At 44.6% G+C, this 40,652-nt stretch carries 32 protein-coding genes; 9 read left to right on the forward strand and 23 right to left on the reverse strand.

What is annotated here, in order from left to right:
• Positions 1-106: 106 nt before the first annotated feature.
• From minE to LAY57_RS24535, 14 genes are all read right to left on the reverse strand, one after another.
• Positions 107-394, reverse strand: a complete 288-nt coding sequence (minE, locus tag LAY57_RS24470; RefSeq protein WP_249069714.1) for a cell division topological specificity factor MinE — start codon at positions 392-394, stop codon at positions 107-109.
• Between the two features lie 139 nt (positions 395-533).
• Entirely contained in the window at positions 534-1,343 is an 810-nt protein-coding gene (gene minD / locus LAY57_RS24475) for a septum site-determining protein MinD (RefSeq protein WP_249069715.1), read from the reverse strand.
• A 222-nt stretch (positions 1,344-1,565) separates the two neighbouring features.
• On the reverse strand, positions 1,566-2,363 hold the full coding sequence (gene minC, locus LAY57_RS24480) for a septum site-determining protein MinC (protein WP_249069716.1): 798 nt from the start codon (positions 2,361-2,363) through the stop codon (positions 1,566-1,568).
• Positions 2,364-2,512: 149 nt separating this feature from the next.
• The gene (locus tag LAY57_RS24485; protein ID WP_249069717.1) at positions 2,513-2,779 is read right to left on the reverse strand and encodes a CopG family ribbon-helix-helix protein; all 267 of its coding nucleotides are present in this window, start codon (positions 2,777-2,779) and stop codon (positions 2,513-2,515) included.
• 150 nt (positions 2,780-2,929) lie between these two features.
• A complete protein-coding gene (locus tag LAY57_RS24490) occupies positions 2,930-3,985 on the reverse strand; it encodes an MAE_28990/MAE_18760 family HEPN-like nuclease (RefSeq protein ID WP_249069718.1) in 1,056 nt (351 codons plus the stop codon).
• 6 nt (positions 3,986-3,991) lie between these two features.
• Positions 3,992-5,182 (reverse strand): DUF262 domain-containing protein, encoded by a 1,191-nt coding sequence (locus tag LAY57_RS24495; protein ID WP_249069719.1) that lies wholly within the window; start codon positions 5,180-5,182, stop codon positions 3,992-3,994.
• Entirely contained in the window at positions 5,163-5,408 is a 246-nt protein-coding gene (locus LAY57_RS24500) for a hypothetical protein (protein WP_249069720.1), read from the reverse strand. The genes LAY57_RS24495 and LAY57_RS24500 overlap by 20 nt, the downstream gene beginning before the upstream one ends.
• Before the next feature lie 58 nt (positions 5,409-5,466).
• Entirely contained in the window at positions 5,467-6,801 is a 1,335-nt protein-coding gene (locus LAY57_RS24505; RefSeq protein WP_249069721.1) for a four-carbon acid sugar kinase family protein, read from the reverse strand.
• A 2-nt stretch (positions 6,802-6,803) separates the two neighbouring features.
• Entirely contained in the window at positions 6,804-7,475 is a 672-nt protein-coding gene (locus LAY57_RS24510; protein ID WP_249069722.1) for a hypothetical protein, read from the reverse strand.
• A gap of 16 nt (positions 7,476-7,491) precedes the next feature.
• Positions 7,492-8,232 (reverse strand): hypothetical protein, encoded by a 741-nt coding sequence (locus LAY57_RS24515; RefSeq protein WP_338022480.1) that lies wholly within the window; start codon positions 8,230-8,232, stop codon positions 7,492-7,494.
• 246 nt (positions 8,233-8,478) lie between these two features.
• Positions 8,479-8,976 carry a hypothetical protein gene (locus tag LAY57_RS24520; RefSeq protein ID WP_249069723.1) on the reverse strand — a complete coding sequence of 166 codons (498 nt, stop codon included), beginning with the start codon at positions 8,974-8,976 and terminating at the stop codon, positions 8,479-8,481.
• Between the two features lie 222 nt (positions 8,977-9,198).
• A complete protein-coding gene (locus LAY57_RS24525) occupies positions 9,199-9,462 on the reverse strand; it encodes a hypothetical protein (protein WP_249069724.1) in 264 nt (87 codons plus the stop codon).
• 643 nt (positions 9,463-10,105) lie between these two features.
• A complete protein-coding gene (locus LAY57_RS24530; RefSeq protein WP_249069725.1) occupies positions 10,106-10,888 on the reverse strand; it encodes a PD-(D/E)XK nuclease family protein in 783 nt (260 codons plus the stop codon).
• A 291-nt stretch (positions 10,889-11,179) separates the two neighbouring features.
• Entirely contained in the window at positions 11,180-11,764 is a 585-nt protein-coding gene (locus LAY57_RS24535) for a PAP/fibrillin family protein (protein WP_249069726.1), read from the reverse strand.
• A 136-nt stretch (positions 11,765-11,900) separates the two neighbouring features.
• Here LAY57_RS24535 and LAY57_RS24540 point away from each other — a divergent pair, with 136 nt between their 5' ends.
• The 6 genes from LAY57_RS24540 to LAY57_RS24565 all read left to right on the forward strand — a co-directional run bounded on the left by LAY57_RS24540 (position 11,901) and on the right by LAY57_RS24565 (position 17,155).
• Positions 11,901-12,149 (forward strand): DUF3134 domain-containing protein, encoded by a 249-nt coding sequence (locus LAY57_RS24540; RefSeq protein ID WP_275994327.1) that lies wholly within the window; start codon positions 11,901-11,903, stop codon positions 12,147-12,149.
• An 85-nt stretch (positions 12,150-12,234) separates the two neighbouring features.
• On the forward strand, positions 12,235-13,344 hold the full coding sequence (mraY, locus tag LAY57_RS24545) for a phospho-N-acetylmuramoyl-pentapeptide-transferase (RefSeq protein ID WP_249069728.1): 1,110 nt from the start codon (positions 12,235-12,237) through the stop codon (positions 13,342-13,344).
• Between the two features lie 66 nt (positions 13,345-13,410).
• Positions 13,411-14,109: a L,D-transpeptidase family protein gene (locus LAY57_RS24550; RefSeq protein WP_249069729.1), complete on the forward strand. Its 699-nt coding sequence runs from the start codon at positions 13,411-13,413 to the stop codon at positions 14,107-14,109.
• 16 nt (positions 14,110-14,125) lie between these two features.
• On the forward strand, positions 14,126-15,181 hold the full coding sequence (locus LAY57_RS24555) for a glycosyltransferase family 2 protein (RefSeq protein WP_249069730.1): 1,056 nt from the start codon (positions 14,126-14,128) through the stop codon (positions 15,179-15,181).
• 76 nt (positions 15,182-15,257) lie between these two features.
• A complete protein-coding gene (locus LAY57_RS24560; protein ID WP_249069731.1) occupies positions 15,258-16,211 on the forward strand; it encodes a Uma2 family endonuclease in 954 nt (317 codons plus the stop codon).
• 260 nt (positions 16,212-16,471) lie between these two features.
• Positions 16,472-17,155: a response regulator transcription factor gene (locus tag LAY57_RS24565; RefSeq protein ID WP_249069732.1), complete on the forward strand. Its 684-nt coding sequence runs from the start codon at positions 16,472-16,474 to the stop codon at positions 17,153-17,155.
• Here the strand turns inward: LAY57_RS24565 and LAY57_RS24570 are convergent, their stop codons facing one another.
• The 5 genes from LAY57_RS24570 to LAY57_RS24590 form a co-directional block, all read right to left on the reverse strand.
• Positions 17,156-19,831: a PAS domain S-box protein gene (locus LAY57_RS24570; protein ID WP_249069733.1), complete on the reverse strand. Its 2,676-nt coding sequence runs from the start codon at positions 19,829-19,831 to the stop codon at positions 17,156-17,158. It abuts the gene before it with no gap.
• A 675-nt stretch (positions 19,832-20,506) separates the two neighbouring features.
• A complete protein-coding gene (locus tag LAY57_RS24575) occupies positions 20,507-21,223 on the reverse strand; it encodes a PHP domain-containing protein (protein ID WP_249069734.1) in 717 nt (238 codons plus the stop codon).
• A 204-nt stretch (positions 21,224-21,427) separates the two neighbouring features.
• Positions 21,428-27,043 carry a trifunctional serine/threonine-protein kinase/ATP-binding protein/sensor histidine kinase gene (locus LAY57_RS24580; protein WP_249069735.1) on the reverse strand — a complete coding sequence of 1,872 codons (5,616 nt, stop codon included), beginning with the start codon at positions 27,041-27,043 and terminating at the stop codon, positions 21,428-21,430.
• Between the two features lie 438 nt (positions 27,044-27,481).
• Complete coding sequence (locus LAY57_RS24585; protein WP_338022481.1) at positions 27,482-28,735, reverse strand: HetZ-related protein; 1,254 nt, start codon at positions 28,733-28,735, stop codon at positions 27,482-27,484.
• A 546-nt stretch (positions 28,736-29,281) separates the two neighbouring features.
• Positions 29,282-29,944: an L-threonylcarbamoyladenylate synthase gene (locus LAY57_RS24590; RefSeq protein WP_249069736.1), complete on the reverse strand. Its 663-nt coding sequence runs from the start codon at positions 29,942-29,944 to the stop codon at positions 29,282-29,284.
• Between the two features lie 339 nt (positions 29,945-30,283).
• On the opposite strand from LAY57_RS24590, the gene larC reads away from it, so the two are divergent.
• Positions 30,284-31,540, forward strand: coding sequence for a nickel pincer cofactor biosynthesis protein LarC (gene larC / locus LAY57_RS24595; RefSeq protein ID WP_249069737.1), 1,257 nt, complete (start codon positions 30,284-30,286; stop codon positions 31,538-31,540).
• Positions 31,541-31,714: 174 nt separating this feature from the next.
• Here larC and LAY57_RS24600 read toward each other — a convergent pair whose 3' ends face one another.
• Positions 31,715-33,085 (reverse strand): SGNH/GDSL hydrolase family protein, encoded by a 1,371-nt coding sequence (locus LAY57_RS24600; protein WP_249069738.1) that lies wholly within the window; start codon positions 33,083-33,085, stop codon positions 31,715-31,717.
• A 436-nt stretch (positions 33,086-33,521) separates the two neighbouring features.
• Between LAY57_RS24600 and LAY57_RS24605 the strand changes: the two genes are divergently transcribed.
• Entirely contained in the window at positions 33,522-35,735 is a 2,214-nt protein-coding gene (locus tag LAY57_RS24605; protein ID WP_249069739.1) for an alkaline phosphatase D family protein, read from the forward strand.
• A gap of 123 nt (positions 35,736-35,858) precedes the next feature.
• Here the strand turns inward: LAY57_RS24605 and LAY57_RS24610 are convergent, their stop codons facing one another.
• Positions 35,859-36,437 carry a DUF6658 family protein gene (locus tag LAY57_RS24610; protein ID WP_249069740.1) on the reverse strand — a complete coding sequence of 193 codons (579 nt, stop codon included), beginning with the start codon at positions 36,435-36,437 and terminating at the stop codon, positions 35,859-35,861.
• 473 nt (positions 36,438-36,910) lie between these two features.
• A complete protein-coding gene (locus tag LAY57_RS24615) occupies positions 36,911-37,216 on the reverse strand; it encodes a WGxxGxxG family protein (RefSeq protein ID WP_249069741.1) in 306 nt (101 codons plus the stop codon).
• 460 nt (positions 37,217-37,676) lie between these two features.
• Here LAY57_RS24615 and LAY57_RS24620 point away from each other — a divergent pair, with 460 nt between their 5' ends.
• Complete coding sequence (locus LAY57_RS24620) at positions 37,677-38,618, forward strand: lysylphosphatidylglycerol synthase transmembrane domain-containing protein (protein ID WP_249069742.1); 942 nt, start codon at positions 37,677-37,679, stop codon at positions 38,616-38,618.
• Between the two features lies 1 nt (position 38,619).
• Here LAY57_RS24620 and LAY57_RS24625 read toward each other — a convergent pair whose 3' ends face one another.
• The gene (locus LAY57_RS24625) at positions 38,620-39,981 is read right to left on the reverse strand and encodes a Sll1247 family protein (protein WP_249069743.1); all 1,362 of its coding nucleotides are present in this window, start codon (positions 39,979-39,981) and stop codon (positions 38,620-38,622) included.
• Positions 39,982-40,652: the final 671 nt, after the last annotated feature.

The following is a 40,652-nucleotide window of genomic DNA, read 5'->3' on the forward strand; positions in this document are numbered from 1 at the left end:
CAGTGGTAAAAATCAAGATTTCCAGAGCAATCATTGGCAATTTTTAGTGGTGAGTTATTTCCGCCATCCTGCACTAGATCCCCGCGTCCTGGGACAGGGTATATTTTCAGGTAATTTCCTCAGATGGATCGACCTTGACTCGTATAATTGGCAAATTCGCAATCAATGCAGTGGCCCGATCGTGACTTTCGATCGCAAACTCCAACCCGTCTGCATCCAGTTCTACGTAGCGAGAAACAACTTCTAGAATTTCTTTTCGCATCGCCTCGATCGTCTCTGGAGAAAGTCCGGCCCGATCGTGCGCGATTACCAGTTGGAGGCGACGCTTAACATCCACCCGGCTGTTAGTAGGTGTTGACCAGGGAAAAAGTTTTTCTAGAAGTTCGTTAATCATGGTAGATGTGAATAATAAGGAATAGAGAATAAGGAAATATGGACTTAGGAATAGGGACTTGGGAATAGAGAAAAATCAAATATCATTTATTAGCTTCTCTGGCTCCTCCACACTCCCCCTACTCCCCACTCGCCCCCTCTTAACTGCGGGGTTTACTGCCAAAGAAGCGTCGGATGCGAGCAAAAAAACCTGCCGGGGGTGCGTTCAGGTCTAGAAATTCTACCTTTTCTCCATCCAAACGGCGAGCGATGTTATTGTAGGCAACGGCGGCGAGAGAGTTATTTTCTCCTAACACTAAAGGTTCGCCACGATTAGTAGAAACAATCACGCGCTCGTCATCTGGAATCGCACCGATCAGGGGAATGGCGAGGATTTCTTGCACATCCTGTACGGACATCATATCGTTAGCTTCTACCATTGCGGGTCTGATGCGGTTGACTACTAGCTGGATGCGCTTAATGCTGTGCGCTTCCAATAAACCAATCACGCGATCGGCATCCCGGACGGCTGCAATTTCGGGAGTTGTGACGATGATAGCTTCTTGTGCGCCTGCGATCGCATTCCGAAAGCCCATCTCGATTCCAGCTGGACTGTCGATCAGAATATATTCGTAGGTTTTTGCCAACTCGCTCACCAGTCGCTTCATTTGGTCTGGTGTTACGGCATCTTTGGTGCGATTTTGAGCAGCTGGTAAGAGTACAAGTTTCGGCTGTCGCTTATCTTTTACCAAGGCTTTTTCTAAGGTACACTCACCCGCTAGCACATCTACCGCCGTGTAAACAATTCTGTTTTCTAACCCCAGCAGTAAGTCTAGATTTCGCAGACCAAAATCGGCATCCACTACAGCAACCTGATGACCGCGAGATGCGATCGCCATCCCAATATTAGCTGTAGAGGTAGTTTTCCCCACCCCTCCTTTACCAGAAGTAATCACAATAATACGACTCATAAGAATTTTGGATTTTGGATTTTGGATTTTGGATTTGGCGATTTGGATTTGGCGATTTTGGATTTTGGATTTGGCGATTTTGGATTTATTTAAAGATTAAAGAACATTTTACTAGCCCCTCTTCCCTCTTCCCTCTTCCCCCTAGCCCCTCGCAAGAGCCCCTATTTTCTTTTGACTTTTGACTTTTGACTTTTGACTTTTGACTTCCCTAGCCCCTAGCCCCTATGAAAGATTGGGCCTAACGAAACCAGTCGCTCTAGCGATGCGAATTCCCTGGGGCGTCACATAAGCAACTTCTGGGTAAAACTCAGCTGGTGGCTTTTCTGGTGCCCTAGCCACATTATCTGCAATTCGGAGCTGAGTGGGTTCCATCTGTAAAGCCATAATCAAACACTGGGCGTTGCCTTTGGCACCGGCATGAACTAATCCCCGCAGACGACCCCAAATTATAATATCGCCATCAGCGACTACCGAACTGCCAGGATTAACGTCTCCCAAGAGTACCACAGTGCCGGGGTGACGAACTTCTACCCCTGAGCGTAAGGTTGTTTGCAGGTATAAGGGTTCGGCAAGCGCCTGTCCTGGTTGGGAGTTAGGTTTATTTAGAAATGCGATCGCAGCTGAGAGTTGGTCTACAGAGTAACCAGCAGCCGCAGCAGCAACGGCAGTTTGGCGACGACTGGTATAAACTCGCTCCAGCTTTAGTTGAGATTCTGAAAGCGCGTCGGCAATTTCTTGTAACTGCCGTCCATCTAAAAGTCGGTCTTGGGCCATGAGATGCACTGGTGTATTGGTTTGCCAGAAGCGTTCGCCAGCATTGAGACGCTGCTTGAGTTGTAGCCAAAGATCGGGCCAAGTAAGCGAGGTGGGAGATCCATCCAAGTTTGGCGTTTCTGGCGGCAACAATAATAACAGCCGTCCCTCTTCACCTTTGAGGTGGACTTGCAGGGGCAGAACTGGTTGCGGGGGACTTTCGGGAATTGTCTCGACTGGGGAAGGAACAGAAGAATCGACAGTCATGCAGTTGTGGCGCTAGAGGCAGATTAGCTATCAATTTTAACCCGATCGGGCGGGGGAATATGCGATCGGTGTGAAAACCAATATTGCTAGGGTTTTGAGTAGGGGCGATCGGTCCATCGTGCCGGAGGCATTAGCATTCGGGCGATAACTTATCGCTGAAACCGTAGATTTTCTGCCCGAATGCTTCTCTCCTGTGGCAGAGACATAAATTGCATTGTTGCCATAACTGTGTCCAAATCTGAAGACTCTTTAGAGTACACCTCGTTCAGTTTCGCTAAAATCCGCTCTCGGTTATATCGCTGCAAATATGCTTTCAATGCTTCGGTATATAGTTCGCTCCGAGACAGCCCCAACTGTTGAGCAAGTGCCTCAGCTTCCTCAAAGATTGAGTTTGGAAGAGAAATAGCAATTTTCATAACTAGATTCCTCAAGTAGTTGGTAAATTAGTCATACCAAATTTATACCCAATTGTTTAGGGTTTAAAGGCTGATGGCATCGGCGGACAGGTTAACTTTAAGACATCGGTGCTGCGATCGCAACCCTCAATAAAAAGAGCGATCGCTTTTTTACTCAATTATATAAAGGCTCAACCCTTTCCTTCCATCAAATATATCAAGTCGCAAATGCACATCTCGTTCCTCTGTTATCGCTACCTCATCTTTCGGAGTTTCGTCAATTTTAATACTTTCAATTTTAGCCAAGCAGCAGTATGCTGAAGTCTCTTTAATTAAAAAGATTTTTGTCCCAACACACAGATTTATTTCCTTAACTCTTGCTCTGACTACCCTAATATTATCTAACCAATGTCTAATGTTTCCAACTTCTCTAGCTTTCCCTGTTAAAGTCTTACTCTCAATAATCTTATAAGTCACTAACTCAGCCAATGCTTTACACAAAGCCTCAACAAAGTTACACAAATCCAGTAGCTCTTTCTCTCCCAAAGTCTCATCTATAATAGCTCTATGGGCAGCCTCATTTCGATATTCAATCAGTTGTTCAAGTTCTCCTTCTGCTGTATTTTCTCTTGCTCGAACATTTTCAACGAAATGCTTGATAGCTCTATGGTTCTCCACCCAGACCCAAGTATTCGGAATTCCCGCACCGGAAAACAATTGCTCTATTGCTTCTTTCCGTAAGTTCTGTTCGTGCAAGAGAAAGGCATCTGAAACTAACTCGTATTTTTCTTCATCAGTAACTCCACGCAATAAACCTCGAACAACCTTCTCTACAGAAAGGTGTTGAAACCTATTCTTTTTTTTCTTTAGTTCAAGTAGCAATTTTCCTACACCTATCTGATGCGTCTCTCTAATTTTGTCGTTCAGATCTGAATAAAGCGGAAACATTTCTGGCAGACTTTGTACCCAATTTCTGATTAATTCCTCAACAAATCCCTCATAAATTGCGTACAATCGCGTTACCGCCGCACAGTGATCGTAAACTCGCCACTCCCGGTTACTAGGAATATCTTCTATTAGTTTAGTAAGTTGCGTATTTTCATCTAATTCCTGTTGTATTACAGTCTCATCTCCAAATACAATGCCTCTCAGCCTATCGTTAGTCTGGATAATTTTGCGTATAGTGGAAATATTGATACTTACTATCTTGAGAAGCTCATCAAACATTGCAAGTTACTCCCCAATAACTTGCAAGAGCATTTCGTCAAAGATCCTAATTCGATCCTGGATATCAGCCTTAGTTCTTCCCTCACCTGTTAAAAGACGTGATTCCTGCTTATCAAAGAGTTTCTTTGTCTCTTCAATTACTCTTGATTTACGAGCAATCAATATTTCTGCTTCATGCAAATGTCTGCTAAACCCAACCATAACAGCATCATAGTAAGCTTTATAAGACTTTTTCTGCCAAGTCCCAGACTCTGGCACAACTGGCACAAAGGGTTTGAACAAATTTTCTTCATAAATTCGGTAAGCTAGATTTATAGTTTGTATAAAAAGCTCTTTCAAAAATTTGATGTCTTGCTCAGAAAATTCCAAACTTTTCATCATATATAGATCCAGAAATCCCTCCATACCATAACGGAAATGCTCTATATTCCGCAAAGCAAAAAAACGGAGAACTAGCTCGGCATCTTCCATTTTTTTATAAAGAGTATTTATTGATAATTCTGGACTCTTATCATCCGTAGGAATTCCCCAAGCCTCAGCAAATATGGGATTACGCGCTAATTCTATTAATAGGGAATCAAATTTTCCATAGTACAAGCAGTGTCGCACTTCTTGCTGACTCAAATCCACACCACCAGTATTAAGACGCTCGAAAGTCTTCTGCTTTAAAAATAGAGCTTCGTCAGGATTGGAGGTTGATTCTCTAATAATTACGATAGATGAGATAGAACGGCGATCGAGACCAGCCCTAATTTTATCAGGAAGCTGTTCGTATTTAAGTCGATTTAGTTCTGGCCAAAGTTCAAGTCCAATCAGCGCAAATTTATTTGTATAAAAATCCCGAATAGCGGTGATTCTCTGTTGACCATCCATTACCTCATAAGAGTTATAATCAATTTCATAAAGAATAATAGGTGGAACGGGAATGTTAATCAGAAATGACTCGATCAGTCGTGACTGCATTTTAGTATCCCAACGCCACCTTCTCTGATAATCTGGTCGCAAGTTCATGTACTTAGAATTTTTTGATAACGCTTCGACAAAACTCGGAAGCTTATCACGGTTTATTTCGGTAAGTATCCTCTTCTCTCCTGATTCGTACTTATCGTTAATCTCAACCTCAGACATTTTAGTGTTAGTGCGAATTTTTGAGGGAGATTTCTCCCACATCTTTTCTTCAACTGGTGCAAGTGACATTGTTTACATCCTCTCTCAGCGTGGCTGTTGTGAATGATTCTAGCGTTTCCAGGCTTAAGCTCAGAACAGAAATATAGGGAAGGGATATACTGACCTGACAAGAGTAAGGTAGATGAGGTCGAACGCTTGAGTGTGTCGCCAGCATGAACATAGAGTGCGATCGCTCATATCTATCTATTCTAGCATCATTATTCCCCTCTCGATCGTAGGGTGCATTACAACGCACCCTACGATCTACATCAAAAAAGCGCCAACAATCATGGTAAGCGCTGTCTAAATGTTTTTCAGCTTATGACTGTACTTTTGCACAACCGCCGATAAGTGGTTGCCAAAGCATCTGCATCGCCAACATTACCCGGAAACAGCACGACTGGCAAATTAGGAAATTGGGGATGATCTGTTGGAGTTCGCACGATCGAACAACCGGGCAAAATCTGCCCCAGCAGTCGCGCCGAAGTCAAGGCTAAACCTGTACTCAATACATCGTTTGAGGTAATCCCTCCTTTACTAATCAGAAATCCAATATCGGCAGGCAATCCGCGCACGATATCCATCAACAAAGCTGAAACAGCCACACCAAATTGCAACCGTGTTTCGGTATCTTTAAAAGTGAGTTCCCGACGGCTGGTATAAACTACTGGTGTCTTACCGTCAGCATGAGCATCATGGACAGTTTTGAGCGTTTCTGCCAACAAAGCGGCACGTTGAGCTTCAGATTCATCCACTAGGCGGGCAACATCAACTTCGATCGCAACTATTCCCGCCTCTTGTAAAAGACTTTCCAGTTGTTCGGTAGTCTTTTTGACATGGGAACCCACAATTACTGCACCGGGTTTGCCTCCCCGCACGTACTGGGCCATATCTTCAGGGCCGATCGGTTGCGGAGGTAGGGCAGCCAAAGCGGTTAAGATGCTGGCAGCACTGCGAAACAGGAAGCGTTTGCCAAGACTGGCGGCGGTGAGGAGATCGGCGGCAAAGCGGTTTAAGTCGGCTTGGGTTTCTCCATCGACAACGCAACATTGATTACCCGTAAGGTTCATCAGTCTTTCCAGACTTCCGGCGCGAATATCTGCCAGCAAAAATTGCTCCACTGTTTCAGATGGAATGCGCCCTTTGGTTTTTTCCTCTACATACTTGGGTAAGTAGCTGTGGTGGTAGCCAAAGACGGAATCGCGGGCAAACTCGGTTTCGTGTACTGGAGTTGGTACACCGTTGACGATGAGGTAATGCACGCTGTCGCGGGTGAATCGCCCTCCCTCGAAGAAGGCTGGAACTAGGAAATGGGCGTCAAAGGGGCCGAGTTCTTCGGCAATGACATCGGTTTCGACTGGGTAATGTCCCCGCAGCGTCGAGTCGGAACGGCTGACAATTAGAAAATCCTGAATTTTCTCGGCTTCTAGTGCTAGTTTGAGGTTGTGACAGACTTCGCGAGTGCGATCGGCTGCTTCCTCTGGCGTAAGCGCCCTGGTATTCGTCAGCACAAAGAAAATGGGCGACTCGTCATTCAACCCCAGTCGCAATGTCTCGACATCCCAACGGGTCAGCAGCAGGCAGCTGTGGACGGTCTGAGAACCAGTGGGGTCATCATCTAGGACAATAATTTTAGGTTTGGTTGCCATTTTTAACGCGATCGCTGATGTTGCAATTTTCGCATCTCTTCTTGTACGCTGAGGCCAATCTGCAATGCTTCATTGAGAAGTCGTCCGTATTCACCAGCTTGAGTGTTGACTTGCATCGCTTCTAAAGCTCTCAAGTTATTGGTGAACAGTTCTGGATTCGCAGCAATCAAGTTTTTATTTTCTCGCAAAATCCTCTCGCTCATCAATGCGCGAATTAAATCTTCTCGCGTTAGCTGAAGTGCTGCAATTACTTGGGTTCGATCGGTTAAAGCTCCGCCAGGGGAACCGGCTGTTTCTAAGCGATCGCTAATATCTATGGCTTGGAGTACAGCATGATACCTATCTACATCATCCAGCAAATTCACAAGTAATTTCGGACTATTGCTTCTCAGCCAGAACGACCTGCCAGCTATTACTGAAATTGGCACTACTATTAGTAATAAAATAGCCCAATTCATTGATGCCCCCCGGATCGGCCTAATTAGAAAGGTATAAAGAGCCCCTACGATGATGGGAGTGAGAGCAAGAGCAATCAGTAGTTCGTTAAATAAAAAAGTCAATTGCTTGCCCGACTCTCGCAGCATCGACGGTCTGAACACATCATCTGGATCGACACCGCTTAAGTGTCTCAGTTCTCCCTTAGTAATCTCTAATCCTTGTATATCCGATCGCACAGAATATCAATTCCTTTTACTCATTTAAATGCCGAACTTTCAATTGTTTCATCTCATCTTGGATGCTCAGACCAATCTGAAATGCTTCGTTTAAAATGCGCCCGTACTCACTCGCCTGTTCGTTTACTTGCAATGCTGCTAAAGCTGTCAAGTTATTGGCAAATAAGTCTGGATTTACTTTGATAAACCGCTCGTTTTCTCTGAGAACTTTTTCTGTCTTCAGGGCGCGAACGATATCTTCGCGGGTCAACTTCAGCGCTTGAATTACTCGATCTCGGTCTTTTAAACCAACTCTGGGATTTCCTGCTGCTTCTATTTGATCGTTAATATCTATGCCTTTAATTGTGATATTAAAGCGGTGAACGTCATCGATAAGATTGATAAAATGACGGTGATTTAAGCTAAAGAAAATTTTGATGGCATCCTGAATGATTAATACGGCGGCGACAACTGCATGGACTGCAATTAAAGCCAGACGATGATCCGGGAAAGCTAGAATTAAGAGAAAATTACTGACAAAAATTAGTCCGATGAGCAGAAGGGTGTTAAAAATTTCCGCTAAAAACTTTCGTGGTGTGGGAGGTCTAACTACAGCATCAATACTCACACCACTCAAGTGTTTCAGTTCCCCTTTCGTAATCTCTAAACCTTGTAAATCTGGTCGCACGGCTGTGTGTTCTTTAAGTTGGATGTCAAAAGCTGGCGCTTGGTGGAAGCAACCTTTGAAACCTGCGCCTAAGTTAGCGATACATATCAATGGTAAATCACTTAACCGCGTTTGTGCTTTAACTTCTGATTAGAGCTTAACTTTTTAGAACAAATGTACTAATGCAAGCCGGTTTGACCATATTGTAGCTGGGCAGCGACGCATCCACCATTCTACGGCAAGGATGAACGTCAAGCGATCGCATCGCAGTTGGCTGCTAAAGTCATTAATCATGAAATGCTTATCCCCAGGCTGGCAGAGCGTGGGGATGAGGTAAATTGAATTATCTAGCGATAATCATGGTTTATCGCTCTCAAGTTCTTTATTAGCGTGATTTTCGGGTAATTCTGACGGTTCATTACCGTAAGTTTCCTCAATTGCAGCTTGAATTCTGAGCGTATTGAACCCTACCAGCACATCTTTGAGATCCTCGTCACTGTAATCCATCAAAGATAACTTACTGGACAGCTTCATATTTTTAGCGGCGATAACACGGTAAAATCCCGATCGCTTTTCCAGAGGATATGCGAAAATTATTGATTGAATAGTAGTCGCCATAGCGCCAAAAACGGATGCTATTTTAGCGTTGCCATAGATACCTGAAACAGTTGCTCCTAAGCTGAGTATAATTGCACTAATACCCAAGCCGATACGTAGATTCCGATTTAGATTTTTCAGTTCTTCATATTTCACAGTCCACTGATCGATCATTTTTTTCAATTCTTGCTGCTTTCTCTGCGGTATTTTGTTTTGTCCTTCCTCTGCTGTTTGTGGAATTTGCAATTTACTATTCATAGCTACACATCCTAATTGGTTGTTAGATTGGCTAGCTATATTTCCTAAACAGTGCAACCCCCACCCGGAAACTTAAGCAGAGGCATTAGCCTCAAGTATTGATGGCATTGACAGACAACCCAGCAGCAATGCCAATAGGAATCTACAAGTTTAACCGGCTTTTTTTCGGCGATCGCACTCCCTCAACCCATTCCATGTTAAACTACAATATCCTAGTTATCCCTATTTGCTAGCTCTCCCAACCATGTAACTAAGAAGACCGATAACTGTAGAAGAAAGAGCTGCGATCGCAAATCTCATTTCTCCCTCAGAAGCACTACCCTTTTGCATAATTGTGAATGCGTAAAAGTCAATTAGCAAAATGATGACGAGAGCAACTATGAATACAGAAATATCCTTCACCCAGAAGGATATTCGCTTTTGCTTTCGTTTTAGTTCTTTATCTTTCTCGCGGTTCTTTAGTTCAAACTCAACGTCTTCTGTCATATATATTTTTCATGTTCTTTAATCAAGTATAACCCTCTTCTGTCACTCTCCGGGAAGTTTTCCGATTTGCCAATCCTCAAGCTTTTTCAGAGAAAGCGATCTACGATTTTTTTCTACTCGAATAAGCTCGTTGGGAGCGCTAGCTGAAATGCCTTCTGCGTAAGGGTTAGCTCGGAAAGTGACAGAAGAGGGATAATATCAAAAGTGAGGTTAAATAAAGATGCAGTCATTTGAAGAGGGGTTTATATCATGTCCGGTTGCATCGGTAGCGTAAGCGTGATGCGAGAAATTGTCTGTTGTCATCGAGGGTTAAATTTTAACCACAGATGAACACAGATGAACACAGATAAGAGAGTTATTTTTTTTAGACAACCGATGCCACCGGACATGATATTATTGAACGGCAACCGATCAACCAAAGACTTCTCCAAACAATTCGCCTAATTGGAGAGTATAAGGGAAAACAAGAGTTATTTCAACAACAAGCCCCGCAAGTTTTAGAAACGTTGCGCCAAGCTGCGGTTATCCAAAGTACGGAATCTTCTAATCGCATTGAAGGCATTACCCTTTTCATAATTGCTCTTAATTACTCTAAATTGCCACTTTATCTTAATATTTTAGCACATCAAGTACGGAAGAACCGTCAAAGTGAAACTTCTTGAATATTAGCGAGATTTGGAATCAAGTCTTCGCTGGTTGCAGGTTCCTCACTTTCCGAAGTGCGATCGCATCTCACCGAAAATTGACAATAATCGCATTCACGAGAACCTTCTACAACTTGCGGAAATTCTTCTCCCCTCTCATAACTTTCCAGCCAATCAGTCAGATAATTTAACTGTTGAGTTAAATCCCGTCGCGTTTGTTCGTGCTTTCCAGCATTGTAGGCAAATTTAAGACTTTTCGGCTCAGGTTGAGACTGCACAAACCAGTAAGTCATCGAAATTTGTTCTGGCGAATAATCGCTCGTTTCAGCCAAAACATAAAGATACAAACGAGTTTGCCAGTCCTCTTCTAGCCATCGCTTATTTTTAGGTAAAGGGTAAGTTTTCCAGTCTAGGATTTGAGCTTTTTTGTCTTCAGCAATCAACAAGTCATAGATAACAGTCAGCACATAATCCTGAAAAGGCAAAATGCGGCCATGTTCGCTTTCGCGGAAAGTTTTGCTACTGGGATTGGGTGTCAAAATTTCTGGTGCTGCACTCACTAAAGCAGTGAGACAACGCTGCATTTGGGCATCTTCTTGTACTAGAGGTTCAATTGGCAAACCCAGTTCTCGCTGTTGCATCAACAGGTGAAAATCACTGCCCCAATTTATCCGCTCTTGTTGTTCTGGTGTTGTTAGCAAACCTAGCTGATCGAGGTAGGTATGTTGAAACTTTCGCGGACAAGTTCCAAGTAGGTTTAAGTGCCTTTGGGATATTCGCATAACAGGGGCTAGGGGTTAGAAAAGTCAAAAGTCAAAAATCCTTTGAGTGTGAGGCATTTAATATCATGTCCGGTCGATTAGCTATAGTTAAATATTTGGTATGTTGTTGCGCTTTAGCACTATCTTAAAGAGCGCTAAAGCGCAACAACATACCTAAATTGAATGTCACGCTCGTTAAGTGAGGCGGAGCCTCTAAAACCTCGCGACCAGGTTCAACCTGGTCGCGAGAAACCGGGTTTCTTCAAGAAACCCGGTTTCTATGTACCTCACTCACCTGAAAAGGGCTGTAAATCATACTTTAGTTAAGACGAAGACGTTGCCTTCATTGCCTCGCGCAATTCGTAAATCCTCATCCAGATAGCTGATATCTAGCCAGCCTTTTTGGTCGCGATTTTCAATGGGAAAGTCAAGGGCGACAAATTTTTTGCCTGACTCAATCTGCCGGATATGGTCGTCTGGGGATTGATAACCGATCGCACTTTGCAAACCGTTAATCGATCGCTCAAATCTGACATTAACCCGACGTTCGGAAACCACCTCAAACCGGGCTACAACGCTCAACAAGCCTTCCAGATAGGGCAATCCATAAATTTCAGCAATATTGTAGACTTTGGCATCCTTCACCCGGATGCACTGATAAATTTGACCGAGTTTGAGCAATGGCACCCGATCGATGCCTAAAATAGAGTTACTGCTAGTGTAAAGCAGTCGCCAATCGCCGTCCAGTAAGTCACCAGCTTCGGTTGGTCGGGGCGTGGGGTTGCGGTCTTCCAGTTGCGAGACAAGCGCAAGTATTGCTTGTTTGTCAGCAACAGTAGCCAGCAGACCGCGATTCTTACCTGCGATCGCCTCTAGCAGTGACGCTTTGCCAATCATAAGCTACAGACCTCTTCTGAACTCCCCACCACTAAGCATACTTGTTCAAAGCCCGATCTAACACTAGAGTCGAATAGCTTTGTAACTGCTAAACTCTAATAGTCTAATTTATAATGTTTGGCCGCTAAACCCTCGTATGATATATAACCCTTCTTTGCGTGAAGAACCGATCGATCAGCCAGCTGCTGTGATTCCCCTCAAGCAAGAAACTTCAATTTTGGACTGGTTAGAAGCTACAGGTCGCCTACTGGCGCGTGCGGAAGACGATCTTGGCGGATATTTAGACGAGGATGAAGAAATCGATCAACTCATCGGAAGCGATGACATCGTATATGGTGACGATGCGATCGATGATGACGATGACATCGCTGATGACGTAGATTAACCGCTTAAGAGCAAATCTTTAATCCCGATTCACCAATGATTGTCTAGAAGTCTAAATTTGTTGTGTGGAGTGAAATAGCAGTTCTGTGGATGCTAAATCATTGGAATTCAGGTTACTAAACTTCTCAGGAACTAGCCTGTCTGTGTTGCTAGCCGTTTCACTCAGTTTGGTGGCGCTACTTTGCGATTATCAAGCAAATAGAGCTTTTAACCCCAGCTTTTCCCTGACGCTGCCTTTCTGGGTTTGTGCGGCGGCAACAACTGGGCTAGGCTACTGGGTGGTGCCAATCTTGCGATCGCTCAAAACCGGACAAGTAATTCGCGAAGATGGTCCCCAAACCCACTTGAAAAAAGGCGGCACCCCCACAATGGGCGGGGTGTTCTTTATACCAGTAGGCGTCCTCGTTGCTCTCTTGTGGTCTGGCTTTACTTTGGAATTGCCAAACCTTACCTCCGTACTGGCTGTATCAGCGCTAACACTGGCTTATGGATTTATCGGCTGGTTAGATGATTGGCAAATCCTACGCCGCAAGTCCAATAAAGGCATCTCGCCACAAATGAAATTAGCCTTGCAAATTGGTTTTGCAGTCCTATTTTGTTTCTGGCTAATTTTGAGTCAATCAACAAGTATTGCAACAGTAATTTTACCATTTGGTTTAGCTTTACCATTGGGATTATTGTTCTGGCCTTTAGCTGCTTTTGTCCTAGTAGCAGAAAGTAACGCTACCAACCTAACAGATGGTGTGGATGGACTCGCAGGTGGACTCTGTGCGATCGCACTACTCGGACTAGGCGCTTTAGTTCCTTCCTACCCCGGACTGATGATTTTCTGCGCCTGCATGAGTGGCAGTTGTTTAGGTTTTCTAGCACATAACCGCAACCCAGCTACCGTCTTCATGGGAGATACTGGTTCCCTCGCATTGGGAGGTGCTTTAGCATCAGTTGCACTTCTGAGCAACACTCTTTGGATCTTATTTATCCTCAGCGGTATTTTCTTTGTTGAAACCCTTTCGGTAATGGTACAAGTTAGTTATTACAAAGCTACAAAAGACCCGAATGGTATTGGTAAGCGGCTGTTTAAAATGGCACCGCTACACCACCATCTAGAACTCAGTGGCTGGTCGGAAATCCAAGTAGTTGGCACATTTTACGCGATTAACGCAATTCTAGCTTTGCTTTGTTTTTTCATCCTTTAGTAGAAAGGTGGGCAATGCCCACCTTTCTACATTAATCCCACTCATTCTTAATATTTAATTGGTTAAATGGTTGTCAAAAAAACACAAAGTAATCGGAGAAGAACTCTTTTATCGCTTAGCGTTCTGCTAATTGTTATTGTCTGCCTTTATTCACAACTTACCCGTCTGGGATATGCCGTCCCCCTGCCCTACCTATTGGATGTTCTTTGTTTGACTGGTTGTGACGATGATAGTTCTGCAAATATCACCCATCCAAGACTCGCTGACAATCAATTGTTGAACTATGATAAGCAAATTACCCAAATTTTAGGTAAAGATAAAAACGACAAGAATAAAATTTCGATATTGATTGAGAAATCCAAGTACAGATTGATAATTTATTACGATAAACAACCTGTTAAATCTTATCCGGTAGTTTTTGGCGCTAACCCAGTAGACGATAAATTGAAAGAAGGCGACAAGAGAACACCAGAAGGAAGATTTAAGATAAAAGACCTCTATCCCCATCCAGCTTGGTCAAAATTCCTTTGGTTAGATTATCCGAATAAATATTCCTGGAGGAAACATTTCCAAGCTAAGCTTAGTGGTAAAATAAATTGGGATAATTCTATCGGCGGCGAGATCGGTATTCACGGTACACCAAATGATGATTTTATCCAAAAGGGGTCAAATTGGACATTAGGCTGCATTTCTTTAAAAAATCAAGATGTTGATGAAATATATCGCTTTGTGCAACAAGGAACGGAAGTAGAAATTATTCGCTAACCAACGATCGATTATTATGAGTAACGAACAGGAAATTATATTGCCAAAGGTTTCGGTAATTGTGCCGATATACAATGGTGAAGCAGATTTACCAGATTTAATCAGTTGTTTAAAAGCTCAAACTTATCCAACTGACCGCGTAGAATATTTGTTGGTGGATAATGGAAGTAGCGATCGCACTTCTGCGATCCTCAAAAGCGTTGACCCCCCCCAACCCCCCCCGTCCACAGGGGGGGCTTTGGAGAGTAGCGATCGCACCTCCACGATGCTCCAAACCACCGCAGATACCCACAATCACCCTGACAAAGGCAGGCTAAACGATATAGCAATTCGTCACCTCACGGAAAACAAAATTAAAAGTTCCTACGCCGCACGCAATACGGGAATTCGCGCCGCCACAGGTCAAATTATCGCTTTTACCGATGTTGATTGTCGTCCTCAATCCAATTGGTTAGAAAACCTGATTCAACCTTTTGCCGATTCATCTGTTGGTATCGTCGCCGGTGAAGTAGAAGGACTGACTGGTAAAACGCTACTAGAAAAATACGCAGAAAATCAGGATGTCTTATCCCAAAAATATACATTAGCGCATCCTTTTTGTCCTTACGGTCAAACTGCTAATCTGGCAATTCGACAGGAAATTTTTAAGCAAGTGGGATTGTTTCGACCATATCTGACTACTGGCGGCGATGCTGATATCTGTTGGCGAATTCAACGAGAAACTGACTGGAAGATATCTTTTGCACCAACTGCTATTGTGAAACATCGGCATCGATCTACAATAGAAGAATTTAAAAGCCAATGGCGACGCTATGGTCGTTCAAATCGATATTTGCACGAACTTTATGGTGTGAATTTGATGAAGGAACTAGCTATGAGAGAATATCTCTATCTTCTGAGTCGCTGGCTATTGAAAGAATTGCCAGTTATAAGCGTTAAAGCAACGCTCGCCAAAGCAACTTTAGTTGAATTATTAAATACTCCCATTTATCTGATTAATTCACAAGCGCGATCGGCTGGACAACGGGATGCGAAACTATCTGAACAAGCCAAGACAATAGAGTGGTTGTAACATGATCTGAATAGCTGTAAAAAAGCAGAAAGTTTTGACAAAATAGAGAAAGATTACGGGTTAAGGTAGCTGCCTTATGACTAATAAATTCACTTCGCTCGAATTACCTCCTCCTTTTCCCGACCACACTCAATTGCCGGAGGAAGATGGTACTTTTGTGAAAAACTTCCAGGAGCATCCCCAAAGTATTATTTTGACAGATTCCCTTGGCCCGATTTTACAACAACTGCATCCCGACGGACAATATGCGATCGGACAAGACTGCGGCATTTACTGGCGCGAAACCGACCCCCCAGAAAAAGGCGCAGAAGCTCCAGATTGGTTCTACGTACCCAATGTAGCGCCTAATGTGGATGGTGAGATTCGTCGTTCCTACGTGCTGTGGCGGGAATTTATAGCGCCATTGATTGTTTTGGAGTTTGCTAGCGGCGATGGCTCACAGGAACGCGATCGCACAGCTTTATCCTATTCTAGGGAAGGCGAAGTCACTAGGCCAGGGAAGTTTTGGGTCTACGAGCGCATCATGCGAATTCCCTACTACGGCATCTATGAAGTCACCAACGGCAAATTAGAAGTGTATCGCTTTGTGGATGGGTTTTATCGGTTGCTAGAACCCAACGAACGGGGTCATTACCCTGTTTTACCTTTAGGTGTAGAATTGGGACTCTGGCACGGAAACTATCAAAACCAAACTCAACTGTGGCTGCGGTGGTGGGACGAGCAGGGGAATTTGTTGCTGATAGGTTCGGAAAGAGCGGAACTGGAACACTTACGAGCCGAACAAGAACGGCAAAGAGCCGAACAAGAACGGCAAAGAGCCGAACAAGAACGGCAAAGGGCCGAAAGTGCAGAACAGGCGTTCGCTTCTGCCGAAGAAGCACGACTCGCTGAAACTCTGGCGCGACAACAAGCTGAACTGGCGCGAAGGGATGCCATCCCTCGCTTGTTGGCAATGGGCTTGACTGTAGAACAAGTAGCTTCGGCGCTTAGCTTAACTGTACAAGAAGTCAGGCAAAGTGCGATCGAGTGATACAGCGCCTTTCAGATGAGTGCGGTACATAGAAACCCGGTTTCTTCAAGAAACCGGGTTTCTAAGAGTGTACTTCATAAGGGCTGCAAGCCGCTGTATAACTTCTGCGAAACCGGGTTTCCCATACCTACTCACCTGAAAAGCGCTAGTTTAGACCGAATATCATAATCACTACAATCAGTCAAGTTCGGCCTAATGGGGGATAACCGAATTACCGATTTAGCTAAATTTAGAAATAGTAGAGTGCAAAGGTGAGATAGATGTCGGGACAATTGTTACTGGTCGATGATGAACCCGGAATACGGGAAGCTGTCCAAGCCTACCTGGAAGATAGCAATTTTACTGTTGACGTTGCTGCTAACGCCAATGAAGGCTGGCAGAAACTGCAACAACATCTTCCAGACTTGGTAATTACAGACGTAATGATGCCCCAAGTGGATGGCTATCAGTTCCTCAAGCAAATGCGGGAAGACCCCCGCTTCAAGGCGCTGCCAGTCGTATTTTTGACCGCTAGAGGTATGACCAAAGACCGCATTCTAGGGTATAATGCCGGTTGCGATGCTTACCTCTCCAAGCCATTCGACCCGGATGAGTTGGTAGCGATCGTAGAAAACTTGCTAGAGCGCCGAACAGCTACGGAGAAAACGTCAGAAGGCACTAACCTGGACGAAATAGCGCGTCAGCTGGCTGAAATTAGGGAACAATTAAAACAGCGACCTGCGATCGCTCAAATTGCTTCATCCATCAAAATAGACCTCACCCCAAGAGAACAAAGCGTCCTCGACTTAGTGGCACAAGGACTGATGAACAAAGAAATAGCGCGTCGTCTAGAAACCAGCGTTCGCAACGTCGAAAAATATGTCAGCCGCTTATTTAGCAAAACCGGCACCAACAGCCGCACCGAATTAGTCCGCTACGCTCTCGAACACGGTTTAACCAAGTAATTATTTCAAATTAGACTGATAAAGAGGAATCTCGATCGCAAACTCTGCTCCTAACCCCGGTTGGGAATAACACTCCAATTTGCCACGATGCTTTTCTACTACAATTTGGTAACTAATCGACAAACCCAGTCCCGTTCCTTTGCCGACGGGTTTGGTGGTAAAGAACGGGTCAAACACTTGTTTGCGTACCTCTTCAGTCATTCCTGCGCCGTTGTCAGCAATCCGAATTACCACAAATTGGCTATTGAGCATTGAAGGTTGTTCTTCCCTATCCGCAATCCTGCATCTCCCATGCCCCAGGGAAGTGCGAATGGTGATGGTACTGGGATTAGCCTCAATTTCCTCGATCGTTAGCTTTTTATTGTAATCCTCCAGCGCATCGATCGCATTACTAAGCAGATTCATAAATACCTGATTGAGTTGTCCAGCATAGCACTCAACCAACGGCAACTTGCCGTACTCTTTAATTACTTGAATAGAGGGATGATCCGATCTCCCTTTGAGGCGATTTTGTAGAATCATCAGCGTACTATCAATACCTTCGTGAATATCGACCTCTTTCCTTTCCGCCTCGTCTAACCGGGAGAAGTGTCTCAGCGACTGAACGATCTCGCGAATGCGCTCAGCCCCCACTTTCATGGAAGCCAGAAGTTTAGGCAAATCTGCGATCAGAAAATCTAGATCTATCGCTTCAATTTCCTCTCTGATTCTGTCGGTGGGATTGGCATATTCATCTTGATATAATTGCACCAGTCTTAATAAATCTTCCGTATATTCCCTGGCGTGAGTGATATTGCCGAAGATGAAATTAACGGGGTTATTGATTTCGTGGGCTACCCCAGCTACCAGCTGACCCAGAGAAGACATTTTTTCACTTTGAATCAGTTGCGCTTGGGTATCGCGCAGTTCTCGGAAAGCTGCCTCTAGCTCGGTTGCCTTTTGTCTGATCTGCGCTTCCGACTGCTGCAAAACTTCCTGTACCTGCTTGCTAGAGGTAATGTCCACAGCCATACTCATCACCAAACGTCTTCCATCCGGTAGTTTACCCAAGGGAACCGAACTAAAAACCCAAGTTCTTTGAGAGCCATTTGAAGTGGTAATGACATATTCTCCTTGTTCTAGTTGACTATTAATGTTATACAACCGATCGATATCTGCCTTGATTAATTCCTTTTTTTCTCGATATGCTTTTTCTATCCAATCCGCCATAGTCGGAATGTCGCTATGGTTATAACCGCTCAACTCCGTCCAGCTTTGGTTAATGGCGACTATTTCCCCATCTTCAGCGTGAATGATCGAGGGGAAAGGTGCATAAAAAACAGCGCAGCGGAACCGTTCTTCACTTTGCTGCAAAGCTTGCAGAATTTGTTTGCGTTCGCTGATATCCTTGTTGATTTCGAGGATGCTGGAAAGGTTGCCATTTTTATCCCGCAGCAAAGTCCAGCTACTCGCCACAGAAATTTGTCTGCCATCTCGCTTAGTATCGATCAATTCTCCCTGCCAATGTCCCTCACGCAGACATATTTCCAAAACTTTCTCCAGTGGCTGCGGAAATATCGTTTTCAAAAATGTGTGGACGTATTTTCCTACTACCTCTTGCTTTTTCCAGCCGTACAGCCGTTCAGCGCCAGAATTCCAATAGATGATTAAATCATCCAAATCCCGAATGACGATCGCCTCATTCGCCAGATCCATCATCTGTACGTATTGCTGCAATGCTTCTTCGGCTCGCTCGCGATCGCTCATTTGTTGATATAAGGTAAAATTTGCTACCTCAGCCTCTTTTTTGCGTCGTTGCGCCGTTTGAATGCTGTGTAATGTTAAAGTAAGGGCAACGGATAATAAAAGACCCGTACCCAGTACCAAGTCAGGCAGCTGCGATCGTTCTTTAGTTAGCAACTGAGAACTAGGCCAGATTCGCGATCGCAAAGCCATACCATCCACAGTAAAATTTATCTCCTGCTGCCAAGCTTCCCCATTTTGGCGATCCGCTTTGTTCCGGCTCAAGATTTCCGTATTGCCATCAAACACGCTTAGCCCGTACTGGGGAACAATATCTTTGTTAAAAATAGTTTTTAACAAGCCTTCCCTGCTATAAGCCGCGACAAAGAAACCGTACTTGCGCCCCTCATAAACCAAAGGAACATAAACCCACAACTCTTTGCTTCTTTCTGGCCCGATCGAGGGAACAACTATAACCTCTTGCCCCTTACCGTCGTAAGCCGCGAGCATTTTTTGGTGAAACTCTCTGTCTGGCTCGGCAATTCCTTCTTTCGATACTGTCCAGCGCGGCCCAAACGAGGTGTCTACCCATTGTAGGATTTGGCAATTAGGGTAGAAGTCCATATAAGCTTGTGAAGCGGCTTTCCACTCCCTTCGAGTTGGCTTCCCCTGGCTTTGCCAACGATTTGCCATCTGCCCCAAACCGACAAGGGGAACTTTCAGCTCTGCTTGCACGTCATTTTTTAGTGTCTCGGCAGCTAACTGAACGTTGCGCTGAACTTTGCTCTCAATCTGAGTTTGCTCCTGGATTTTCACTGTCTGCCAAAGCCATAGGGTAGTCAGGATCGCGCAGCTACCTACGAGAATCGGCAACGAAAATATCTGCGTCGCCAATCGAACAGCACCACTTCCCCACCTCTTCTCTCCCCCCATAGATATCTTTTCTATTTTCATAGCCACCCTGGTTTGACATGGTTCCACAGTCTCACTTGCGCCTTGCTTTTGGAGACTTAGGCTTTGACAAGCGCACCACGCTTCACAACCTTATTGTTCCCATGATCGCCTGAGAATAATTAATTGGCAAAGTGTTCTCTTATACGATCGCCTCAGCATCGCCAGCCAACCTCATTCCATGAAAGGATTTTGGATTTTGGATTTACCCACTGATGAATCCGGCTGGCGACCAAACCACTCCTTTTAAAGGTCAGGCTGACGAAAGCTGCTGTTAACACTTCTGGTTATTTGAAGAAATTTTACGGTAATTGAAGAAATTTTAACTTTTGAGTTGTTCAGTAAAAATACTGTTATTTTTGATGAAATCATTAATTTTTAACAAAAATCAGCCATGAAAGTTTCAAAACCGGCAAAACATTTGGGTCAGTCACTTTCTCTAGGAGCGCTATTAGTTTTAACAAGCGTTGGTGTATTTGCGCTGATGACGATACAAACTGGCGGTTTCTAACATCGATCGCAGTTAGAACCGTAAGTTTGCTGTGTATTATAGCAACCGCCAGGGCGATTAAGCCAACTCCAACTGTTACATGAAGTCCATAATCCCTTACGGAGTAACCTCTTCCCTCTTCCCTAGTCCCTAGCCCCTAGCCCCTAGCCCCTAGCTATATTTGCAGACTAGAGGCGCTGTAGCAAGTTAAGACCGTGAGTATCGGTGCCGCAAGTATTTAACAATCCGTAAGTTGCGCTTAACTTTTGCACCAGTTCGGTTTGTTCTGGACTGGGACGCCAAGGGTTGGGATTGTTGTAGGCGTAGTAGGTTTCGACGCCATCGATTCCCAGACGGGCGGCTTCTGGGATCAGCTCGGTAGCCTTGACCCGATAACGAGCTGGGTGAGCCAGTACCGCCAAGCCACCAGCCTGATGAATGGCTGCGATCGCATTACCAGCCTCTGCTTCCACATCCAAGGGACGCTCACCTAGCAGATAGGTCAGGATAGAGGGGTGTTCTGGGTCGAAAGCATAGCCGAGAATGTGAACTTCAGTTCCCAAGAGGTTAGAGGTGATTTCCACCCCAGTCCACAGGTGAGGTAGATCGTTGTCAGAATCATCGGCGTGCATTTGCTTCTTCCGGCGATCTAAGCAGCTTTTAGCCACCTCGTAACCGTCAACGGTGTGGTGATCTGTGATAGCAAACCCTTTGAGACCGATCGCGATCGCTTGCTCGATCAACTCTTCCGGCTTTAAGTTGCCATCCGAGTAGATAGTGTGCATATGGAAGTTGAAATAACGCGGACAGCTCTTTGCGTTAATTGTCTTGAATACTTCCTTTAGTGCTAATATTTCTCCATTTGCTAGCTGATCTGAATTTGAAGTCTGAACATTGACTGGCATAACTGCCTCACAAGTCGCGTGGGTTAGTGTATAATAGAAAGCGCTTCAAGGTGGATGAGCTAATTAATCCATCTAAGGGACTAGAATAAGACTAACTTAGCAAAAATATACATTGCCCATCATCCATCGCCAGAAAAACGGGTAGTGCTATGCAATCCCTTGGCAAGAAGGCAACTGCTATATCGCCCCCACCGCAGCTACTGCTCAAGCCAAATCGCTCTTTTTCCCCATTAGGTGCTGTTGTGACTCCTGTCGCACGGGAATTTCCTTCGCCAAACTTGTGCGGATCGCAATCACAAACTCCGCCCCCTGTCCTGGTGCCGAAATGCACTTCAACTCCCCACCGTGTTTCTCCACCACAATCTGGTAGCTAATCGACAACCCCAACCCGGTGCCTTTTCCCACTGGTTTCGTCGTAAAGAAGGGGTCAAACAACCGAGAAAGTACTTCCTTTGTCATCCCAGGGCCATTATCTTTAATTCGGATCGCCACTCTATTGCCGTCTATCACTTCAGTACGAATCCGAATCGAGGGTGTACGGGGTATGTGGAGTGTACACGCTTCCCCACAGTCCTGTTCTATAGCATCGATCGCATTAGCAAGCAGATTCATAAACACCTGATTCAATTGCCCCACATAACACTCCACAAGGGGCAAGTCACCGTACTCTTTAACTAACTCAATAGGCGAACGTTCTGCCTTAGCTTTGAGGCGATGGTGCAGGATCATCAGCGTACTATCTAGCCCAGAGTGAATGTCAACTAACTTTTTCTCCGATTCATCAACCCGTGAAAAGTTGCGTAACGACTGCATAATCTCGCGGATGCGATCGGTCCCCACTTTCATAGAACGAAGCAAGGAAGGCAAGTCTTCCATCAGATATTCCAGGTCAATATTCTCTGCATTTTGCAGGATTTCGGCTGGTGGATTCTGATAGTGCTTTTCATAGAGTCGCAAGTGATTGAACAAGTCTTCCGCGTAGTTAGTAGCGTGCTGTAAATTGCCAGCAATGAAACCAACCGGGTTATTCACTTCATGAGCCACACCCGCCACCAGTTGCCCCAAACTGGATATCTTCTCAGTCTGAACAAGTTGAGCTTGCGTCTGTTGCAACTTGTACAAAGATTGTTCCAGTTGCTGAGCTTTTTCTTTTTCCCGTACTTCCGATTTTTGTAAAGCCACATTCTGCTTCTCCAGTTGCGAGGAATAAGATTGCAATTCCTCATAGAAACCCGCATTTTGCAGAGAAATGGACGCTTGAGCTACTAATAGTTTCAATACTTCTAAGCGCTGCTGGGTAAAAGCTCCAGCCGTCAAGTTATTCTCCAAATAAAGAATCCCTCTTAGCTTACCTTGCTGGAGAATCGGCATACATAAAATCGACTTCGGTTGAGTTCTGAGAATATAAGTATCCGTCGTAAAAATACCCTCAACAGTCGCATTATTTAACACCACCGTTTCGCCAGTTCTTTCCACATAGTTGATTACAGAAACCGGCAGATCGGGACGCTCATCAATTGGAACTGATGGCAGCACTAGGACTTTGCCTTTCTCGACACAGCCCTCCGCTACCAGAACGAATTTGCCTGCCTCGTTTCCAGGATCTGCCTGGGAACGCAAGAAGAGGATGCCTTTTCTAGCTCCAGCATTCTCGATCGCGATCTGCATCAACTTATCTAGCAACTGGTCGAGAACAATTTCAGAAGAAATAGCCTGCGATGCTTTCATCACCGTGGCTAAATCCAGCGCCGTCGCATTCCCTCCCGTCGTATAAGTTGTTGTCCTAGTGACATCTATATCTGGGTTTTCTCTAGCAAGTAGCCGATCGAAAATATCAGGATATCTTGCTGACAAATCTTTTACTTTGCTCTCTGCTCCCCAGCGAATATATCCATAGTATGCCTCGGTCAAATAAGTTTGTGCTATCTTCTCTCTACCAAGGCAAAAGTTAAATTCTGCTGCCAGCTCATTAGCTAGCGCTTCTTCTTGGATGTATCCCTGTGCTTTCGCTTTGGCGATCGCTTTTTCATAATAGTCCGTCGCCTTCACATCTTTACCCAAAACTCGCGCCTTCTCTGCTTCCACTAGCAGGTACTTATGCTCAAAATTATAGGGCGCATGGAAAGCCCATTTCTTCATTTTCTTTTGATGCAATCCTACTTGTTTCAGAGCTTGTCTTTGCTCTTTTTTCGAGGCATGGGGATACCGAGCTAGTAGAGCCAGAGAATAGTAAAAATTGTATTCCGCAGGCAGCATCATACCACCCGCAGATTGTACGTATTTCGCCGCCAATTCACCACTTTCAACAGCCTGACTGTAATCTTTAAACAAATAAAACAGCATTAATTTGGCCAGATATACCGCAAAAAGCGAAGTATAATTTTTGGCATCAATTAAGGAAGGCAGCATTTCTGCTTCGTTAAAACTCTCCCCTATTAAAAGGCATTTATCTGACGACAAGCCTTGTAAATTCAATACTGCTTGTCTCCAGATCTTTTTGTAAAATATTAGAAACTCCTGTTTGAGTTTCTGCATGAGAGAAATATATTGTCCATAGGTGCGATCGACAATTTCCAGATGTTCGCCTGTCCAAAATACTGCCAGACAATATGTTGTAGCACTATAACCAGCATATTCTATATCCCCGGTTTCTAGCCCACTTTGAATTGCTTCTGGCAAAGGTTCTATGGTTTCCCTAGCATGATTTTTCCAGGGTATAATATAACCGTTTAGCATACTAATGACTTTAGCTTTGAGTGAATTAGCGTTAAACCGCTCCAACAGATTCAAAGCCAGTTGACCAAATTTATATCCCGATTCGATATCTCCCATCGCTCCACAGAGAATCATGCCATAAAAAACATAGGCAAAAGCGGCTATAGGCGAATTGCCATATTTGATCGAGAGCCTGACCATTGTTAAGATCACCAGCAATCCAATCGCCGGATTCGCAATAAATGCAGGAGCCGCAACAGTTTTTAAGATCCGCATCGCCGCCAGCTTATCAGAATCGGTCATTTCAGGAAGGTAGCTTAAATCTTCAATGCGTTTTCTTCCCAAAGTCAATTTGGTATGAATCAATTCAGCAATAATATTCAGGGGGCTAGGTTTTGGCGATAGCGTAACACCTAGCATTTTCAGAACTTGGAGCGCCGTATCTATGGCTTCTTGTAGCTTATTTTGAGAAATATAAAACAGGATTTTCGTCTCATACACGGGGACTTTTTCAAGCAGGGTTTTGGCTTTGTGCAAAACTATCTCAGAAAGCGCGGCTCCGCTTTCGTAGTTAGTGTTGAGATATTCAGCTTCCACCGTTTCTACATACAGGTTGAGCGTGAACTCATAGTCACTCTCCCAGCTAGACTCTCTTAGAAGTTCTAAAGCAACATTTAAATACTTGACGGCGGCTTCTATCGCCGTGGCTGATTTAGCTTTTTTGCCAGCTGTCAGATTTAGTTTCGCCAGTTCATCTTTTTCTGGCTGCTGCGTGACGAGTTCAACACCAATGTTTAGTTGGTTGACAATATCAAAGATATTTTCTTCCAGTGCGTATTTAGCTGTCTTCTGCCATAGCAATTGACCAATTTTTAGGTGGGTAGCTTTCTTTTGGTCATCAGGAATTAGTGAATACGCGGCTTGCTGCACCCTGTCATGAATAAACTTGTAGGAAATTGTCGGTTGTTGGGAGTCAGTATTTAGTTGTTCAAAGCCAGTGAATACGGACTGTTTATCGCTGACAGCCAAAGGAATTTTGTAGGCATTGTTCAGAGGCAGAATCAAACCAGTTTGCAGCGCTTCCCACAAATCGTTGGCAGTGTCTACAAGGGACTTTTGGTTGACTATGGCAAGAACATCTAAATTAAATTGGTTGCCAATGCAGGCGGCTAATTTTAAGATGGAGATTGCTTCATCTGAGAGTTTTTTAATGTTTCTAGCAACCAGTTCTACGACGTTATAATCCTGTATTCCGCAACCTTGAATTTGCTCAATGTTCCAAAGCCAGCGTCCTTCATTGAAGTCAAAAGTCAATAGCTTTTCGGAGGCTAGAGTTTGCAACAACTGAGTTAAGAAAAATGGATTACCTTGAGTTTTATTGAAAAGTAGTTCAGCCAGTGTAAAAATACCGTTTTTTCGAGAAAGGGCTTGACTCGAACTGGGAGACGGCATCGTCAGGGATACCCCTAAAGTATCGGCTATTAATTCGCTGACGTGGTTTAAATCCAAAGGATGGATTACAATATTATTGACAACTGTTCCAGCTTGTTGAATTTTCTCTATAGTCTGAATAGTGGGATGCGTTGGACTGACTTCGTTATCTCTATACGCGCCAATCATCAACAGATATTTCAGATCTGAGTCAGTCATTATGTTCTGAATTAACTTCAAAGAAGCTGAATCAGCCCACTGTAAATCATCCATAAAAATGACAAGCGGGTGTTCTGGTTTGGTAAATATCTGAATGAATTTTTGAAACACCCGATTAAAGCGATTTTGGGATTCGGATGGCCCCATCTGCGGCACGTCGGGCTGTGTGCCGATAATCTTCTCAACTTCGGGAATTACATCAATAATTACCTGGCCGTTTTGTCCAAGTGCGTCTAATATTTTTTCTTTCCAAATCGCTAGTTTCGCAGATTTTTCTGTTAATAGATGCCGCATCAATTCCTGAAATGCTTGAATCAAAGCAGCATAAGGAATATTCCGCTTAAACTGGTCAAACTTACCAGCAATAAAATAACCACGGGCTCCGACAATGGGTTTATGAACTTCATTCACTACTGAAGTCTTACCAATACCTGAGTAACCGCTTACCAGTATCAGCTCAATTTGGGATTTGGGATTTGGGATTTTGGATTGAGAATTATCCGTTACGCGCTCAAAAGCCTCTAACAGTTGGGTGACTTCTGCTTCCCGTCCATAGAGTTTTTGCGGAATCAGAAATTGACCGGATTTATCGATATGACCGGGAGTGAAGTTTTCAATTTTGCCAGTTGCCAGCAGCCGATCCAAACAAGTTTCTAAATCAGCTTTTAATCCGAGAGTGCTTTGGTATCTTTCTTCAGCAGTTTTGGCTAACAATTTCATGACGATATCTGAAATTGCCTCTGGAATTTCTGGATTCAATTGATGGGGTGTTATCGGTTTTTTAGCAATATGGCAGTGAACCAATTGCATCGGGTCTGTGGATTGAAATGGCAGCTGGTCTGTTAGTATTTCATAGAATGTGACGCCTAATGAATAGAGGTCGGTGCGGTAGTCGATCGACCGATTCATCCGCCCTGTTTGTTCTGGCGACATATAAGCTAGTGTGCCTTCTAGCAAGTTGGGATTGCCCAGCGTCGTGGTTTCTCTGGCAAGGCGCGTGGAAATGCTGAAATCAATGATTTTAACTGACCATTTTTTGGGGTCTATGAGAATATTGTGTGGCTTAATGTCTTTATGAATAATATTGTTTTGATGCAATTCTGAAAGGATTGATGATAGCTGAATTGCAATGGAAAGAAAGGATAGTAGTGGGATTTTTTGAGAGACGATCAAGTCTTTGAGTGATTCTCCATCAAAATCCTCCAAAATCAGGGCTAGACCGTTTTTATGGTTTTCTAAACTACGTGCTTTGACAATTCCTTCTAGATCTAAAGATTGGAGTATTTTATATTCATGCCGCAAGCGGGTGATTTCTTCTAGAGTAGGATACTCAGCTTTAAGGGTTTTGACGATCGCCGCTGATTTATCATGTTCTCTGTAAACCCGATAAATTAAGGTTTTCGCACCTTCGTGAATGGGAAATGGTGAAATTTGGTAACCAGGAAGGGTGAACATTGCTTTTGTTTTTTTGATTGCTAAAGGATTAGTAAAATATGCTTAGTGTGAGGTTAATAAACAGTATTACTGAAGACAGGATCGATGACGAGTTGGTAATTTAAAAGTAGCCATAAACGGTCTAGAGGCATCCTCTCGACGCGAGTGGATGTCCCAGAAATTCGTTTTGCGATCGTTGAAAATGACCGTTGACTGGGGGCTGTGTTTGTCCACAATCAGAGTCGAAGCTAGTTAGTAAAATAGGCTTCTGTATTTAAGATTACATAAAAACTAAGAAAATATTTTATCTTAACTAAACTTAAATATAAAAAGGAATGCAAAGTCTAAGAAAAGCAAAAAAAATTTAATAAGACAAGGGGGATAACACTTAACACTTAAGTACAGACGCGATCGCACGCGCCTGTACGGCCATCAAACTATTGCCGGGACAACTTCCCATTACGATTTGGGGGTAGAAGTACTGCTGTTACGAACTTGCCAAGCTAGTTCCAAAAGCTGAGACCAACGCTTTTCGACTTGTTTGGGAGTCCATTTAAGGGTAGTGGCGATCGCGCGATCGCTAACGCCGTCGCGTTTGAGTTGCAACAATTGCTGCTGCTGTGGCGTAAGTTTCTGCCAAAACGCTGACCACTGCTGAGTGTTCATCCCCAGCTTTCGATCCAGATCCGCACCTAACCATTCATGCACTAATTGCCATTGGTGGATGCGGGAAAATTTTTCGACATGATACTTAAAACGCTGTTGTAAGTAGTCGCGCTGACGGGAAGACAAACCCAACACTTCGTCGATTTCCATTGCAGAGAGGTCTTGGAGTTTTAAGGTTAGATAATCAATGCAATCGGATTGACCTTGGGATTCTAGGTATTGTATCAATTCCGAGATTAGGCGATCGCGCAACACCGCAAGAGTCGGATCTATGGTCTGGGTTACCATAGAAGCACGCACCTGCTGCATTGCAGGGTCGCGTCGTTGAGTTTGAGCCTCTTCACTTTTCGGAGATTCGGCAGCCAGTTCCATATCCATCGTCGTCTCTGCTGGCTGGCGGCGGGAAAAAGCTTGGGCACGCAGTACAATTAACTGTTGAGAGGCACTCTTGCCCAGATTAATCCGGCGTCTGGCATATTGTTCGGTAAATGATAAGTACTCGGCAACTTCCAGCGAAGTGCGAGGAGTATAGTCTTGGGGGAGTTCTGTTTCTCTGCGGAAAGTTTTGAGAGACTCCATAAAAAAGCCTTGTAAGAAGTCTTCGATCAAGTGATAGCGACCTTGGAAGCTTAATTGCTGACGCATCGGTGTAACGTAGCGATAAACGATCGCACCCAGAGTACTGTGCAGTTCGATGCGACCTTGTTTGGCACCCAGATTGTAGTATGTCAGACACTTTTGCAACCGATGCCGCGCCAAGTTCAGTTGCCAAGAACGAATTTCGCCCGATTTTTGGATGCGCGAACTTTGGCGGCAAATTCTTTCTACCTCTTTAGCAATTCGGTCTGCCACTGTCCCCAAAGAGGCGATCGATGTTTTTACCCCGCCTTCAGACTGGATTAGTGCCTGTAATTCTTTCACGATTTCTTGGGCGAGAGTTTCCCTATCCATTTCGGACTCTTGCTTTGAAGGGCGAACATTCATATCGGTACATTCCGGTAAAGCTTCTAGGGTGGAGGTAGAGGAATTCGTATATCTGGTTTTCATAACTGTCCTGGGAGATGCCACTGTGGCAAACTGAGAGTTTAATGAGAAGTGAGGTAGTTGTGTGCAACCCGCGTTGCTTCAACCGCCTACATTTAAACTCTAGGCAGCTAAGATTTGCCGCAGTTAACGCGGTGTCCCTGTTCTCTCATTGGTCAAAAATCAGATCTTGGGGCTGATGAAGCGAAATGCCCCTACCAGAGCCAAACAAAACCGACGAATCCTTTGTTGTGAAAGACTTTTAGGCATTTCGACTCTAGGCTCTAGCACCTTGTCCAGTTGACAGCGCCACCATCTATCCGAGTGGACACTCAGCCAACTGGTTCATTATTCATTTCTCATTCGTCATTTCTAGAAATAACTAAAGACTGATAAAAAATAAAACTTCACTCTTACTTAACACTTAACATTTTTTTCTTCACAGCTTCTTTATTATGACTTAGGCATTTTATCGCCTCATCCACTACAGATGTAGAGTCAATTCATGAATTGGCTCTACATTTAGGGGTAAAAGCGCCAACAAAAGCGTAAGTAGATATAGCGTTTCACTCAGACAACCCAAGCCGCAACTTCATCCCATCCCAATCCCTGCCGCACTACAATCGGTTCTTCTCCCGTCAGATCCAGAATTGTCGAACCTTCATATCCCGGTTCCTGACCGTTGTCCACTATCACATCCACGAGTTTTGCCAAATGGTCAAACAGTTCCACCCGCGAGAAGAAGCCATTCGTTTCCACCCCCGGCATCGGCGCATACTCTTCGTCGTCCAGGACGTGAGCCGAAGTAGAAATAATGGGATTGCCCAGTGCATTTAACAAAGCTAAGCATACCTGATGATTCGGGACGCGAATCCCAGTAGTTTTGCGCTTGGGACTCATTACTAGCTGAGGCACTAACTTAGTTGTCGGGAGTATAAAAGTGTATGGCCCTGGAATCAAACTCTTCATAGTTCGATAGGCGGAGTCGTTCACCCAAGCATAGGTGGAAACATTGGATAGAGAAGAACAAAGGAACGTCAGTGGCTTGTCGTTGGATAGCTGCTTAATCCGCCTTACCCTTTCCACTGCCGACTTGACATAAAGGTCGCAGCCGATCGCATAGACGGTATCGGTAGGATACAGCATCACTGCCCCATCCTTAAGGGCATCCTTAATTTGCTCTATACTCCGGCTTTGGGGAGTTTCAGGATGAATTGTGTAAATCGTAGCCATAAATTTTTGCCTGGATGGAACCTTGGCAGGGGCGACCAGCTGGAATGCCCGTGCAGCAGTCGGACTAGCCTAACGGTTAGCAGAGTTTGAGTAGCGGCTAATAGTCTACAATCTTTTAGATTATCGAAAATTTTTTCCGGCTCTGGCACTATCACATTTATTTATTTATAGCCTCCAAGCGATCGAATCAGGTACAGTGCTTTTTCCCCTCTTCCCTCTTCCCTCTTCCCTCTTCCCTCTTCCCTCTTCCCTCGCCCCTTTTTGACTTTTGACTTTTATAGTCCCTTTTGACTTTTGACTTTTGACTTTTGACTTTTATAGCCCTTAGTCTTATAACCAATGAACAAGCTAGCTTACCTTGAATGTCCTGCTGGGATTGCCGGTGATATGTGTTTGGGGGCACTCGTCGATGCCGGTGTTCCCCTGGAGTATGCGATCGAAAAGCTCAACCTTTTGGGCATTTCCCACGAGTACAAGTTACGCGCAGAACTCGTTCACCGCAACGGTCAGCAAGCAACTAAAGTCCATGTGGATTTAACAGAAGATCGTCACCATCACCACGGTAACGGTCATTCTCACCACCACGGACGCCATCTGCCAGAAATAGAGGCTTTGATTTTGGCGGCTAAGTTGCCCGTGCGGGCGCAAGCTGCTTCTTTGGCGATTTTTCGCAAATTGGCAGAAGCTGAAGGTGCCGTTCACGGTATAGCGCCAGAACAAGTGCATTTCCACGAGGTTGGGGCGACCGATGCTCTAGTGGATATTGTCGGTACTTGCTTGGGATTGGATTGGCTGGGAATTGACCAACTCTATTGTTCGGCGATGCCCACTGGTGGCGGTACGGTGCGGGCGGCGCACGGACTGTTGCCGGTGCCAACACCTGCCGTGCTGAAATTGTGGGAGTCGCGCCAGGTGCCGGTTTACAGCAACGGGATTGATAAGGAATTGTGTACGCCTACAGGTACTGCGATCGCAGTCACTCTCGCCACTAGCTTTGGCCCCCCACCCCAGATGAGTATCCACCGCATTGGACTGGGCGCAGGTTCCCGGAACTTACCGATTCCCAATATCTTGCGACTTTGGATCGGCGAAACTGTTGTGGAACAGGCGCAACAGGAAAAAGGCGGGCAAGATGCCCACCCCACAATACAAGAAACGATTTCGGTATTGGAAACGCAAATTGACGATTTGAGTCCGCAGGCGATCGCATACACATTTGATGCTTTATTTGAAGCCGGTGCTTTAGATATTTTTACCCAGCCGATTGTCATGAAAAAATCGCGCCAAGGTGTGTTATTAACAGTTATCTGTCATCCAGAAGATCGACAAACTTGTGAAACAGTTTTATTCCGGGAAACAACAACATTAGGGATTCGCCGTTCTACCCAAATCAGAGCTATTTTGCAGAGGGAAATTCAGCGCGTGCTGACGCCTTACGGTGAAGTCCGCGTCAAAGTATCTGGTAGCGGTGGTGTCATTACAAACGTGCAACCAGAATACGAAGATTGTGCCGCATTGGCAAAGGGAAATAATGTTAGTTGGCGAGAAGTACATCGACTAGCGTTGCAAACTTGGTATTCTCAAAATCATGAGTGATATCATGTCCGGTGGCATCGGTTGCCAAAAAAAATCCCCCTCTTATCTGTGTTCATCTGTGTTCATCTGTCTTCATCTGTGGTAAAAATTAAACCACCGATGACAACAAACAATTTGACGATATCACTCTTACATTAACGATGCTACCGGACATGATATAATTCACAAATTCTCTTACAAAATTTCTACCAGTTCGGGAATCGCCGTAGTTGCTTTCAGAGCAGTTTGTGCAATTAGCTCGTGGCCACGAGCTGTAGGATGTATCGCATCCCAAAATAGATACTGGTTCGGGTCAGTCCCTGGCGGTAAGGAAAAATTTCTCACGTTAGGGTCAGTTCCGGCTCCAGGTACGATGTTATTGGTGACGTTTGTGAAACCAAAATTGGCGGGATTGGCGATCGCATTACTAAACAAAGTATTAACATCAACAGAGATAATGTTAATGTTCGGATTTTGTTCTAAATTTTGCACGGTTGCAGCCAAAGTGCTATTATGCGCGTTAATCAGGAGTGCCAGTCCTTGCTGAGCTTCTGGCCCTCTAGCCGCTACTCCCGGACTTGCGCCCAAGTTTGCCAGATTGGGCACCATAAAGTTTCTCGCACCTACTGCGGCGAGTTTTGTTACAGCACTAGCCAGATTATTAACCGTCGCCGCAAAATCTGTCGATCCGCCGCCAAGATAATCATTCGCACCGGCATATACCACATAAAGCCCATTGGAATCTGCACCCGCCTGATTAGCGGCGACAAAACTATCGATTTCCTGCTGCAATCCCGGCAAAGATAGCCCACCCTGAATGTTGCCGGTATTCTGAGTTCCCGATAAGGCACCGCCAAAGGCAAAGTTGGTGTTAGGATTGACAGTTAATCCCAGCGTAGGGGCAAGATCTTCCACCCAAATTGGGCCGTTGCTAAAACGTCCGTTAAAGTAGGGTGGACTTGCTGGAACAGCGCCTCCTGTGAAAGCAAAGATATTGCCATCGTCTGAGACACTATCGCCAAAAACGAACATCTCACTGAACAGGCGACGGGGAATGCGACCCTCAAACTGACCAAACTCGATGTAGTGTTCTACCCCAGTAATTTCATCTCTTTGTCCTGCTTGGGCAACATCTGGGTTTAGGTTGAAATAAAAGCTAGCATCGAAGAAGCGACTGGGGTTACGCAGCTCCTTGGCACCAAATTTGACGAAGTGTTCTACACCCGTAAGCCGATCTCCTGTGGCAGCAGCAACATCCGAGTTATTGGTAAGATAAAAACTCGTGTCAAAGAGGGGATTGGGATTGCGACGTTCTAATTGACCGCGCAAGATAAAATGTTCAAATGCGGTTGTTCTACCTGCTGTGACTTCTGCTGCAACATCCTGGTTTTGTTGCAGATAATAGCTGCTATCGAAAAAAGCGCTGGGGTTTCGCCTCTCAAATTCACCAAACCTGATAAAGTGGTCAAACCCACTGGAAAACTGTCCTGTTGAGATGGCGGCTACCACGTCTGGATTTGTGGCGCGATAAAAATTCTCGTTAAATAGCTCGCGATCGGTCAGCATAATTATTTCTTAAGATTGAGGGTGAACTGATTGAGAGCGGTTGGTGTCAGGAGTTAACTAAATATACGGTAATATAACAAAAAATCCGAAAAATTTTTATTTCCAGAAGTCAGATTTTGGGAGGCGACGCTGGTTACAAGCGCTGCCATGTCTGCTAATATTTATTAACTTAAGTTGCTAGTTAGTTCCCTTGGATATTGTTCGGAATGGATAATAGGTAAGTTGTTGCGATGCCGCGCTCAAAGATCTCTAAAGCGCAACAACCTACCTGCTGCCAAAGCACTGACCACTGACCACTGACCACTGACCACTGACAACTAACAATAACCAGAAGCTTGACAAAACATTTATGTTTTGTAATACTAGGTTGGCTAGAAATAAATAAAAGTATTTATTTTTAGAGCCTGCCAACCTAAAATATTAAGCTTTTAAGTTTATGTTAGATACCACCACCCTATTTGACGAAAAGTTTTATCTAGATCGGAACCAAGATGTCGCACAGGCGGTTGCTGGCGGCATCTTCACCAATGGCTACGATCACTTCATTAAATTCGGCAAAAATGAACGGCGCAATCCCACTGCTTTGTTTGATACCGCCTATTATCTTGCCACCAACCAGGATGTTGAGGCGGTAGTAGGAAGAGGGGAAATTACAGCGGTTGACCACTTCATCCGCTTCGGTCAAATCGAAGGTCGCGACCCCACTGTATTATTCGATACCGCTTATTATCTAGCTCAAAATTCGGACGTGGCAACAGCGGTTAGTTCGGGCGGTCTCACGGGAATAGAACACTTCGCTAAGTTTGGTGAATTTGAGGGTCGCAACCCTAGTTCCTTATTTAACCCCAACTATTATTTAGCTAAAAATTCAGATGTTGCTGCTGCCGTTGGAAGAGACGAACTCACCGGCATAGAACACTATGTGGAGTTTGGTGCGGCAGAAGGACGCCAATTTACTCCGTTTATCGACCCGCGTGGATCGACATTGCCTAATGGTGTAGCGGCTGGGGATACAACACAGACATCAACTGTGTTGTGGACGCGCAGCACCGCTCCCGGCACAGTTACTTTTGAGTACTCGACTGACTCGAATTTTGGCAATATTCTGGGAACTTTAAGCAATCTCACCACTGACCCCACTGTACCCATTAAGGTACAGGTAACGAATTTAACTCCTGGAACCCAATACTTTTATCGGGTGAGGGACGCAGCAGGCACAACTTTGGCGGGACAGTTTCGGACACCAGCTGGGTTGGGAACTCGTGCTGGTTTGCGGTTTGGGGTGGCTGGTGACTGGCAGGGTCAACTCGCTCCGTTTCCGGCGATCGCAAATGCACCCGGACGCAACCTCGACTTTTTCGCTCGCATAGGTGACAGCGCCTATGTAGACGACTTATCTCCAGATTTACCGGGAGTCAGACAACCGAAAACTGCGATCGAGTTTAACACCAAGCACAATGAAGTTTACGCCCAGCGTTATGGCATCAATTCCTGGGCTAACGTCCAGGCTACCACTACCACCTATGCCACCTGGGATGACCACGAACTGACAAATGACTTCGCCGGAGGTGCAGCACCAGCAGTTTCTCCTCAGAAGGAGGGAATTTTTGGGACTGGGGAAGGCTTTGTCAATGACACGCCTGTGTTCGATCGCGCTTTGCAAGCTTTTCAGGCATACAACCCTGTACGGAATGATTTCTACAGCGAAACTGGCGACCTCCGCACGGCTAATGAGCAAAAGCTTTATCGCTTTAATACCTTCGGCAGCGATGCGGCCATGTTTATGCTAGATTTGCGCTCTTTCCGAGATAATCCGCTGAGAAGTATCCCAGAAACTTCAGACCAAGCTACTGTTAATCAGTTTCTGAGCGATGTCTTTCAACCTAACCGCACTCTACTGGGAGGAGTGCAACTTCAGGACTTAAAGAACGATTTACTGGCAACCCAAAATGCTGGTGTCACTTGGAAATTTATCATGTCAACAGACCCGATCCAGAACTTTGGGATTCCGGTTGCAGGCGATCGCTGGGAAGGTTATGCTGCTGAGCGCACAGATCTGCTCCGTTTCATTCAACAAAACAACATCAAAAATGTTGTCTTTGTCACCGGAGATTTTCACGGTTTTGTGACCAATAACGTTACCTATCAAGAGGGATTTGGCCAACCCCAAATCGCCACAGATGTAATTGATGTGATGACGAATCCTGTGGCTATTCAGTTAAATATTGGGCAAGGGCCATTTGCCGCCCCGTTTGGGCCAGCAACAGTGGCATTTACACCGAATGCTGTTCTCCCCCAATCAGAAAAAGATCGGTATAATGCGCTGACCGATGTTTCACAAAAAGACGCTTTTGTCAAGCAGGTTATAGATAATCGGATTATCCCCTTGGGATATGACCCTATTGGGTTAGATAACAATTTAGCTATAGCTAATGGGCAAATTGATGCTAATCTGCTTAGCGGCAGTTATGTGGCAGCTCACTACTATGGCTGGAATGAATTTGAGATCGATCGGCAAACACAACAGCTGCGCGTGATTACCTACGGTATCGAACCTTACAGCCAGCCGCAACTGGAAGCTAATCCGAGTGCGATCGTCAGTCGTGAGCCTACAGTCATAAATGAGTTTATTGTCAATCCCAAGGTCTAAACACGGGAATTGCAACTAACGGCATGACAAAAATCAGGGAAGTTGGCTTTGGTTATAGTCAAACTTCCCTGATTTAATTGGCTACTTAAGGAACCTGAATTGAGAATTCAGTTTTTGGACAAATTAATCCATGTCCTTGTTAAATACCTTGTCTAGAGTCTCTTTGGTATTATCAGCAGCTTCCCCAGCGCGATGTTTGGCTTTTTCAGCACTCTTAGCCACATCCTTGGCGGCATCTTGAGTATTTTCCTTGATGTTTTCTACTCCTCGGCGAGTACCGGCAGCAAAATCCTTAGCGGAATCCGCAGCTTTATCAGCAAAGTTTCCAGCTGCTTGATTCACATTCCGACCCGCTTCTTTAGCACTATCAGGTGCATCGTTAACTGCACGTTTGATGGCTTCTGCGGGATTGCCAGTCCTGGCAGTCAAATTATGCTCAGCACTTTCGATCAGACGATCGGCTTTTTTGTTTGCGGCTGAAGTGTCTAATCGAGGATCGACATCGCTATAATCGTTCATCCCACCTTCGTAATTATTAGTTACAGCCTCTTTAGGCACTTCTAGGCGGGGATTGTTTAGACCCTTGGCTTGCACGCTAGGACTACCGCAGGCAGTGCTGACGAATAGTATGATGCCTGCAAAAAAAACTGTTAAAACTTGGACGAAATTCAGGCGCTTGATCAAAGAGATCGCGTTGTTCATCGAAAGACTCCTTTCTGTGTTTTAAGTAAATTTGGATGTCGAGCTAATTAGCTGTATATAAGTGCTAATTACAGACAACAAGTTGAAAAAATTGTGAGTTGACCAAGAGAATAATTTCAAACCGATCGAATGCGGTACTATCTCTTAGCTGGGTTAGATTGCTACTCAGATCGAGTTGGGCCTTTATTAGCCTTATCTTTCAACTAAAAATACGCTCAATACTTGGCGCTGTCGCACTTTTTAAGAAAAGTAGCAACCTGTTTCACAAAATTCTCCATTTTTTCATCCAACTTTGTTCACTATAATCAGAAAATACCGCAACCTTCATCTAGCAGAAGTCTCATCTTTGCGTCCGCCTCTGGTCAAAAGTTTCTATCCTTAGAAAGATATAAGATGCTTTAATTAATTAAAGAGGGCTTTAGTTCAAATTCCTAAAGCCCTCTTAACTGTTATGATTTGTGGTAATAAATCTATTAGAAGCGAGCGCCTGGGCGGCTCACTTCATCAGGTTCGCGATAACGCACGGGTTCTTCGCGTTTGGGGCGAGCCAATCCGGCTAAACCAATCAAGCCCAGCAAACCTAACCAGCCCCAATCAAAATCGCGATCGCCTCTTTCAGCGTCAACGCCTTGGCTGCGATTGTTGTAATCGGTAGTTGTATTGGTTCTATTGGGAGTTGTATCGGTTTGGGCAGAAGCGGGCAGAACTACAGGCAGCGTAGCTAGACTCAAACTCAGAATGCCAGCGCCAACAGCTTTGGACAAATTAGAACGTTTCATGGTAAAAGTTTCTCCTTGTTTTTGAAATCTCTACAGGTTGTTGCAAACAATTAAATGAGTTGAGTTAAGGGTAGGGGCTCCGCATTCGAGCAACAATTTATCACTCAAAATGTAGATTTTCACACTTGTTTGCTTCGCCTCTACAAACGCTAAGTAAGCATCACTATTGATAAGCTTACGGTTTGAAAACAGAACTTGTATCAATCTCCAGCTAGAAACCTACCATTCTCCGTACTCTCACTGAAGACGTAGAAACCATACCTCTACGGATTTACTGAAGTTTATAATTTGTTGGGTAGATTTAAAATTTTGCCAGCAAAAACTCGCATACTCGGCTGTTCACCGTTGTTATCGCAAAGTGGAAGGTCAGCCGTGCAAATACAGTTGCTTCCTTGCGGGGAATAGCTCAATACTGTCCTAACATATCTGACTATAGCTATATTGTTAAATCGCAAATTTTATGAAGCAAATCCGATCGCGCCTGCAACCCTATTTACGCTTAGCGATCGTAGGCGGGACGCTATTTTTTTTGGCTAAGGTACTCAAGGATCGCGCTGCTGAGGTGGCGGCGATTCGGATTAGCGCTGTGGGATGGGCAAGTTTGGCTTTAGCAATCGGTGTCACCCTACTAGCTCACATCTGGTCTGGCTGGGTGTGGAGTTGGATTCTCCGGGAACTCGATCGCCCGATCGGCGGTGTCTGGAGTGTCCAAGTTTACTTAAAAACGAATATTGCTAAGTATTTACCCGGAAATGTTTGGCATTTCTACGGACGCATAAAGGCTGCGATCGATGCAGGCATCTCCCCAGGTACTGCTACCCTTAGCGTGTTATTGGAACAGCTGTTGATGGCTGCCTCTGGGCTACTCGTTGCCCTAATTACTGCCCTGCCAATACAAGCAGGCTTACCCGATCCTTTCCGCTGGCTGGGATTTGTCGGTCTGGCAGCAGTTTTGCTAGGAGTTCATCCGTGGATTTTGAACCCGCTAATTCAATCGGTGAGTAGGTTGAAGGGCAAAGCAAAAGGCTTTGCTACGTTTGATACCAGTACTTTCAGAATGAAACGCTATCCTCTGCTGCCTTTGTTAGGAGAGATGGGCTTTTTAAGTCTGCGGGGTATCGGTTTTTTGTTTACCTGGCAGGCGGTACAAGAGGTAAATCCCAGCCAGATCTTTGTGCTGTTGGGCGCTTTTAGCTTAGCATGGCTGTTGGGGTTGGTGGTTCCAGGCGCACCGGGGGGTATCGGGGTTTTCGAGGCAAGTGCGATCGCGCTTCTCGATCGCAGCTTTTCACCCGGTCTCATCCTCAGCGCTGTCGCCCTTTACCGCCTCGTCAGTATTCTAGCGGAAGCGATCGGTGCCGCACTAATTTTCCTCGAATCACGTTTAACAGCTAATCGTTAACCTAGATCGTTTCCTCTAGCCGCACCTCCTCATCAGCGGTTTCCAAGTTTGTATCTTCCTTGAGTTGCGAAAAAATCCTACAGTCATCCAGAGTCCTATTGAACTGGTTGCTAGAACCATTATTTTGTGACATTTGAATTAAATTATATTTAACATTTTCAGCAAAAATTGCAAACGTAATGTTAAATATTTCCAAGAAAGTAATCAACCACTTACATTCTATTTCAGGGAATTTTTGATAGTACTGTATCAAAGCGGCAATATTAGCTTCTAAATGAGTGCGAGAGTTCGGTGAAATCAAAATTACTTTCAGCAGAATTACTACTAAAGTCAGTGGATTCCCTTGAGACAGAAGTAAAGCAAATAACCCAGATGGTTCTCGATTATTTTCAGTTGTTAAATATTCAATCACCCGATTACAAGTTCTCAGTCTCAGGGCGTCATTCACTATCTCTTCATTATGCTCTTCATAAAGCACGTACAATTTCTCAGACATATTTTTCTGAAAAGCATTAACAAAAGTTTTATTTGTCACCGAAAATAGTAAATATTTATTCAAACTATGTTTAAAAAAATTGTAGTTTACATCTTGAGTTTGTTTAACAAAAATATTTGCCAAATTTGCATAGCTAAATGGGCCGCGTTTAGCCACAATTGCCTTAATAAGACGCAGAACATCATCCCCCAAACCTGTAGGGTTGGGTTTTTGAAGCTTAGTATCCTTAGCTAGAGGGGACTGAGAATGAGCTGTGTACATCGCCAGATCGAATTTAAACTTATCTTTCAATCGCTTCGCAAGGGCTCTAGCAGCTTCCCGTTGTTCTATCGGATTATTTAGATTGATATACTGAGGCACCAAAAGATAAGATGTATAGCGATGCGCCCACTCTGATTGAATATCGTAGCGCGAAGCAAATAGCTTCAGATCTTCATAGTCCTTGCTGTTAGCGAAATTGTTTAGCCAAGTTCTGACGCAATCTAAAGTCCCAGATGTAGTATCTACATTTATTTTTTTTTCGGCAAATAGTTTAATTAATTCTTGGATCGGCTTATGTTGTCTGCTTGCATCCCAGTTGTTAATCAGAATATAACAAGACCGCTTGAGTGTATTTCTAAATTCCGCCTCATTCTTGTCAAGAACAATTTTATATAGGGCATTAAGCGCGTCTGTATTAGAACAATCCACCTGATAGATAAATAACTGTCGAAATTCTCGCAGTACAGCCTCTGGAGACGATTCCTTGACAATGCCCAGCAGAAACTTATAAATAATAGCTTGAAATTTATGAAGATGCGAACTATCCAGGTTTAACTGGATAAGGGTATCCGTTTGAGCAACCGTTAGTAGACGATCCCCGATCATTCTGCTTAAGGAGGTAGTAGTCCCTGGTAGATTTATAATGATACAGCTGATGGCACCCCGATCGAATCTGATTGCAGTTTAGCGTCCGTCACTTACTTGTGGAAAGTAAACAGCGATAAATTGTCTGAGTTTAGCTTAGCTGATTGAGGAGGTAAAAACCAATTCAACCGCATGATATACCTACACTTGACTTAAGGCCAGATGCCTTGGGATAGGATAAGATATCCTCTGCGTCAGTCAACTTCCGCGAAAAACCAGTAACAGTCAACTACCGCAACCACAAGGAGCGCAGCTTGTCCTCAGCCTTTAGGCTGAGACAATAGGCTGATTGACCGCAACTCAGGACGAAATTCTTTGGCAAGAAGCATTTAGGGCTTGTTTTTTTCTCCTACAAAATCGTTAGCTTTAGTTGTCATTAGCCTACCGTAAATTACAACGTTTCTCTCTAGGTAGGTAGACCTTGACTTATGTGCCTTTTTGTGAACTACCCACACTAAATCGAAGCGATTATAGTGTGGGCTTCTAACATCACAGAGGAATGCCTCAGAACGGACTTGCGTCCAAGCTTTGGTCTTACTTCCCCTCCGTTAGCAGAAACGGCTGTTCCATCCGTCTGTAGTATTCTGATGCCTTCCGCTCTAATATTTGTGGCGGCATTACCATCACGGTCG

The organism is Argonema antarcticum A004/B2 (assembly GCF_023333585.1).
Classification (GTDB): Bacteria; Cyanobacteriota; Cyanobacteriia; order Cyanobacteriales; family Aerosakkonemataceae; genus Argonema; species Argonema antarcticum.

What these genes read in the sequence shown, in the direction of transcription:
- LAY57_RS24535 (WP_249069726.1), bottom strand. Translation starts at nt 11,764, where the DNA reads ATGATTGGCAAAGCGTCACTGCTAGAGGCGATCGCAGGTAAGAATCGC.
- LAY57_RS24560 (WP_249069731.1), top strand. Translation starts at nt 15,258, where the DNA reads ATGACTAATAAATTCACTTCGCTCGAATTACCTCCTCCTTTTCCCGAC.
- LAY57_RS24590 (WP_249069736.1), bottom strand. Translation starts at nt 29,944, where the DNA reads ATGGCTACGATTTACACAATTCATCCTGAAACTCCCCAAAGCCGGAGT.
- LAY57_RS24565 (WP_249069732.1), top strand. Translation starts at nt 16,472, where the DNA reads ATGTCGGGACAATTGTTACTGGTCGATGATGAACCCGGAATACGGGAA.
- LAY57_RS24605 (WP_249069739.1), top strand. Translation starts at nt 33,522, where the DNA reads ATGTTAGATACCACCACCCTATTTGACGAAAAGTTTTATCTAGATCGG.
- LAY57_RS24580 (WP_249069735.1), bottom strand. Translation starts at nt 27,043, where the DNA reads ATGTTCACCCTTCCTGGTTACCAAATTTCACCATTTCCCATTCACGAA.
- LAY57_RS24570 (WP_249069733.1), bottom strand. Translation starts at nt 19,831, where the DNA reads ATGAAAATAGAAAAGATATCTATGGGGGGAGAGAAGAGGTGGGGAAGT.
- minC (WP_249069716.1), bottom strand. Translation starts at nt 2,363, where the DNA reads ATGACTGTCGATTCTTCTGTTCCTTCCCCAGTCGAGACAATTCCCGAA.
- LAY57_RS24485 (WP_249069717.1), bottom strand. Translation starts at nt 2,779, where the DNA reads ATGAAAATTGCTATTTCTCTTCCAAACTCAATCTTTGAGGAAGCTGAG.
- LAY57_RS24625 (WP_249069743.1), bottom strand. Translation starts at nt 39,981, where the DNA reads ATGATCGGGGATCGTCTACTAACGGTTGCTCAAACGGATACCCTTATC.
- LAY57_RS24600 (WP_249069738.1), bottom strand. Translation starts at nt 33,085, where the DNA reads ATGCTGACCGATCGCGAGCTATTTAACGAGAATTTTTATCGCGCCACA.
- minD (WP_249069715.1), bottom strand. Translation starts at nt 1,343, where the DNA reads ATGAGTCGTATTATTGTGATTACTTCTGGTAAAGGAGGGGTGGGGAAA.
- LAY57_RS24615 (WP_249069741.1), bottom strand. Translation starts at nt 37,216, where the DNA reads ATGAAACGTTCTAATTTGTCCAAAGCTGTTGGCGCTGGCATTCTGAGT.
- larC (WP_249069737.1), top strand. Translation starts at nt 30,284, where the DNA reads ATGAACAAGCTAGCTTACCTTGAATGTCCTGCTGGGATTGCCGGTGAT.
- LAY57_RS24490 (WP_249069718.1), bottom strand. Translation starts at nt 3,985, where the DNA reads ATGTTTGATGAGCTTCTCAAGATAGTAAGTATCAATATTTCCACTATA.
- LAY57_RS24585 (WP_338022481.1), bottom strand. Translation starts at nt 28,735, where the DNA reads ATGAAAACCAGATATACGAATTCCTCTACCTCCACCCTAGAAGCTTTA.
- LAY57_RS24525 (WP_249069724.1), bottom strand. Translation starts at nt 9,462, where the DNA reads ATGACAGAAGACGTTGAGTTTGAACTAAAGAACCGCGAGAAAGATAAA.
- LAY57_RS24575 (WP_249069734.1), bottom strand. Translation starts at nt 21,223, where the DNA reads ATGCCAGTCAATGTTCAGACTTCAAATTCAGATCAGCTAGCAAATGGA.
- minE (WP_249069714.1), bottom strand. Translation starts at nt 394, where the DNA reads ATGATTAACGAACTTCTAGAAAAACTTTTTCCCTGGTCAACACCTACT.
- LAY57_RS24620 (WP_249069742.1), top strand. Translation starts at nt 37,677, where the DNA reads ATGAAGCAAATCCGATCGCGCCTGCAACCCTATTTACGCTTAGCGATC.
- LAY57_RS24540 (WP_275994327.1), top strand. Translation starts at nt 11,901, where the DNA reads ATGATATATAACCCTTCTTTGCGTGAAGAACCGATCGATCAGCCAGCT.
- LAY57_RS24610 (WP_249069740.1), bottom strand. Translation starts at nt 36,437, where the DNA reads ATGAACAACGCGATCTCTTTGATCAAGCGCCTGAATTTCGTCCAAGTT.
- LAY57_RS24505 (WP_249069721.1), bottom strand. Translation starts at nt 6,801, where the DNA reads ATGGCAACCAAACCTAAAATTATTGTCCTAGATGATGACCCCACTGGT.
- LAY57_RS24520 (WP_249069723.1), bottom strand. Translation starts at nt 8,976, where the DNA reads ATGAATAGTAAATTGCAAATTCCACAAACAGCAGAGGAAGGACAAAAC.
- LAY57_RS24495 (WP_249069719.1), bottom strand. Translation starts at nt 5,182, where the DNA reads ATGTCACTTGCACCAGTTGAAGAAAAGATGTGGGAGAAATCTCCCTCA.
- LAY57_RS24555 (WP_249069730.1), top strand. Translation starts at nt 14,126, where the DNA reads ATGAGTAACGAACAGGAAATTATATTGCCAAAGGTTTCGGTAATTGTG.
- LAY57_RS24550 (WP_249069729.1), top strand. Translation starts at nt 13,411, where the DNA reads ATGGTTGTCAAAAAAACACAAAGTAATCGGAGAAGAACTCTTTTATCG.
- LAY57_RS24530 (WP_249069725.1), bottom strand. Translation starts at nt 10,888, where the DNA reads ATGCGAATATCCCAAAGGCACTTAAACCTACTTGGAACTTGTCCGCGA.